This window comes from Derxia gummosa DSM 723, assembly GCF_000482785.1.
Taxonomy (GTDB): Bacteria; Pseudomonadota; Gammaproteobacteria; order Burkholderiales; family Burkholderiaceae_E; genus Derxia; species Derxia gummosa.
In genome coordinates this window covers 1,078,102-1,135,772 of record NZ_AXWS01000007.1, presented here as the reverse complement: position 1 = coordinate 1,135,772, position 57,671 = coordinate 1,078,102, and the positions used below count along the sequence as shown (strand labels likewise).

General features: G+C 69.6%; 40 protein-coding genes and 1 tRNA gene (2 of these 41 only partly in view). 24 read left to right on the top strand and 17 right to left on the bottom strand.

The features are described from left to right. The 5 genes in view from H566_RS0106050 to H566_RS0106030 are tightly spaced (at most 29 nt apart) and all read left to right on the top strand, a layout consistent with a single transcriptional unit that may run on beyond the window. On the top strand, positions 1-809 hold the end of the coding sequence (locus H566_RS0106050; RefSeq protein ID WP_028310739.1) for a hypothetical protein. It extends 1,039 nt beyond the left edge of the window; only the last 809 of its 1,848 coding nucleotides appear in the window; the start codon falls outside the window, past its left edge; the stop codon is at positions 807-809. After that, complete coding sequence (locus H566_RS0106045) at positions 809-1,624, top strand: hypothetical protein (RefSeq protein ID WP_028310738.1); 816 nt, start codon at positions 809-811, stop codon at positions 1,622-1,624. The genes H566_RS0106050 and H566_RS0106045 overlap by 1 nt, the downstream gene beginning before the upstream one ends. A 29-nt stretch (positions 1,625-1,653) precedes the next feature. Then, positions 1,654-3,534: a type VI secretion system-associated FHA domain protein TagH gene (tagH, locus tag H566_RS0106040; protein ID WP_028310737.1), complete on the top strand. Its 1,881-nt coding sequence runs from the start codon at positions 1,654-1,656 to the stop codon at positions 3,532-3,534. Beyond that, entirely contained in the window at positions 3,531-4,295 is a 765-nt protein-coding gene (locus tag H566_RS0106035; RefSeq protein ID WP_084544804.1) for a PP2C family protein-serine/threonine phosphatase, read from the top strand. Before tagH ends, H566_RS0106035 begins: the two co-directional genes overlap by 4 nt. Positions 4,296-4,310: 15 nt before the next feature. Beyond that, positions 4,311-4,700, top strand: coding sequence for a DUF4280 domain-containing protein (locus H566_RS0106030; RefSeq protein ID WP_028310735.1), 390 nt, complete (start codon positions 4,311-4,313; stop codon positions 4,698-4,700). A gap of 8 nt (positions 4,701-4,708) precedes the next feature. Here H566_RS0106030 and H566_RS27270 read toward each other — a convergent pair whose 3' ends face one another. Then, entirely contained in the window at positions 4,709-5,290 is a 582-nt protein-coding gene (locus tag H566_RS27270; protein WP_051378126.1) for an OmpA family protein, read from the bottom strand. 264 nt (positions 5,291-5,554) lie between these two features. Between H566_RS27270 and tssK the strand changes: the two genes are divergently transcribed. The 5 genes from tssK to H566_RS0106000 all read left to right on the top strand — a co-directional run bounded on the left by tssK (position 5,555) and on the right by H566_RS0106000 (position 14,530). Further along, complete coding sequence (gene tssK, locus H566_RS0106020) at positions 5,555-6,892, top strand: type VI secretion system baseplate subunit TssK (RefSeq protein ID WP_028310734.1); 1,338 nt, start codon at positions 5,555-5,557, stop codon at positions 6,890-6,892. Between the two features lie 146 nt (positions 6,893-7,038). Beyond that, complete coding sequence (locus tag H566_RS0106015) at positions 7,039-8,349, top strand: DotU family type VI secretion system protein (RefSeq protein WP_028310733.1); 1,311 nt, start codon at positions 7,039-7,041, stop codon at positions 8,347-8,349. Between the two features lie 21 nt (positions 8,350-8,370). Continuing rightward, the gene (tssM, locus tag H566_RS0106010) at positions 8,371-11,877 is read left to right on the top strand and encodes a type VI secretion system membrane subunit TssM (RefSeq protein WP_034410563.1); all 3,507 of its coding nucleotides are present in this window, start codon (positions 8,371-8,373) and stop codon (positions 11,875-11,877) included. Beyond that, positions 11,859-12,584 (top strand): type VI secretion system-associated protein TagF, encoded by a 726-nt coding sequence (tagF, locus tag H566_RS27265; protein WP_051378124.1) that lies wholly within the window; start codon positions 11,859-11,861, stop codon positions 12,582-12,584. Before tssM ends, tagF begins: the two co-directional genes overlap by 19 nt. After that, positions 12,581-14,530 (top strand): serine/threonine protein kinase, encoded by a 1,950-nt coding sequence (locus tag H566_RS0106000; RefSeq protein WP_084544803.1) that lies wholly within the window; start codon positions 12,581-12,583, stop codon positions 14,528-14,530. The genes tagF and H566_RS0106000 overlap by 4 nt, the downstream gene beginning before the upstream one ends. A gap of 63 nt (positions 14,531-14,593) precedes the next feature. On the opposite strand, the gene H566_RS0105995 is transcribed toward H566_RS0106000, so the two are convergent. From H566_RS0105995 to H566_RS0105980, 4 genes are read right to left on the bottom strand one after another with little or no spacing between them, the layout of a single operon-like run. Next, a complete protein-coding gene (locus H566_RS0105995; RefSeq protein ID WP_028310730.1) occupies positions 14,594-15,139 on the bottom strand; it encodes a hypothetical protein in 546 nt (181 codons plus the stop codon). Positions 15,140-15,151: 12 nt separating this feature from the next. Continuing rightward, the gene (locus tag H566_RS29380) at positions 15,152-16,504 is read right to left on the bottom strand and encodes a caspase family protein (protein WP_028310729.1); all 1,353 of its coding nucleotides are present in this window, start codon (positions 16,502-16,504) and stop codon (positions 15,152-15,154) included. Continuing rightward, the gene (locus tag H566_RS0105985) at positions 16,501-27,987 is read right to left on the bottom strand and encodes a two-partner secretion domain-containing protein (RefSeq protein WP_084544802.1); all 11,487 of its coding nucleotides are present in this window, start codon (positions 27,985-27,987) and stop codon (positions 16,501-16,503) included. The genes H566_RS29380 and H566_RS0105985 overlap by 4 nt, the downstream gene beginning before the upstream one ends. Before the next feature lie 33 nt (positions 27,988-28,020). Then, positions 28,021-29,718: a ShlB/FhaC/HecB family hemolysin secretion/activation protein gene (locus H566_RS0105980; protein WP_169732491.1), complete on the bottom strand. Its 1,698-nt coding sequence runs from the start codon at positions 29,716-29,718 to the stop codon at positions 28,021-28,023. A 331-nt stretch (positions 29,719-30,049) separates the two neighbouring features. On the opposite strand from H566_RS0105980, the gene H566_RS23240 reads away from it, so the two are divergent. Then, positions 30,050-30,559 (top strand): DUF2726 domain-containing protein, encoded by a 510-nt coding sequence (locus tag H566_RS23240; protein ID WP_084544800.1) that lies wholly within the window; start codon positions 30,050-30,052, stop codon positions 30,557-30,559. A gap of 90 nt (positions 30,560-30,649) precedes the next feature. On the opposite strand, the gene trmB is transcribed toward H566_RS23240, so the two are convergent. From trmB to thiS, 4 genes are all read right to left on the bottom strand, one after another. Next, complete coding sequence (gene trmB / locus H566_RS0105970; protein ID WP_028310726.1) at positions 30,650-31,372, bottom strand: tRNA (guanosine(46)-N7)-methyltransferase TrmB; 723 nt, start codon at positions 31,370-31,372, stop codon at positions 30,650-30,652. A 7-nt stretch (positions 31,373-31,379) separates the two neighbouring features. After that, positions 31,380-32,180, bottom strand: a complete 801-nt coding sequence (locus tag H566_RS0105965; RefSeq protein WP_028310725.1) for a thiazole synthase — start codon at positions 32,178-32,180, stop codon at positions 31,380-31,382. Positions 32,181-32,249: 69 nt separating this feature from the next. After that, complete coding sequence (locus H566_RS0105960) at positions 32,250-34,481, bottom strand: alkaline phosphatase family protein (RefSeq protein WP_051378121.1); 2,232 nt, start codon at positions 34,479-34,481, stop codon at positions 32,250-32,252. 98 nt (positions 34,482-34,579) lie between these two features. Beyond that, complete coding sequence (gene thiS, locus H566_RS0105955; RefSeq protein ID WP_211238037.1) at positions 34,580-34,786, bottom strand: sulfur carrier protein ThiS; 207 nt, start codon at positions 34,784-34,786, stop codon at positions 34,580-34,582. A gap of 299 nt (positions 34,787-35,085) precedes the next feature. On the opposite strand from thiS, the gene H566_RS27260 reads away from it, so the two are divergent. After that, positions 35,086-36,111, top strand: a complete 1,026-nt coding sequence (locus H566_RS27260) for a UDP-glucuronic acid decarboxylase family protein (protein WP_156924297.1) — start codon at positions 35,086-35,088, stop codon at positions 36,109-36,111. Here the strand turns inward: H566_RS27260 and H566_RS0105945 are convergent. The 6 genes from H566_RS0105945 to H566_RS23235 all read right to left on the bottom strand — a co-directional run bounded on the left by H566_RS0105945 (position 36,078) and on the right by H566_RS23235 (position 43,074). Continuing rightward, positions 36,078-36,151 (bottom strand) — tRNA-Gly (locus H566_RS0105945). The two genes, H566_RS27260 and H566_RS0105945, sit on opposite strands and share 34 nt — an antisense overlap. A 158-nt stretch (positions 36,152-36,309) precedes the next feature. Further along, the gene (locus tag H566_RS0105940) at positions 36,310-36,630 is read right to left on the bottom strand and encodes a P-II family nitrogen regulator (protein WP_028310721.1); all 321 of its coding nucleotides are present in this window, start codon (positions 36,628-36,630) and stop codon (positions 36,310-36,312) included. Between the two features lie 12 nt (positions 36,631-36,642). Beyond that, positions 36,643-39,780: an efflux RND transporter permease subunit gene (locus H566_RS0105935; RefSeq protein ID WP_028310720.1), complete on the bottom strand. Its 3,138-nt coding sequence runs from the start codon at positions 39,778-39,780 to the stop codon at positions 36,643-36,645. Beyond that, entirely contained in the window at positions 39,777-40,952 is a 1,176-nt protein-coding gene (locus H566_RS0105930) for an efflux RND transporter periplasmic adaptor subunit (protein WP_084544797.1), read from the bottom strand. Before H566_RS0105930 ends, H566_RS0105935 begins: the two co-directional genes overlap by 4 nt. A gap of 3 nt (positions 40,953-40,955) precedes the next feature. Continuing rightward, the gene (locus H566_RS0105925; RefSeq protein ID WP_028310718.1) at positions 40,956-42,329 is read right to left on the bottom strand and encodes a TolC family protein; all 1,374 of its coding nucleotides are present in this window, start codon (positions 42,327-42,329) and stop codon (positions 40,956-40,958) included. Positions 42,330-42,663: 334 nt separating this feature from the next. Then, complete coding sequence (locus H566_RS23235; RefSeq protein ID WP_028310717.1) at positions 42,664-43,074, bottom strand: hypothetical protein; 411 nt, start codon at positions 43,072-43,074, stop codon at positions 42,664-42,666. 264 nt (positions 43,075-43,338) lie between these two features. On the opposite strand from H566_RS23235, the gene H566_RS23230 reads away from it, so the two are divergent. Further along, positions 43,339-44,742 carry a diguanylate cyclase domain-containing protein gene (locus H566_RS23230; protein ID WP_051378119.1) on the top strand — a complete coding sequence of 468 codons (1,404 nt, stop codon included), beginning with the start codon at positions 43,339-43,341 and terminating at the stop codon, positions 44,740-44,742. A gap of 119 nt (positions 44,743-44,861) precedes the next feature. Here H566_RS23230 and H566_RS0105910 read toward each other — a convergent pair whose 3' ends face one another. Together H566_RS0105910 and scpC are read right to left on the bottom strand one after the other, a co-directional pair. Beyond that, the gene (locus H566_RS0105910; RefSeq protein WP_028310716.1) at positions 44,862-45,341 is read right to left on the bottom strand and encodes a glutathione peroxidase; all 480 of its coding nucleotides are present in this window, start codon (positions 45,339-45,341) and stop codon (positions 44,862-44,864) included. Continuing rightward, on the bottom strand, positions 45,338-46,921 hold the full coding sequence (gene scpC, locus H566_RS23225; RefSeq protein ID WP_084544796.1) for a succinyl-CoA:acetate CoA-transferase ScpC: 1,584 nt from the start codon (positions 46,919-46,921) through the stop codon (positions 45,338-45,340). Before scpC ends, H566_RS0105910 begins: the two co-directional genes overlap by 4 nt. A gap of 575 nt (positions 46,922-47,496) precedes the next feature. Between scpC and H566_RS0105900 the strand changes: the two genes are divergently transcribed. The 11 genes from H566_RS0105900 to H566_RS0105850 all read left to right on the top strand — a co-directional run. Further along, entirely contained in the window at positions 47,497-48,168 is a 672-nt protein-coding gene (locus tag H566_RS0105900) for a sugar transferase (RefSeq protein WP_028310715.1), read from the top strand. A 5-nt stretch (positions 48,169-48,173) separates the two neighbouring features. After that, complete coding sequence (locus tag H566_RS23220) at positions 48,174-49,358, top strand: glycosyltransferase (RefSeq protein ID WP_156924296.1); 1,185 nt, start codon at positions 48,174-48,176, stop codon at positions 49,356-49,358. A gap of 32 nt (positions 49,359-49,390) precedes the next feature. Continuing rightward, on the top strand, positions 49,391-50,356 hold the full coding sequence (gene xrtB / locus H566_RS23215; RefSeq protein ID WP_342668663.1) for an exosortase B: 966 nt from the start codon (positions 49,391-49,393) through the stop codon (positions 50,354-50,356). Further along, positions 50,353-51,075 carry an exosortase C-terminal domain/associated protein EpsI gene (locus H566_RS0105885; protein WP_028310714.1) on the top strand — a complete coding sequence of 241 codons (723 nt, stop codon included), beginning with the start codon at positions 50,353-50,355 and terminating at the stop codon, positions 51,073-51,075. Before xrtB ends, H566_RS0105885 begins: the two co-directional genes overlap by 4 nt. Before the next feature lie 44 nt (positions 51,076-51,119). Further along, positions 51,120-52,157 (top strand): glycosyltransferase family 2 protein, encoded by a 1,038-nt coding sequence (locus tag H566_RS0105880; RefSeq protein WP_051378225.1) that lies wholly within the window; start codon positions 51,120-51,122, stop codon positions 52,155-52,157. Continuing rightward, on the top strand, positions 52,154-53,332 hold the full coding sequence (locus H566_RS0105875; protein ID WP_028310712.1) for a glycosyltransferase: 1,179 nt from the start codon (positions 52,154-52,156) through the stop codon (positions 53,330-53,332). Before H566_RS0105880 ends, H566_RS0105875 begins: the two co-directional genes overlap by 4 nt. Positions 53,333-53,357: 25 nt before the next feature. Continuing rightward, the gene (locus tag H566_RS27255; RefSeq protein ID WP_156924295.1) at positions 53,358-54,020 is read left to right on the top strand and encodes an acyltransferase; all 663 of its coding nucleotides are present in this window, start codon (positions 53,358-53,360) and stop codon (positions 54,018-54,020) included. A gap of 228 nt (positions 54,021-54,248) precedes the next feature. Beyond that, positions 54,249-55,292: a glycoside hydrolase family 16 protein gene (locus H566_RS23205; RefSeq protein ID WP_084544795.1), complete on the top strand. Its 1,044-nt coding sequence runs from the start codon at positions 54,249-54,251 to the stop codon at positions 55,290-55,292. A gap of 124 nt (positions 55,293-55,416) precedes the next feature. Beyond that, positions 55,417-56,658, top strand: a complete 1,242-nt coding sequence (locus H566_RS0105860) for an O-antigen ligase family protein (protein ID WP_028310711.1) — start codon at positions 55,417-55,419, stop codon at positions 56,656-56,658. 32 nt (positions 56,659-56,690) lie between these two features. Continuing rightward, positions 56,691-57,653: a glycosyltransferase family 2 protein gene (locus H566_RS0105855; protein WP_028310710.1), complete on the top strand. Its 963-nt coding sequence runs from the start codon at positions 56,691-56,693 to the stop codon at positions 57,651-57,653. Further along, on the top strand, positions 57,650-57,671 hold the start of the coding sequence (locus H566_RS0105850; protein WP_028310709.1) for a lipopolysaccharide biosynthesis protein. 1,256 nt of this gene lie beyond the right edge of the window; the window shows 22 of its 1,278 coding nt (coding positions 1-22); it begins with the start codon at positions 57,650-57,652; the stop codon falls past the right edge of the window. Before H566_RS0105855 ends, H566_RS0105850 begins: the two co-directional genes overlap by 4 nt.

The window sequence follows — 57,671 nt, the reverse complement described above, 5'->3', positions numbered from 1 at the left end:
GCGAGGGCACGCGCTTGCCCGAGAGCGAAGAGCCCGGCGCCGCGCTCGTGCCGCCCGACGCCTGGCGGGCCCGTCACGGCTTGCCGGTGGTGCGCGTCGAGCGCGATGGCCAGGTGTTGTCACCGGCCGGCTGGTCGACCGGGCTGGCCGCGCTCAACGATGCGTGGATTCGCGCGCTCGAACGGCTGCTGCAAGTCTGGGGCGGCATCGAGGGCATGCATTCGGCCTGGGTCGCGGGACGTTGCGATCTGCTCGCGGGCGGCGTCGGCCTGACCTGGGGCCGGCGCGCCGATCGGCTGGCGGGCGAGGCCTGGCTGCGCGTGGACGGCCGTTTCGATCTGGCTGGCGCCTTGGCGCTGGAACTGGGCGGCGAGCTGCTGCTCGAAGGCGCGCGGGCGCGGCTGCGGCTGGTCGCCGGAGGGGGCGAGCCCTTGCGCGCGTCGCTGGCGCGCGCTCAGTCCGACCATGCGCTTTCCGAGATGCTCGCCGCGTCGTGTCGCCGCTTGCGCATCCCCTTCGCCATCGAGGTCGCGCCGCTGTGCGGTGACGGCGCCGGCAGCCTGTCGGGGCGGGCACCGGCCAATCTGCCCGCGTCGATGTCGGGCCCGTCGGTGCCGGTGACTGGCGCGCTGGTCGGGGCTTACGGCCTGCGCGCGCGCCGCGACGGACAGGGCTGGCAATGGTTCGCGACGCTCGCGCTGGAACCGGTGTCGGCGGTGCTCGCGTTGGATGACCCGCTGCTGGGCCAGACCGCGGTTCCGCGTCCGCTGCTGCCGGCGCTCGATCTGCTCGACTGGGAGCTCGGCTGATGCAACGCCTGCTGTTCGTCCGCCTGCATGCCAGCGGCTGCGCCGCCGAGGTCTGGATCAACGACCTGCCCGTGTTCTCGGTCGGCCCTGATGCGCCGCTCGCCGCGCGCGCGGTGCACGAATACGTGTTCGAAGGCGTCAACCGCATCGAACTGCGCGTCGCCCAGGATCGCGCGACGCTGGTCGCGCCGGTCGAGCCGGGTGGCGCGGGCCTTGTCGCCGCCGTGCCCGCGCGCGCGCACCTGCGACTTGCGCTCGTGCGCGACGGTCGCGGCATTGACGATGACAACGCCCGCGTGCTGGCCGAGCGCTCATGGGCGGTGGCGGCCGGGGAGGCTTGGGATGCGCCGGTCGTCGACCGGTTCGAGGTGAGTCTGCCGGTCGGCTTCCAGCGCTGGCGCTGGCCCGAGGCGCCCGTGATCGAAGCGGTCGACGGGGTGCGCGCGGCGGTGCGGCGCTTCCTGCAGCAGACGGCCGGCCAGCTCAGCCGTGGCGATGCCGAGCCCTTGCTCGCCATCTCGCGGGTACGCATCGAGGAGACGGCCGCCGCCTACCAGCGCGCGCCGGCCGACGAACTCGCGCGCCTGCGCGCCCATCTGCTGCGTCTTCACGTCGCCGGAGCGCTCACGGTGCCAGCGCCGGGCGCCGACCGGCTCGTGCTCAGGCCCTGTGGTGACGGCCGCCTGCTCGACTGCGTGCTGACCGATGGCGGCCCCGCCCTGCGCGCGCTCGCCACGCCCGAGACGGGCGGCGTCGGCTGGTCGCTGCCGGTGCGCATCGCGCTCGTCGAACGTCACATTCACGTGCTGCGCTGACCGGCGCGGCCTCGCACGGAGACCTTTTCGTGATCACGCTCACCGTTCTGAGCCACAACGGCAGCCCTCTGGTCCAGCCGCTGTCGGCCGATTTCGACGAACTCGGCGGCAGCATCGGCCGTGCCGACACCAACCGGCTCGTGCTGCCCGATCCGCAGCGCGAGATCTCGCGCCAGCACGCGAGCGTCGTGTACCGCAACGGCGGCTATGCGCTCCTCGATTCCGGCAGCAATCCGGTGCTCGTCAATGGAGCGCCGGTCGGCAACGGCCGCGAGGTGCCGATCCGGCTCGGCGACGAGATCACGATCGGCGGCTACCTGCTCCGCGTGGATGAGCCGGCGCGTGATCCGTTCACGAGCCTCGGCTTCGGCCCGACCGGACTCGGCGTGGGCAAGGCAGCGGCCGTTCGATCGGACGGCGTCGCGCCGGGCGGCGGCATTCGGGCGTCGGTGCCGCCCGCGTCTCCGTCGCGCATCCCCGATGACTGGGACCCGTTCGGCGCGGAGCCGCCGCGCCCCGTGGTGTCCGTATCCGCCGTGCCGCCGGCCGGGCTGGCCGATCTCGGTCGCCGCGAGGAGAGCTCGCTCGATGCGCTGTTCGGCCTCGGGTCGGGAGGCGGCGATCTGCTCGGTGAACTCGATCGCACGCTCGGCCTCGGCACCGGGCCGAACACTGCGCGCTCGGACGATCCGCTGCTCTCGCTCACCGCCGTCACCGCCGCCACGCCGGCGGGGGCCGTCGCCGACCACGCGTCCGTGCTCAGCGAGGCATTCCGTCCGCCGATCGCGGTCCGCGACGAGGCGCATCCGGCCGGCGTGAGCGCGAACGGCTCGTCGGGCGGCGCGGCCGCGAGTCCGTCTTCGGCGCCGCCGCTGCCTTCGGCGCCCTTCACGCCGATTCCGCCGACCCAACATCCAGCGCCGGCCGATGCGGTGCTGTCGTGGGGCGAGGGCGGCGACGCGCGTACCGTCATCCGATCGCGTGGCGCTGCGCCATCCTTGCCGCCGGCCCCCATGACAGGCGCGTTGCCGGAGGATTTCCTGACGGATGTCGGCGGGCCGGCGATATCGCCTGCCGCATTTGCGGCACAGCCGGCCGCGCCCTTGGTCGCCGAGGCTGGCGGGCCGTCCGGCGACTTCGACCTGAAGGCGATCCCGGCGTCTCCCGCGATCGGCCCGGCGAGGCTCCCGCCGTCGCCGCCCGTGCCGTCGAATGAGGCCGGCAACCCGACCCGCTCGATCGTATCCGCCCCGCCCGCCGCCGCCGCGGACGCGAGTCCGGTCGCGCATCCCGCGCCACCGTCCGCTACCGATCCGCTGCTTGACGCGTTGCGCGCCGGCCTGGGCCTGTCCGACCTGCCGGCCGCGCTCACGCCGGAGGTCATGCATCTCCTCGGCAGTCTCGTGCGCGAGGCCACCTCGGGCACGCTGGATCTGCTCGCCGCGCGCGCTGTGCTCAAGCGCGAGTTCCGCGCCGAGGTCACGATGATCGTCACGCGCGACAACAACCCGCTCAAGTTCTCCCCCTCCGTCGACGTCGCGCTCGGGCATCTGCTGCGTCCGCCCGCGCACGGTTTCATGCCCGTCGTCGATGCGATGCGCGATGCCCAGAACGATCTGCGTGCGCACCAGTTCGGCGTGGTTGCCGGCATGCGCGCCGCGCTTGAAGGCGTGCTCGCCCGCTTTGATCCCGCCGCGCTCGAAGCGCGCATCGTCCAGAAATCGCGGCTCGGCGCGCTGCTCCCCTCCACGCGCAAGGCCCAGCTCTGGGAACTCTTCCAGCAGCTCTACAGCCAACTTTCTACCGAGGCGGCCGACGATTTCAATGCGCTGTTCGGCAAGGCCTTCCTGCGGGCCTACGAATCGCACTCCGATGAACTCGCCGACGCGCGGCGCAAGGACGCAAAGTGACCGAGCCGATCGAACTGGAACTGGCGCTGCTGACGCGTCCCGGTGGTCGGGACCAGAACGAGGATGCCTGCGGGCACTGGCACTCCGACAGCCGGCTTTGCTGCGTCGTCGCCGATGGCGCGGGCGGGCATGGCGGCGGGGACGTCGCCTCCAAGCTCGTCGTGCGCTACGTGATCGGAGCGTTCGCCGCCAACCCCCGAGATGACGCGCAAGCGCTACGCGAACTCATCGTGCGATCCAATCGGACCGTCATCGCCGAGCGCACGCGCGGGGGCACGGCTCACATGCACACGACGCTCGCGGCCCTGTTCATCAACCTTGATCAGGCGATCGCGCGCTGGTGCCATGTCGGCGATACGCGCGTCTATGCGTTTCGCGCCGGCCGCATCGCCATGCGCACCGTCGATCACAGCCTCGTGCAATCACTTGTCGACGCAGGCCATCTCGCACCCGAGTCCGCCCGAGGGCATCCGAGCCGCAGCGAGCTGTACTCGGCACTCGGCACCGAAGAGGATCAGCTGATCTCCTCGGTGCAGGAACCCGCTTGGCCGTTGCAGGCCGGCGATGTGCTTCTCATCTGTACCGACGGCCTGTGGGAGTACGTGGATGACGCCACGCTGGAGTCCACGCTCCGCGTCTGTGCCACGCCCCATGACTGGATGCAGGCGCTGGAGGCGGCCGTGCTGGCGGGGGCCGCGCGCAAGCCTAGTCATGACAACTTCACCGCGCTGACCGTCTGGATCACCCGCGCGGCTGCCTGAATCCGGGAGAAAGCCATGCCCATGCAGACCGTGATGACCGCGACCCTGCAATGCAGCTTCGGCGCGGCGCCGAGCAATCTGGTGGTGCTGCCCGCGCGGACCGTGCATTCGGGCATGCAGTTCGCGGCCAACATCATGGACAACGTGCCGATGGTGAACATCCTGCCCTTCGGGGTGTGTGGCAGTCTCGCTTTTCCGGCCACGGCCGCGGCCACCTCGGCCGCCATGGGGGCACTGACACCGATGCCTTGTGTGCCGACCACGCCCACACCCTGGCAGCCGGGCGTCCCGAACCTGCTGGTCGATTACCTGCCCGCTATCGACAACACCTGCTCGCTCATGTGTGCCTGGGGAGGCGTCATCCGGATCACCAGCCCTGGGCAGACGACGCATATGGTTCCTTGATGACCCGCTCAGCGACCGATCTCGACCCTGCGGTTCTCCGGTGCTGTGGGATCGGTCGAGTTCTTGGGTTGCGTGGAGCCCAGTCCGACCGGCGTCAGCATCTGGGCCTCGACACCTTGCTGGATGAGATAACGCCTCACTGCCTCGGCCCGCTCCTGCGACAGCCTTGCATTGGCTTCGGAGGTGCCGGTGGCATCCGTATGACCAAAGATGCGCACCCGACGGCCGGTGCCGCGCAGCGGACTCAGCGCAGTCGCGAATGCGTCGAGCTGACGCTTGAAGATCTCCGGGATTTCGGCCGAACCGATCCGGAACGCCACGGCGGGTAGCGAAAAGCGAGTGGAGGGACGTTCGGCTCCCATGCACTTGAAACCCGCCTTTTCGAGTTCCGCCTTGTCCGGACAGTCCACGTCCTCGGGGAACAGACCGTCACGGATCCTTGCCGGATCAGGGACCTGCGTGTCGAGATCAACGACGGGCAGCGCGCTTGACGCGACTTCGGCCGCGGTTGCGGCAACACCGGCGCCGGAAAGCCACAAGACGCCGCTGAGGACAAGCGCATTGAAGCTGAGCTTCGTGAAGTTGTTCATGGTCTGGAACCCCGTTGCGGGTGATGTGTGAAGGCTTGCGACAGCGCGTGCCGGCAATGCTTCGATGACTTCGCCGACACGGACAAGAACGACGCTCCGTGCATGAGCAAACCCTTTCGCCCATCATAGTTACCGCAACCAACGGGATCGATCTGTGCATCGCTTTCGTCCGATTGCCGCCGTACAAAACATCGAAAATCTCCCGCGACATTCGCATCGCGCGCATCGCTGGCAGTCGTGCTCCAACAGCCTCCGGACGCTGACATGACTTGGTACAACAACGTGGTGTGGACGGAGGGCATGTTCCTTCAGCCGCAGCATTTCCAGCAGCAGGATCGCCACGGCGAACATCTGCTCGATCTGCGCTTGGGTGCTGTTGTCGGCTACGGTTGGGGCTTCACAGTGCTGAAGCTCGACGACACCTCGCTGCCGCTGGGCAAGATCGCGATCACCGAGGCACGCGGTGTCCTGCCCGACGGAACCCCATTTGCAATCCCTGCCGACGATGGAGCGCCGCCCGCACTCGACATCCCGGCCGACCTGCGCGACGAGGTCATCGTGCTGTCCGCGGTGCTGCGCCGGCCCGGCGTCGCCGAAACCGATGCCGAGGAGGCACCGCACGGAGCGGGCCCGCGATACGCGGTCGCCGAAGCCGAAGTCGGAGACAGCAATCTCACTGCCGGGCGGACCGCTCCACTCCAGATCGGGCGACTCCAGCTTCGCCTGCGGCGCGCGAGCGATGTGACCGAGGGCTTCGCCGCGCTCGGGGTGGCGCGTGTTGCCGAGCGGCGCGCCGACAACCGCGTCGTGCTCGATGCCCACTGGCTGCCGCCGCTGCTCGATGCGCGCGCGCATCCGCTGCCCGAGGGTTGGACGCGCGAGATCGCGGCGTTGCTACGCCAGCGCGGCGAAGCACTGGCGGCCCGCATCGCGGCTCCGGGACGCGCCGGCGTTGGCGAGATCGCCGATTTCCTGCTGCTCCAGACGGTCAATCGCAATGAGCCCGTCTTCATGCATCTGCACCAGCTCACGCTGCTGCATCCCGAACGTCTGTACGTGGCTTGTCTCGCGCTCGCGGGGGATCTCGCCACTTTCCGTGATCAGCGCCGCCCCCCCGTGTTCGCCGATTACCTGCATGACGACCTCGCGCGCTGCTTCGCGCCCCTGATCGCCGAGTTGCGGCAGTCCTTGTCGATGGTGCTGGAGCAGACCGCCATTTCCATCGAGCTCCAGCAGCGCAATTACGGCGTCCGCGTCGCGCTCATCGGCGACGTGGAGTTGCAGCGCAACGCGATGTTCGTGCTCGCAGTGGCCGCGCAGATGCCTGGCGAGGCGCTGCGTCAGCGTTTTCCCACGCAGACAAAGATCGGTCCGGTCGAGCGTATCCGCGACCTCGTCAACCTCGCGCTGCCAGGCGTGCCGCTGCGGCCGTTGCCGGTTGCGCCGCGCCAGATTCCGTATCACGCCGGCTACGACTACTTCGAGCTCGAGACGCGCGGCAACGATCTGTGGAAGCAGCTCGAAGCTTCGGGTGGTCTCGCGATGCATGTCGCGGGCGACTTTCCCGGTCTCGAACTGGAGTTCTGGGCAATCCGGCAGTAGCCCTTGCACCGGCCGGCCTGACGGATGCCCCTACCAGCGCCGGGTCCGCGCCGACACCGATCCGACCGGCTCGCGCGCAGCCGCGTCGCGCCGTCTGAATCCGCCCCCGCCGCGTCCGCAGAAGACGCGATCCGCAGGAGACCAAAATGACCGATCAGGATCCATTTGCCGCCTTCGGCGATCGCACAGTCATCAAGCCGGGCGGCGGTCGCGCGCGGCCGGGCCCGTCCTCCGCGCCGGCCGGTGCTCCCGCCACCGCGTTCGTGCCGGTCGATGCCGAGGCGCTCGACGGCATCATGACGGGCAGCTTCAATCCGCTGGTCGATGCGGCCACTCCCCTGCTCAATGCGGCGCCGCGAATCCGCCAGCTGCCGCAGCATCCGAGTCCGCCGGGCTTGCGCGACGCACTCGCCGCCGGCGTGAAGCGCTTCGAGGCGACTGCGCGCGCGCGTGGTCTGCCCAACGAGCAGGTGATCGCGGCGCGCTACATCCTTTGCACCTTCCTCGACGAGTCGGCGGCCAGCACGCCCTGGGGCGGCTCGGGCGTGTGGTCGGCATACAGCCTGCTGGTGCAGTTCCATAACGAGACCCAGGGCGGCGAGAAGGTCTTCCAGCTCCTCGCGCGGCTCGCGCCGGACGTGAACGGCAACCGTAGCCTGCTGGAACTCCTCTACGCGTGCATGGCGCTCGGTTTCGAGGGGCGCTACCGCGTCATCGACAACGGTCATGCCCAGCTCGACAGCGTGCGCAGCCGGCTGGCGCAGATGCTGCGCCAGCCGGACGAGGAAGATCCGGCACTGTCCCCGCGCTGGCAGGGGGCGCCGGCACGGTCGCAGCGGCTGGTGGACGGAGTACCGGTATGGGTGGTGGCGGCCGTCGCCGCGCTGCTGCTGCTCGCGGTATTCGTCGCATTGCGACTCGGCATCAACAGCCACTCGGCCCCGGCCTTTATCGCGCTCCAGACGCTCGATGCGAAGGCGCCGACCTCGGCGGCTGTCGCGTCCCCGCCGGTCGCGCTCAAGCCGCGTCTGGCCACCTTTCTCAAGGCCGAGATCGATGAGGAGCTCGTCGCGGTGCAGGACCTTGCCGACCGCTCGATCGTCACCATCAAGGGCGATGGCCTGTTCAGCGCCGGAAGCACCGAGCTGGCCGACCGAGCGCGTCCCGTGCTCGCGCGGGTTGCCGCCGCGCTCGAGGAAGTGCCGGGGCAGGTACTTGTCACCGGGCATACCGACAGCCAGCCGATCCGCTCGCTGCGCTTCCCGTCCAACTGGCATCTGTCCCAGGAGCGCGCGCTGGCCGTGAAGGCGGTGCTTGCCCCGCCAGTCGCTGCCGATCGCCTGCGCGCTGAAGGGCATGCCGATGCCGAGCCACTGGCCGACAACGCGACGCCAGAGGGGCGCGCCCGGAACCGCCGCGTCGAGATCACGCTGTTCGTCTCGCCCGACGCCCGATAACGACAAGGACACGAGACCGCGATGAAGAACTTTCTCCGTCTGCTGCTGAGTCCTGTCGCGCTGACGGGCATCGGCCTGCTCGCGCTGGCCGCCCTCGTCTGGTGGGGCTTCCCGCTCATCGCCTTCGGCGACGCCCACCCCTTCGAATCGATGTGGGTACGGCTCGCGATCGTGCTTCTCGTCACGGCGGGTTATGCGGGCTGGATCGCGTGGCGCATCACGCGGCGCAAGCGCGCCAACGCAAAGCTCGTCCAGGGGCTGGTGGCTGGGCCGAGCGCGATCGACCGCGAGCAGCAGGTGCTTGACGCGCGTTTCCGCGAAGCGCTCGACCTGCTCAGGACCCTGCCGGGCAGGGAGGGTAAGGGCGGCGGCAATCTCTACGAGCTGCCGTGGTACGTGTTCGTCGGCGCGCCGGGCTCGGGAAAGACGACCGCGCTGCTCAACGCCGGTCTCACCTTCCCGCTTGCCGACAAGATGGGCCGCGCCGAAGTCAAGGGCACCGGCGGCACGCGCAATTGCGACTGGTGGTTCACCGAGGACGCAGTGCTCATCGACACCGCCGGCCGATACGCGACCCAGGAGTCGGACGCGGCGGTGGACGGTGCAGCGTGGGACAGCTTTCTTGCGCTGCTGCGGCGCGCGCGGCCGCGCCAGCCCATCAACGGCGTGCTGCTGACGGTCAGCGTCGCCGATCTGCTTCAGCTGGACGAGGCGCGGTGCAAGGAGCAGGCGGCGCGGCTGCGCGCGCGGCTCCAGGAGTTGCACGCAAGACTCGGCGTGCGCGCGCCGGTCTATGTGTGCGTGACCAAGGCCGACCTTATCGCCGGCTTCGACGAGAGCTTCACCCAGCTCGGCAAGGAGGCGCGCGAGCAGGTCTGGGGCTTCAGCTTCGACCTGAAGGCGGGCGACGCGCTGGCGGGTTTCGACGCCGAGTACGCCGCACTCGAGGATCGCCTGCGTCGCCAGCTGCTCCGCCGGATCGAGGGGCAGCTGGACACGGCGGCGCGCGCCGCCGTGTTCGCCTTTCCGCAGCAGTTCGCGCTGCTGCGCTCGCCGCTCAGCGGTTTCCTGCGTGCGGTGTTCGCCGAGGGGGGCGGGCTGGAGGAGGCGGCGCTGCTGCGCGGTGTCTATTTCACGAGTGGCACGCAGGAGGGCACGCCGATCGATCGCGTGATGGGCGCGTTGTCGCGCGGCCTGGGGGTCGGCGTCAGTCAGGCCGCCTTCGCGCCGGGCAAGGGCAAGAGCTATTTCCTGCATCGTCTGCTGCGCGACGTGGTGTTCGCGGAGCGTGACCTCGTGGGAGCGAACGCGACGGTAGAGGCGCGCCGGCGGATGCTGAGGCGGGCGAGTTTCGCGGCGGTGGGCATCGCGTCCGCGCTGGTCGTCGCCGGCTGGATCGCGAGTTGGCTGAACAACCGCGCCTACATCGCCGAGGTGGAAGCGCGGCTGCCGGCCGTCAGGCAGGCGGTCGATGCGCTGCCGCCCGCGTCGTCGGGCGACGCGGCGCCGATGGCCGACGTGCTGGCGGCGGTGCGCAGCGCCGCCTGGCCGCAGGGCTATGCGGTCGAGGAGCCACCGTTTCTCCATGGCCTCGGCCTCTACCAGGGCGGCAAGCTCGACGCCGGCGCGCGCATCGGCTACCGCCACCTGCTCGACCACGGTCTCATGCCGCGCATCGCGCGCCGGCTGGAGGAGCGGCTGCGCGCCGCCGATCGCAACAACCTCGAACTCGCCTACGAGGCGCTCAAGAGCTATCTGATGCTCTACACGCCCGAGCACTTCGATCCCGCGACGCTCAAGGCCTTCATCGAGCTGGACTGGGAGCTGAACCTCGGCGCCACGCTCACGCCCGAGCAGCGCGTCTCCTTGAGTCAGGATCTCGACGCAGCCTTCGCCGAGGGCGCGCCGATCCCGGCGGTGAAGATGGACGAGACGCTCGTTGCAAGCGTGCGCGAGATGCTCGCCGCCTATCCGCTCGAATACCGCATCTTCAGCCGCCTCAAGCGCCAGCGTCTCGGCGCCGATCTGCCCGAGTTTTCGGTAACGGCCGCCGCCGGACCGGGTGCCGCGAGCGTGTTCGAGCGCGCGAGCGGCAAGCCGCTGACGGCCGGCATTCCCGGCCTGTTCACGCGCGACGGCTACCACAAGGCGTTCAAGAGTTCGCTCGACAAGGTGGCTGGTCAGCTCGCCGCCGAGGAGCCCTGGGTAATGGGCCGTCCGGGCGGTGGCGTGGCCGCGACCGCGCTCGCGGGCAAGGAGATGGCCGAGCGCGTGCGCAAGCTCTTCCTCGACGAATACATCAAGGTCTGGGATGCGTATCTCGCGGATGTCCGCCTCGTAAGGCTCGGCGGACTCGATCGCAGCCTCCAGGTGGCGCGCGCCGTCGCCGCGCCGGATTCGCCGCTTGCCGCTTGGGTCCGCGCCGTCGGGCGCGAGACGACGCTCGTGCCGCCGAAGTCGGCCGTCGCCGATGCCGCCAGCGTGGCCGCGGGCAAGGTCGCCGCCGCGCGCAACGAGATGGCCGCGCTCATGGGCGACACGTCCGCCGCGCCGGGTCTGCGCGGCGGTCCGCCCGAGCAGGTGGTCGACGACCATTTCGCCGCCATCCGCCGTCTGAGCGAGGGCAATCCGCCGCCGCTCGACGGCATCCTCAAGCAGTTCAACGAGGTGTTCGTGCAGCTGTCGGCGGTCGATGCCGCGCAGAAGAGCAAGAGCCCGCCGCCGCCCGGCGGTGGCGCCGAGCGCATCAAGGCCGAAGCCGGCCTGCAACCCGAGCCGATCCGTTCGATGCTCGCCAACCTGGCCGACGCGGGGGCATCGCAGAGCCGCGTCGCCGAACGCCAGACGCTCAGCGATGAACTCAGGCCCATCACCGATTTCTGCCAGCGCGCGATCGCCGGGCGCTATCCGTTCGCGGCGGGCGCGAAGAGCGACGCCATGCCCGAGGACTTCGCGCAGCTGTTCGGCGCTGGCGGGCTGCTGGACGACTTCTGGCAGCGTCGCCTTGCCGCGATCGTCGATACGGGGGCCAATCCTTGGGGCTACAAGCCGCTTTCCGATGGCACGCGTCCGCCGACGCCCGCCGCGCTGGCCGACTTCCAGCGCGCGACGCGCATCCGTGACGTGTTCTTCCGCGGTGGCGGCAAGACGCCGGGCTTTCGCGTGGACATCCGGGCGCTCGATCTCGACGGCCTGCCGATGATCTCGCTCGACATCGACGGGCAGGTGGCGAAGTTCACTGGCGCGGGGGGCCAGCCGGCCACGGTGCAATGGCCGCCGCAGCGGCTCGCATCGCAGATTCGGCTCGCGACCAGCGATGCCGGACCGGCCCAGGTTTTCGACGGGCCGTGGGCGCTGTTCCGTCTGTTCGACCGCTACGAGATCCAGCAAGGCAACCAACCCGAGCGCTTCGTTGTCGTCGTGACCGAGGGCGGTCACAAGGCCAAGCTGGAGGTCGTGGCGAGCAGCGTGTTCAACCCGTTCCGGCTGCGTGAGATGCAGCAGTTCCGATGCCCGTCGGCGCTGTGAACCCGGCAGCCGATACACCCGGCTGGTACGGCAAGCTGCCAAGCCTCGGTGACTTCGCCTCGCGGCGACTGCCGCCCGGTTTCCTCGACGCCTGGGACGCCTGGCTGGCCGCCGGACTGGATGGCCTGAAGCGCGCTCGGCCCGAGTCTTGGCTTGCCGAGTATCTCGACGCGCCGGCCTGGCGTTTCTTGCTGATGCCGGGATGCGTCGATGGCGGCGCCTGGGCCGGCGTGCTGCTCCCTTCGGTTGATCGCGTGGGACGCTACTTTCCGCTCACGCTCGCCGCGCCGCTGACCGTGCCGCCCCTCACCGCCGAGGCGCTTGATGCCCTGCTGGCATGGCTCCACCGCGCCGAGGACACGGCCCAGGATGCGCTCCAGGAAGACTGGGGGCCGGACGCGCTCGAGGCCGGCCTGGCGATGCTCGGCCCGCCGCCGGCCGGTGAGGCGGCGCGCGCGGCGGCGCGTCCTGGTCTCGCCGCCGCGCGTGCGGCGCCGGTCGGCCGCGGCGAGCTCGTGGCGCTGGTCGGCGCCAGCATCGTCGTCGCGGGCCTCGATGGCTTCGCGCGACACTCCTTTTGGCATGCCGCACCGGACAGTGCCTTCGCTCCGACGCTCATGCTGGCGCCCGGCCTGCCCGCCGAGACCGAATTCTCCCGCCTCTTCACGCCGCTGCCGGCTCTGTCTGGCGCAGAGTCCCGATCATGACCACCACCAGCCCCGACGACGACCGCACCGTGATCCGGCCCCAAGCTCCGCTGCTCGCGCCTCTGGCGTCGGCAGCGGAGCCTGGGGCCGACGATGACCGCACGGTCATCCGCGCGGGGGCAGTGGCGGCCAGCCGGCCCGAGGCGCCGACAACCGAGCCGGCATCGCCCGCTGCTCGAGCCATGCCGGCGATGGTCACTTCCATGCCGTCACCGGGAGCCAATCCCGCGGGCCCGCCCGATACCGGCAACGCGCTGCCGGTCGGCACCCGGCTCGGCGAGTTCGAGATCACCGGCGTGGTCGGCGAGGGGGGCTTCGGCATCGTCTATCTTGCCCACGACCACTCGCTCGGCCGACGTGTCGCGGTCAAGGAATACATGCCGGCCGCGCTCGCTGCCCGCGCCGGCGCGACGACGGTCCAGGTGCGCAACGAGCGCCATCGCGAAACCTTCGAGGCCGGCATGCGCAGTTTCGTGAACGAAGCCCGTCTGCTGGCCCAGTTCGACCATCCCGCGATGGTCAAGGTCTATCGTTTTTGGGAAGCGAACGGCACGGCCTACATGGTCATGCCCTTCTACGAGGGCGACACCTTCAAGGACCGTCTCGCGGCGCTTCCCGGGCCGCCCGACGAGGACTGGCTGCTCGGATTGCTGGATCCGCTCACCAGCGCGCTCTCGGTGCTGCACGACGAGCACTGCTATCACCGCGACATCGCGCCCGACAACATCCTTCTCCTGCGCGGCGACAAGCCCCTGCTGCTCGACTTCGGTGCCGCGCGTCGCGTGATCGGCGACCTGACCCAGGCACTCACGGTCATCCTCAAGTCGGGCTATGCACCGGTCGAGCAGTACGCCGAGGTGCCCGGCATGAAGCAGGGACCGTGGACCGACGTCTATGCGCTCGCGGCCTCGATCTACTACGCGATCGAGCGCCGCACGCCGCCGCCGTCGGTGGGCCGCATGGTCAAGGACAGCTTCGTGCCGCTCGCGCAATCGCAGTCCGGCCGCTACGGCGCACGCTTCCTGGCCGCCATCGATGCCGCGCTCGCCGTGCATCCCGATCAGCGGATTCCTGACATGCGCGCGTTGCGCGCGGCGCTCGGTTTCGCGGAGCCGGCCAACGGTGCGACGCTGATCGCGGGCGCGGCCGGCCCGACGGGCATCGCCGCTGCCGCACCGGGACTGGCGAGCGCCGCGCGAGTCGCGGCCGGCCCCCAGGTCACCCCCCCGTCGACACGCGTAGCCGATCGGACGAAGTCCAGGCTGCCCGTGCTGCTGGGGGCCGGCGCGCTGGTCGCGGCAGTTGTCGGCGGCGGGTTCTTCTTCGTGACGCGCCCGCCCGTGCCTGCGTTGGCGTCAGTCGCCGCGCCGGTCGCGGCAGCGCCCGAACCGGTGCCCGCCGCGGTCTTCGACCCGACCGCGGCGGCCCGCGCCGTGGTGGAGCGGATCATCAAGGGCGCGACGCCGGGCTTCGCGGTGGAGGTGCGCACCGCCAAGCCGACGCTGCGCATGGACAGTGAGGGCGACATGCTCGCCTTCAGCGTCAAGGCCGAGCGCAAGGGCGCGGTGTACGCATGGGTTGCTCGGCCCGACGGCAGCTTTGTGCAGATTGCCCCAGGCGCGTCGCGCGGCGCGCCGAACCGGGAACGCATGCTGCCAGCCGGGGAGGTCTGGGCCTGGCCGCTCGACTGGCTCGATGCGGGCGCGCCGAGCTATCGCGCGCATGCGCCCGGCGGCCGCAGCAAGTTGCTCGTCGTGATTTCGGCCAGCGCGCGTCGTATCGACGGCGCGCGCTGGGGCGAGGACTTCGGCGAACTGCCGGCGCCAGCGGCGGGGGAGGAGGCTGCATCCATCGCGGCAGTTCTATTGGGCGAGCCGGTCTGTCCTGCCGGCAAGCCCTGCGATGCCAGCTACGGCGCGGCCGTGCTCGACATCGACGAGATATAGGGCGGCAGCCGCCCCGGACCTCGCCCCAGCATTGGCATCAACGAGGTATCGACGGGGGCGGCGCTACTTCGAGGCCATCGTCTCGGCCGTTTGGTAGATCGAAACTCCAACCTGCAACAACGCACCCGCCATCAAGACGACGCCAACTGGCGTCGTGATGGTTGCTGCCGTCACGCCGGCGGTAAGGAGCGACGACAGCAGGTCCGACCATGCGCCGATGAGTTGGGCTTGCTTGTTGTCGTCGGCAAGTCCCATCGCGAGTGAAACCTTTTTCGTGAACATCGCGCCCACGGTTCCGACGAGAACGCCAGGAGAGGTGTTGTTTGCGAGTTTCAGCAGGGCCAGCGTCTGGTTGATGATCTGGGCCGATGCCGCTGCCGTTTTCACGCCTTGATTGCCGGCGAGCTTGCCGCCCGCGTCGGTCACCCCATCCACGCTCCCCAGCGCGCCGGCGAGCTTGCCTTCCATTCCTGCCAGCCCTGCGTTCAGGATGCTTACCGACAGCGCGATGAGGTCGGAGTCGCGTGCGACGGCAAGCGCCTTCTCGGTGCCGACTTGGCGGTAGGCCTCGCGTACCGAGCTTTCATTGATGAGAGGATGAGCATCCATGATGGCGTACCCTCACTTGCGTTCGTTGCCGAGGCGCGCCGGCGGCGTGTAGCCGAGTTCAAGCGCGCGGGCCTCGTAGCGCGCGGCGAGCAGCGACTGGTCGAGTTCGGCGTAGTAGCGCGACAGCTCGTAGCTCGCGATCCCGTTGCCGAGGCCGGCCGCGTACTGCATCCAGCCTTCGTAGCGTCCGCCGTCCTTGCGCAATTCGAGGCGGCCGAGACGCATGGCCGCATCCTTGTCGCCGCGTGCCGCCTTGTAGACCTCGGCGGCGAGCTGACTGTCGGCGGCGGGCTGGAAGGCGCTGCGGTAAAGCCGCACGTCGTTTCGGCGCAAGACGGCCGCGGCCCGCTCCGCGCCGACCCGCGCGACCCGCACCCGGCTGACCAGCGCGCCGTTCTGGAAGCGCTTGAGGTAGTCATCGCAAAGCCGGACGACATCAGCCGCCCACAGGCTGTCCTCGATGCGCTGCCACAGCGCTTCCTCCTCCTCGGCGGTTGCCGGGGGCGGCAAGGCTTCACGCGGCGGCGATACCCGCACGCGCGAGCGCAGGTTCTCCGTCGTGAACGGATCCTGCGCCACCACCTGGATGGCCTTGATCGGATGGTTGAGCATGGTCTGGTTCACGTCGAGCTTCACGAGCTGGAACAGCTCGGAGAAGCTCGTCGCGTTGTCCACGCTTGCGAGCAGACGCACCAGCGAGTCGGTGTAGAAGGTGCGCTTGTCCGGCACGGCGGGGGCGATGGCCGGCCGGCCCGCGCCGGTGGAGTAGGAGATGAGCCAGCCCTCGGGTGCTTCCACCTGGTTGAGGCCCTCGGTCGTCTCTCGCACCAACTTGAGCGAGGTGCGGCAGGCATCGATGATGGCAATGCTCAGGCCTTCGGGTCGCGCCGGCAGCTGTTCGATCACATGCTTCGAGAGCCGGATGCTCAGTTCCGGCTCCTTGCGCGCGACTTCGAGGTCGGCATCGGCGCCGACGAGCAGGTTTTCCGACCGCTCCTGCAATCCGTGCCCGGTGAAGTAGACCAGTGCGATGCAGTCACGCGGCTGGCTGCGCAGCATGGTGCCGAACTGCGTGATCGCCGAACGCACGACATCCGCGCGCTGGTCGATGACCGTTGTCGTGCTGAAGCCGCGCTGTTCGAGCGCCTCGCGCAGATCGGTCACGTTCTTCGGGACCGGCGGCAGATCGTAAGGAGACGGATATCGACTGTTGCCGAGCAGCAGAGCAAAGCGCGGAGCTCGCTCGATGCGCGTATCGATCTCCAGACTGCCGACGGCCGCATCGGCAGCCGGCAGCGCGAGGGCGAGCGGACTGGTGGCGAGCGCCGTCAGCACGCGGCGCCGGAGCGTGTTGATGGGATTCATTGGCACGACAGGCTTCCTCCAAGGGGTTCGCAGCTGTCCGGGCGAGTAATGTCGCCCGAGCCTTCGGTGGCGGCGCGCCCTGGACCCACCTCGGCGATGACACCCGAACGCAGGCGCGGCGCGACGTTCTCGGTGCGTACGGTCGATTCGAACTGCTCGCGGCGCGCGGCCTCGATGATCGCGATGATCGCCGACAGCGCGCCGGTCGCCTGGGGCGTGCTCGGCAGCACGCCGTTGTAGGCAACGGGGATGTAGTCGAGGCGTCCCGCGCCCGGGTAGAACAGGCGGTAGTTGCCGTCCGCCGTCAGATCGCCGTTGAGGAAGATCGTCTGGTTCGCCGGGCGTGACAGCGGGAAGGGGTTCACCACGACATAGCCGCCGCCGCTCGCCATCCCGTTCAAGCTGACGGAGCGTTGCTGGCCGATCCTCACGTTCACGCCCGACTGATCGCTCGAACCGAAGGGGGCGGGCAGTTCCGCCGTCGAGACCGGCGCGGCGGGCGTGAGGGTGGTCGTGCTCAGCGTCGTGAGTTCGAGCGCGGCGAGCTGGCGCGCCGGGTCGATGCCCGCCTGATCCCAGTAGGGCAGGCGGGCGACGACGGGCGAGGCTCGCATGCCGCTGCCGACCGGCGTCGCGGGCGAGGTGATGCTCGTCGCCGTCAGCCGCACGAGGTCGGCCTCGATGCCGGCTTGCATCGCGGCGCCGGCTTCCGGCGTGCCGAGGTCGCTGCCGCGCACGTTGAGCGTACCGGTCGTGGTGATCTTGACCTGCGACAGCCATTGCTCCGTCCCGTTGTTCCGGAGAGGCGCCATGCCCTCGACGAGAGTGGCCTCGGTCGCTGCGGGCGGCGGGCTGTCAACAATCGCGGACAGTCCGCCGCCGAGCTTGTTGCCGTCGCCCGTGAGACTGATCGATGCGCCCTTTGTCGTGTGCAGGTTGAGCTGGCTGCCCGCGTGCGTGATGACGCTTGTCGAGGCGGCATCGCTGATTCCGTCCTCGGCGTAGTAGAGCCGCAGCGGGTTCGAACCGCCGCGCGAGCCTGGGTAGACGAGCGCGCTCTGGCCGTTGGCGGCGAGGATCTCGTTGCCCTTGGTCTGCTCTTCGTTCGAGACGAAGGTCAGCGCGCCACTCTTCAGGTCGAGCGTGCCGAGAAGATAGATCCTGCCGTTGGCTTCCACCGTGGCGGCACCGCTCGTCTGTGTCCAGACGGAGCCGGCGGCGAGCGTGGCTGTGCCGGTGCTTTTCACATCCACCGAGGCGTCGCCGCTCGTGGTCATGTTCCCGCTGACGGTGAAGTCGCCCCCTACGTTTGCCGCGAGCTTGCCGCCTTCGACGGCGAGGCTGCCGGGCACCGCGAGCGCCGCGCCTGTGACGAGGGTCAGGTTGCCGCGCTGTTGGCGCAGGGTGCCGGTGATCGTCATCGCGCCGGCGCTGGTGACGCTGCTCGCGCTGCCGGCGTCGACGAGCACCAGCAGGCTGTTGTCGCCGCTGTCCGCCGCCTTGCCGATCGTGAGCGCGCCGGCTTCTGTCCCGTTCGCGCGGGTGCGCAGCACCAGCCCCGCGTCGCCGCTTCCCGCGCCGCCGATTTCGCCTCGGATCACGAGATTGCCCAGGCTCGAGAGCGAAACGTGCCGAGCATGTACGGTGAGCTGGTTCTGGAAGCTGCCGCCGCTTGCCGTGCCGGTGTTGAGTGGGTTGCCGACGGTGATGGCATGGCCGGTCGCATCAAGAGTGATGTTCTTGCCGGTCAGGCTGGCTTGTGTGGCCGAGCCGTTGTCGTAGTACTGGTCGCCGGCGAGCGTCTGGACGGTTGCGCCGTCGGCGAGTTCGATGCCGCCCGTCGAGCTGATGGCGCGGCCGGCGTCCGAGCTGCCAGTCAGGACGCCGGTGGCGGTGATATTGCCGCCAGCCTTCAGCAGGCCGCTGTTGGTGAGCGTGGCGACACTGATGGCACCGCCCGTCGTCAGCGTGCCGGTGTTGTCGGTGGCGCCCGTCGTCGTGAGCGTCTGGCTGATGGTGGCCGTGCCGTTGTTGGACAGCGAGGTCGCGGTCAGACCCTGGCCGGCCATCAGGCTGCCGTCGTTCTTCACCGCGCCGAGGGTTTCGTTTCCCTGGAGGACGAGCGTGGCATCGCGCTTGATCGTGACCCTCGCCGCGTCGAGGATGCGGCCCGTGCTGGTGGCAGTCAGCCTGCCGCCCTCGACCGTGATGTCGGCGGCGCTCGTGCCGGCGAGGGTGGAGGCGCCGCCGTGCTGCACCAGGGCTCCCCTGCCGAGATTGGCGTTGATCGTCGCGCCATCGATCCGGGTGGTCGTGGCCGTGAGCGTGCCGGTGCCCGCGAGCGTGGCGCCGGTGAGCTGGAGCGTCGCGACGCTTTCGTTGAAGGCGCCGAGGTCGAGCGTGCCGCCATTGCTGGCGGTGACGGCCAGTTCGTCACCGAGGCGATCGGCGGCCGACAGGCTCACGCTGCCACCGGTGATGTCGAGCCTGCCGTTTCTCAGGTGACCGTCGAGCACTGTCGTTCCGCCACTGTTGTCGACCGCGCCGGCGAGGTCGGTGGCGATGCGCGCGCCCCCCGAGAGCGTGGCCTTGTGACCGGCGCTGATCGTCAGCAGGAGAGGCGTGCCGGCCGCCGAGGACGAGGCGAGGAGGTCGGCGGTCGAGACCTGGTCGGCGCCGAGCGTGCCGCCGACCAAGGCGAGATCACCCACGGTCTCGCTCGTGTCCAGTACGAGGCGCGCACTGGCGTTGACCCTCACCGAGGATTCATCGGCGATGGCCTGTCCCCCCGCGAGGCGCAGGTCGCCGCCGTTGACGGTGGTCGTCCCGGTGTAGCGGTTGACGCCCGACAGCGTGACGCTGCCGGCCCCGGTCTTGTCGAGGGTGGCGTGGACGCCGGCCGCGTCGGTCAGGTTCGCCGAGATGCTGCCCTGCTGCACGGTGAAGCCGACGCCGGCGAGCGTCTGGCCGTCGCCGACGATGCTGCCGTTCACGAGCCTGACCTGACCGACCGTCTCGCTCCCGCCGGCGTTGGTGTTGGCGAGAGCCAGCACCGCGCCCGCGCCGTCGATCATCACCGCGCCGGTATCCGCGAGCGCGGTTCCGTCGGCGCTTGCGAGTTGCAGCGTGCCGGCATTCACCGTGGTGCCGCCGGTGTAGCTGTTGCTGCCGGAAAGGGTGACGGTGTCGGTGCCGGTCTTGACCAGATCGGCATGCTTGCCGGCGGCATCGGCGAGGCGGGCCGAGATGCTGCCCTTCGTGACGTTGAAGTGGGACGCCGCGAGCGTCTGGTCGCCGCCGGTGATGCTGCCGTTGAGCAGCGTCACGCCGCCGACCGTCTCGCTGCGGGCGGCGTTGCCGCTGGCCAGATCGAGGTGCGCGGCGTCGCCGTTGATGATGACCTCGCCCGTATCGGCAAGCGCCGTGCCGGTCGTGCTGGCGAGCCGCAGCACGCCCTCGGTCACGGTGGTGGTGCCGGTGAAGCGGTTGCTGCCCGAGAGCACGACCGTCCCCTCGGTCGTCTTGGTGAGCGCGCCTTCGCCGGCAAGTGCCGCCGACACGCTGCCCGCGCGCAGATCGAATGCGCTGCCACTGAGCGCAGCGCTCGCGCGAGTGGTGATGCCGAGCGTGCCCGCCGCGTTGTCGGCGGAGACGCTGCCCGACAGCAGATGCAGCGTGCCGGTCGTGACCGTATGGCCCGCGAGCGCAAGCGTGCCGCCATCCACGGTCGTCTCGGACGCGGGCGCGAAAAGCTCGTTGCCGGTGAGTTCGAGCGTGCCGCCCCTGACCGAGATGCTCGTGGCATCGATCCTGGCGCCCAGGCTGATCGTGCCGTCGGTGGTCTTGGTCAGCGTGCCGGCGCCGAGCGCGCCGTCGACCGTGCCGGAACGCAGCGTGTAGTTGGCGGCCACGAGCTTGCCTGTGCCCGGGCTGTCGCCGATGCGGCCGGCACCCGTGCCGTCGGCGCCGCCGACGATGACTTCATTGACCGTGGCGGTGAAACCGTCGAGCTCGACATTCGCGGTCACGGTGCCGGTCTGGCTCACGTCGAGCGTCGCGCTGTGGTTCAGCACGTCGGCGTGACCGAGCGCGAGGGTGCCGCCGTTGACGGTGATGCTCGTCGCCGCCACGTCGTCGCCGACCGTGAGCCTGCCGCCCGTCACCAGCAGGTTCGCGCCTTCGAGCTTGCCCGTGGCCGTCATCGTGCCGGCCGCGACCGTCAGGTCGGCCGCGATCGAATGGCCGGCGGTGAGGCTCAGCGCCCCGGTGCTGTCCTTGGCGGCGCTGCCCGCGCCGAGATTGGCGTCGACCGTGCCGGCGGCAAGCGCATAGCCGTCGGTGGCGACGAGCCGGCCGCTGCCGGTGATCGTCCCGGCCCGGGCGCCGTCGGCGCTGCCGAGGCGAAGCGTGGCGACCGTCTCGGTCCGGCTGCCGAGGTCGAGGGTTGCGCCATCGCCCGCCACGACCACCGTCGCGCCGTTGTCGAGGCGCTCGTCTGCGCCGAGCGCGAGCCTGCCGCCAGTGATCGTGATCTGCGTGCCATCGATGTTGCCGTTCGCGAGCAGCGTTCCGGCGTTCACCACCACCGGGCCCGCGATGCGGCGGTCCGCCGTCAGCGTGACGGTGCCGTGCTCGGGATCACGCGGGTCGTCGTTCTTGGTGGCGGTACCGGCGCCGAGGTTGGCGTCGAGCGTGCCGGACAGCAGGTTGTAGCCCGAGGCCGAGGTCAGCGTCGCGCTGCCGGCAAGCCTGCCGCCGGCCAGCGTGAACGCGCCGACGGTTTCGGACAGCGCCGCGAGGTCCAGCGTGCCGCTGCTGACCGTGACGGCCGCCAGATCGCCGATATGCCCTTCGCCAGCGAGCGTGCCCGACAGCGTGAGCGTGCCGCCCCGCACGTCGAGTGTGCTCTGCGTGCCGGAGCCGGCGCCCATGCCGAGCGTGCCGGCGAGCAGCACGCTGCCGTCGGTGGACTTGACCGCATCGCCGAGTCCGAGCCCGGCGTTGATCGTCCCCTGCCTGAGCGCGTAGCTGGCCGCGGTGAGCGTGCCGCTGCCGTCCAGCACGCCGCCGGTCTGGCTGCTTGCGTCGAGGGCGAAGCTGCCGACCGTCTCGCTCAGCGCGCCGAGCGCGAGCCTGCCGTCGCGGAGCGTGACGCTGCTGTTGTCGCCCAGATGGTTGCCCTCGCCCGCCAGCGCGAGCGTGCTGCCCTCGCCGATCGTGATCGTGCTGCGGCCGGCGGCCGCGTCACGGCCGATGCTGCCGCTCAGCGTGACGGTGCCGCCCGCCGAGAGCGTCGCGCTGCCTCCGCCGAGATGGCCCGAGACGGTGCCCGATCGCAGGTCGTAGGTGGCCGCCGTGAGCACACCGTTGGCGGCGTCGGCGCCCGTGCTGGCGATCTCGCCGCCTGCGAGCGCGACGCTGGCGGCCGTCGCGGCATGGCCCGCGAGGTCGAGCGTGCCGCCGGTGACGGCGACATGGGTGTTGCTGCCGAAGGTGCCGGGGGCGCCGAGCACCACGCTGCCTTGCCGGATGTCGAGACTGCTCGTGCCGACGGCGGCGCCCGCGCCGATCACGCCGGTGAGCGTGACCGTGCCATCGCTGGTCTTCATGGCGGAACCCGCACCCAGATTGCCGGCGATGCTGCCGGCGTTGAGCGTGTAGCTCGCGGCGTCGAGCCGGCCGTCACCGGTCACGGCACCGGCCTGGCCACCGTCGGCGCCGCCGAGCACGAGACTGGCTGCCCGCGCCACCGCGCCGTTGCCGAGATCGAGCGTGGCGGCGCCGGTGCCGGTCGCGGCCACCGTGAGCGCGGCGTCGCCGTCCAGCGCGGCGTTCGATCTGACCGCGAGCGTGCCGTCGGTGACGAGAATGTCGCGGCCGGCGGCGCCGACCGTGCCAGTCGCTTCGAGCCGGCCACCTTCCGCCACCCGCACTTCGCCGTCGAGCCTGCCGGTCGCGGTCACCGCAACCGTGCCGCCGCCGGTCATGCCGAACACGTCGCCCGAAGCATGGCTGCCGAGGCGTGTCGCGACCGTGCCCGAACGCAATGCGTAGCCGCCGGCCGAATCGAGGCCGCCCGCGCCCGTGACGGTGCCCGTGCTCGTGTCGCCGCCGACCGTGCCGAGCGTGAAGTCGGCGACCGAGGCGGTATGGCCGTTGAAGTCGAGCGTCGCGCCGGCGTCGCCGCCGCGCGCCACGGTGAGCGCGGCCAGCGGATTGAGCAGGCCGTCGTTCTGGAGCTGCAGCGTGCCGGCGCTGACGGTCACCTGTGTCGCCGAGGTTTGCGCCGCGGTGTTCAGCAGCAGCGTGCCGCCGTCCACGACGATGACCTTGCCCGAGAGCCGGCCGTTCGCCTGCAGGCTGCCTTCGCGGACCGTGAGGTCGCCGGTGATCGTGCCGCCGCTCGCGAGCGTGACGGCGCCGAAGCCGGTCTTGGTCGCGGCCTCGGTGTGCGCGGCATCGCCGAGCGTGCTGCCGACCGTTCCCGAGCGGAGGTCGAAGCCGTCGGTCGCGGTCAGCGTGCCGCCGCCCGTGATGCTGCCAGCGCCGGCGGCCGCAGTGCCGGCGTCGCTGCCGGCGACGCCGAGCCGCACGCTGGCGACGCCGGCATCGAAGCCCTTGAGGTCGAGCGTGGCCGTGGACGCCCCCGCGGCCGTCGCGACCACCAGCGCCGCGCCAGCGTCGAGCAGGCCCGAAGCGCCGAGTTCGAGCGTGCCGCCCTCGATGGAGAGCAGGCGATTGGCGGGCGTGTCGCTGGCCACGGTGATGCCGGCGTTGGTGCTCACCGTTCCGTTGCCCGACTTGACGATGCGGCTGTCGGTGGTCGAAAGCGCGACACCGTCGATCTGTCCGCCCACGAGGCGGATGGCCGGCGTGGTGGCCGAATCGGCGCCGGTCGCGGTCAGCTTGCCGCCCCCCGCGCCGCTGAGCGTGCCGGTCAGGCCCGCATCGCCGAGCTGGAACGTCGTGAGCGTCACGGTGTTCGCGCCGAGCGCGAGCTCGGCGTTGCCGCCGGCGCTGCCCGCGACGGTGACGCTCGCGGTCGCGGTCAGCGCATCGGCTCCGTTGATGGAAAGCCTGCCGCCGTCGATGAGGATCTGTCCGCCGAGATTGCCCGCGCCGCCGCTGCCCGCGAGCCGCAGTTCGCCGCCGCTCACCGTCGTGCCGTCGCTGCCGATGCGCGCATCGGTGCCGATGGTGACGAGCGTGTCCCCCGTCTTGTGCGTGCTGCCGCCGAGCAGTTGCGCGTTGTCGATCGCACCGTTGACGAGGTCGTAGCGGTTGCTGATGCCGCTGCCCAGCGTCAGCCGAGCCCCGGATCCCGCAACGCTGCTGCCGATCGCACCCGCGCCGTCCGCCGTGCCGAGCGTGACGCTCTTGAGGGTCGTGTGGTGGCCGGCAAGGTCGAGCGCTGCCGGCGCGATGCCGGTCCGCGCGATCGTGAGCGCGGTGTTCGCGGTCAGTGCCTCGTCCGTGCCCAGCCGGAGCGTGCCGCCGTTGACGGTCACGTTCGTCGCGTCGCGCGAGCCGGCGAGGAGCATCGTGCCGCCGGTGACCCGGAGGTCGGGACTGCCGAGCCCGGCTGTGTCGGCGCCCAGGATGAGCGTGGTGCCGCCGCCGCGCTGCTCGATCGTGCCGGTGCCGCCGATCCCGCCGCTGATGCCGGTGGTGTCGTAACCGGCCGTGAATGCGACCGTCGTGCCGTCGGACAGCGTGGCGCGGCCCATTCCCAGCGCCGTGTCCGACGCGACGGCCAGCGTGCCGCCGGTGATGTCGGTGGCGCCGGTACGCCCCGCCCCGTTGCCGCTCAGCGTGAGCACGCCGTCGCCCTGCCGGAGGATCCGGCCCGCGCCCGACAGGTTGTTGCGCACCTCGTAATCGCCGTCGCGCGCGAAGCGCAACTCGGCCGCGCCGTCGAGTGTGATGGCGCCGGTGCCCGTGCCGCCGTTGGTTCCGCCGGCCTGGCCGATCTGGAGCACGCCTTCGGTCACCACGATGGGGCCGGTGAGTCCGCTGTTGTCGCCACCGAGGGTGACCGTGCCGTTGCCGGTCTTGGTCAAGGTCGCGCCGCCATCGAGGTTGGCCGAGATGCTGCCCTGGACGACATTGAACTGGCCGCCCGTGCCGGGCAAGGTGATCGACAGTCTGCCGCTGCCGGTCACGTCGCCGCTCGTGAGCACGAGATTGCCGATCGTCTCGTCGTTGGTGCCGAGGGCGAGCACGGCGCGGCCGGCGGCGGTTGCGTAGTTGGTCGAGGCCAGCGTGACCGAGGTTATGTCGCCGATGCGGTCGGAGCCGCCCAGCGCGAGCGTGCCCTCCTCGATGACAAGCGAGGCGGCGACGATGCGGCCGTTCGAGTCCAGCGTGACCGTGCCGCCGGTCGTGCTGCCGTCGGCGGTCTTGGTGACCGTGACGCCTGAGAGCACGGTGTCGACCGTGCCGCGATGCAGCGTCGCGGTGGAGGCATCGATGCTGCCGCCTCCCGAAATGCTGCCGGCCAGACCGTCGCCGCTGCCGAGCACGAGGCCGCCGAGCGTGACCGTGCCGCCGCCGGTGTCGAAGCGGGCATTGGCGTCGGTGTTGCCCGCCACCGTCATGCTTGGCGCCGCGAGACTGCCTTCCGGAGCCAGGAGGCTTCCGGTCGCCCCCAGCTTGAGCGTGCCGCCGGCGATGTTGACGTGCGTCGTGATGAGTCTGCCGTTGACATCGAGTTCGCCGGCCTGCACCGAGACCAGCGTGTCGGTCATCGTGGTGCCCCTCGTGAGCACCACGGTACGGTTGCTGGCCTTGGTGATCGCCCCCGCGCCGCCGGCACTGAGGAGGTTGGCGCCGACCTCGCCGGCATTCAGCAGGAAACGGCTGGCCTGGATGGTCGTCGCGGCACCGCTGCCGGTAAGCGTCGCGAGGCCACTGCCTTCGGCATCTCCGAGCGTGAGGCTGTCGAGCCTGATGCTGTTGGCGATGATCAGCGTTCCGCCGTCATGCACCGTCACCGACGAGTTGTCGTTGATTGCGCCGCCGGAGTCGATGTTCACGGCGCCGCCATTGATCGTCAGATCACCGGCAATGCGGCCGTTGATCGTCACCGTGCCGTTGCTGGTGGCACCGGTCGCGGCCTTGCTGACGGCCCCGACGAGATCGGCATTGATGGCGCCGTCGAACAGGACATGGCTCGCGGCGGTGAGCTGGCCGCCGCCGTTCAGGCTGCCGGTCGCATCCGGACCGGTACCGCCGAGCGTGAAGCTCGCGGCTGTCGTGTTGTGGTCGTTGAGGTTGAGCGTGGGGCTGCCGGCGGCCCCACCGGACACGATGACGGCGGCGCCATGCAGGACATCGTCGGCGCCCAGGCTGAGCGTGCCGGCCGTGACGCGGATGTCGGTCACGGTGGCCTCGGTCGTGCTGCTGCGGCCATTGAGTTCCAGCGTGCCGCCGCTGACGAGCAGGTGACCGGCACCGAAATCGCTGGCCAGCGCCAGCGTGTCGCCGCGCGCCTCGATGGTGTTGCCGGCGCCAGCGACGATGTTCCTGGGGTCCGCCGCCGCGGTGAAGGCCAGCGTCGAGTTGCCGTTGAGTCTGGTCACGCCGGAACCCAGCGCGTTGGCATGGCCGATGACGAGCGTGCCCGCGTCATTCACCGTGATGCCGCCGCTCAGGCCGCTGTTGTCGCCCGACAGCGTCAGCGTGCCGTCACCACGCTTCACCAGCGCGCCTGCGCCACTGAGTCCGCTGGCGATGCCGTTGCCGCCGACGTTGAGCGTGACCGTTCCCGACAGCGTCGCGGCGCCGAGCGTGAGGTTGCCCGAGGTGATGCTGTTGCCGTTCAGGCTGTTGGTGCCGCTGCTGCCCGTGTTCGAGATGGTGACCGCCGCGCTGCCTGCGTTCAGCGCCACGCCGGCGGCGAGCGTCACGCCACCAGCGTTGGTCGCGGAAGCGCCAGCGTTAGCGTTGAGTGCGATGCCGCCCGCCACGTTCAGGTCGGCGTTCACCGCGATGCTGTTGCCGGCCTCGAGCGTGAGCGAACCGGCCTTGGTGCCGGTGACCTCCGCGCCCACGGTGATGTTGTTGGTTGCCTGGAGCCGCACGTCGGTGCCGCTGCCGCCGGCGTCGAGTTGGCGGCTCACCGAGTCGGCGTTGATCAGGCTGTCCGTGCCGCCGCCGGTTCCGAAGACCAGCGTGGGCGAGGCGAGATCCGTGCCGGTGCCGTCCACGATGCTGATGTTTCGTGGATCTAGCAGCAGCGTGCCATTGCGCCCCGGCGCGCCACTAAGATCGGCCGTGCCCCCGAAGGCCAGCATCGTCTTGCCAGACACCTCCGCGAAGCCGCCCGAGCCGCTGCCAGCACCCCGCGCCGTGATCGCGCCGGCGTAGCGCGTCGCCTCGTCCGACCAGACGATCACCCGCCCGCCGTCGCCCGTGCCGGTGGCGTCCGCGGCGATCGTCGCGCCGGCGCGTACCGTCACCATCGACGCGTTCCGCACCTCGTTGCCGGCGCCGTGGAGATCGCCGCCAATGCGGACCGAGCCGCCGCCTGTCGCACCGCTCGCGTGGACATGCGCCGTGCTGTCCAGCAGCACCTTGTCGCCGGTGACTGTGACCGAGCCTCCCTGACCTGTCGCGCTGCTCGCGTCGACAGTGCCGGCCACCGCCACGATGCCGGTGTCGCCTCCGCCGATGACGACACGCCCGCCCTGGCTGCTCAGGCCGCGCGCGCGCACCAGGCCCTCGGTATTGAGCACGGTGCCGGCGAAGCCCGCGCGCGCCGCCGCGCGCAGTTCAGCCAAGTTGTCGGCAGTCACGCCGCCGAGTTGTTCGAGCCTGGTGTCGACATCGCTCGCCTTGACGTTGAAGAACAGCAGCCCGTCGCCTTCCACGTCCACCAGCACTTCGGTGGCGGCCGCCAGACCCACCCGTGCCGCCTCGATCGCGCCCCGGTTCGTGACCTGGGGCGCGGCCAGCACCACGGTGCCGGCCGGCGCGCTGATGCTGCCCTCGTTGACGACGCTGCCGGTCGTGCCCGACAGCGCCAGTGGTCCGCCAGAGATCACGTTCGGGTTCGAGACGTTCATCGTCGTCGCGACCAGTCCGCCCACGTTCACGCGCGCTCCGGCGCCGAAGACGATGCCGTTCGGATTCACGAGGTAGATGCGTCCGTTGGCCACCATCTGGCCGAGGATGCTCGATGGATCCCAGCCCGTGACCCGGTTGAGCAGCACCGCCGCCGCCGAGGGCTGCATGACGGTGAGCCGCTCGTTCGCGCCGATCGAGAAACTCCGCCAGTCGATGCCGGCGGTCGCACTCGTCTGGTCGATGCGCATCGTCGTCCGGGACGTGTTCGTGACGGTGGCTTCGCCGAAGGTGGCGGTGGGGCCTTCCGGCAGCGCGAAGGCACGGCCGCCGATGAGCATGAGCGCGATGCTCAGGGGTCGCAGGGAGGGACGGCGCTGGGCGCCGGTCGACGCGATGGTGCGAGGCTGTGAAGTCATGGCGGGCTCGACGGGGAAGGGCGGGTTGCGCGATCAGAACTTGCGGGTCAGCTGGAAGTAGATGCGCGGGTTGCGGTTGCTCGGGTCGGCGACCGCGGCGCCCCGGCCCCGCCAGGCCACGCTGGCCTTGGCGATGAAGTCGCGCCCGCCTTCCCAGGCACCGCCGACGCCGCCGCCGGACAGGATTCCGTGATTGATGAAGCTGGACGGCTGGCCGCTCTCGTCGCGGCGAGCGCGCCAGCGCCCCCAGTCGTAGAAGGCGCTGACGACGAACTCGCGCGCCAGGCTGCCGAGCAGGGCCTCGGGCGGCAGTAGGCGCAGTTCGCCCGTGACGAGCACGCCTTCGTCGCCCGTGCCTTCGCCCGGCGCGAAGGCGCGCACGCCTTCGGGCCCTCCGATGCGGAACTGTTCGGTCGTGTCGAGGTTGGTGCGGGCGCGCTGGCCGCGCAGGTTCAGGTAGCCGAGCAGCCGGCCGTTAATGACGGATTGCAGTCGCGTGTAGGCGTAGTTGGCCTTGGCGTAGCGCTCGGGGTTGTCGAGCCCGGCGGGGCGCGGCGAGTCGTAGATGAGCTTGCCCGTCGAGTAGCTCAGTTCGTAGGTGCTGACGGCGCCGCCCGCGAGGCTGTCGCGGAAATCGCCCGACAGCGAAAGCGACTGCGAGTTGGTGTGCTTGTCGGTGTCGATGCCGTTTGCGCCTTGGGCGTCGGAGTAGGACTTCTGCTCGATGCTCGCGAGCACGAAGGTGTTGAGGTTGCGCGACCGGACGATCGGGTAGAGCGCATAGCCCGTGCTCGCGAAGGCATGACCGTGGAGATCGAGCGGCAGGAGCGTCCGGTCCAGCCCGTACTCGACGAAGGACAAGGTCGCGCCGATCTTCAGGCCGTCATCGCCGACCGGGCGCGAATAGCCCGCGAGCGCAAAGCGCAGGCCGGCGTCGGTGGTCGTCAGCGCGTTGACCGAGAGCTTGTCGCCGCGGCCGCCGGGGCTGGCCCAGTCGGCGCCCACGGCCGCGCGCATGAGGCCCGAGTAGCGCGAGCCGAAGTTGTCGATGTCGACGCGGGCCGCCAGGTTGCGCTCGGCGACAGGATGGGCCACGAGCCGCGCGGTGCCCGGCCGGCTGCCCGACCTCACCTCGAAGCGCACGCTGATGCCGTGCAGGTCGTTGAGCAGGAAGATGGTCCGCTCGACCTCGCGCACGGTCAGTACCGCGCCGGGCACGAAGTGGTCGAGGTAGCGCTGGACGACTTCGCGATCGACCGGCAGCGGCTCGGCTGGCCAGACCACGTCCACACGGTCGAGCCAGCCTTCGAGCACCGCTATGCGCACGACACCGTTCTCCGGAACCTGCTCGGGCAGGTAGGCATAGCCGAGGTAGTAGCCGAGCTCTCCCTGGAGATGCCGCGTGACGGCATTGACGGCGTTGATCAGGTCTTCGTAATGCCGATGCGGACCGGTGAAGCCGCGGGTGATGTCCTTGGCGAGCGCTGCGAGTTCGGGAGGGCCGCCTTCGATCCTGTAGTCCGTCACGTCGATCGTGATGTCGTCGTCGGGCTTGCCCAGTTCTCGCGCGACGGGCGCGGCCTGTTCGGGCGGGAGGGTGTCGCGGCGGAAGTCGGGACGGGGTTCCGGGATCTGGGGCAGCACATTCCCGATCGGTACCGTCTGACCCAGGGCGACATCGACAAGACTCAGGGTCGCGACGATTGCCGCGAACGTGTATCGGGCTCGCAAGTGAGTGCTCCTGGAATTGTGATTTCTTGGAATCGCACTGCCCGACGAGGCGAGAGGGCGAACCTCCGTGATCGTGTTTTCGGGCAGTGGCACTGGCAAGCAAGGCAGTCATGTCCGAGGCGTCGGCGCCGACATTCATCTCTATGTCCCGCCGATTGCCGAAATGGGACTGCGATGTCCTCGTCGGGGTGCCGCCTGGTGTCACTCCACGCAGTCGGCGCAGGTCGGTGGTGCCAAACCGCGCAAGACCCGCTTGTCGACGGCTTGGACGCAGGCACAATCGCGCCCCCCGCGCGAGGTGCGCGGGCCTGTCTCACGGAAGTCGCAGTCGATGTCGTCGTTCAACAGCCCGCTGCTGCTCGCGGGCGCGGTGCTGGCAGCGCTTGCTGCCATCGCCCTGCTGGTCTGGTTCCTCCGGCGCGAGAAGCGCTGGCCTTATCACGCGCGGGTGCTCATGACGGCGCCCGAGCAGCGTCTGTACGAGCGCCTGCTGCGCGCGCTGCCCGATCACCAGATCCATGCCCAGGTGCAGCTGTCGCGTGTGCTCGCGGTGGACGAGGGGCATGACGAGCGCGAATGGTTCAACCGCATCAGCCGGATGAGCCTGGACTTCGTGATCTGCCATCCGGATTCGAGCATCGCCGCCGTCATCGAACTGGATGACGCCAGCCACGACCTGCCCGAGCGTCAGGCCGCCGACGCGAAGAAGGACCACGCGCTCGCCTCGGCCGGCGTGCCGATCGTGCGCTGGACGGTGAGGGAGATGCCCGGCGTGCGCGAGATCCGCGCCACGATCCCGCGTGCCAAGGGCGCCGGGATGCGGCCGCGTGCCAGGGATTGAACCGGGAGGTGCCGCGCCATCGCGCGGCCCGGATGGCCGAAAGAGCGCCGCAGGCGCGGCTTCATGGCGCCGGCCTTGCGCCGGCACTCGTCAGCGCTTGCGGAACACCAGGTCCCAGACGCCGTGGCCGAGCTTGAGGCCGCGGTTCTCGAACTTGGTCAGCGGTCGGTAGTCGGGCTTGGGGGCGTAGCCGTCAGCGGTGTTGTCGAGCGCCGGTTCGGCGGACAGCACTTCGAGCATCTGCTCGGCGTATTCCTGCCAGTCGGTCGCGCAATGCAGCCGGCCGCCGGGCGCGAGCTTGCGCGCGGCGAGCGCCACGAAGGGCGGCTGGATCAGGCGGCGCTTGTTGTGCTTCTTCTTGTGCCAGGGGTCGGGGAAGAAGACGTGGATCGCGCCGAGACTGCCGTCCGGCACCATGTCGCGCAGCACCTCGATCGCGTCATGCCGGGCGATGCGCAGGTTGGTGATGCCCTGTTCGCCCGCGAGCTTGAGCAGCGCGCCCACGCCCGGCAGATGCACTTCGCAGCCGAGGGTGTTGGTGTCTGCAAGCGTTTGCGCGATCTGCGCCGTGCTGCCGCCCATGCCGAAGCCGATCTCGAAGATCACCGGGTTGGCGTTGCCGAACAGCGCCGGGAAGTCGAAGGGCTTGTCGGCCGCGTACTCGACCAGATAGCGCGGGCCGAACTCGTCGAGCGCGCGCTGCTGGCCCGGGCCGACGCGGCCGGCGCGCAGCACGAAGCTGCGCACGCCGCGCTTGAGGATGCCGTCGCTGTGGCCGGGTTCTTCCTGCTGCGGGTCCTGCGGGAGCTGCATCCTGGCCTCAGCGCGACGGTGTGATGAGGCCGCCCGTAGGCGACGACGGCGTGGCGCTGTAGAGCTTGCGCGGCATGCGGCCGGCGAGGAAGGCTTCGCGGCCGGCCTCGACGCCCTTGCGCATCGCGCTGGCCATGAGCACCGGGTCCTTCGCGGCGGCGATGGCGGTGTTCATGAGCACGCCGTCGCAGCCGAGTTCCATCGCGATCGCGGCATCGCTCGCGGTGCCGACGCCGGCATCGACGATGACCGGCACCTTGGCCTTGTCGAGGATGAGCTGGAGGTTCCACGGGTTGAGGATGCCCATGCCAGAGCCGATGAGCGAGGCGAGCGGCATGACGGCCACGCAGCCGATCTCTTCGAGCGTCTTGGCGGCGATCGGGTCGTCGCTGCAATAAACCATCACCTCGAATCCTTCTTTGACCAGCACCTTCGCCGCCTCGATGGTCTCGGCCATGTTGGGGTAGAGCGTGTGCGGATCGCCGAGCACTTCGAGCTTGACGAGCGTGTGGTCGTGGCTGTCGGTGGAGAGCAGCTCGCGCGCGAGGCGCAGGGTGCGGATCGCGTCGTCGGCGGTGTAGCAGCCGGCGGTGTTGGGCAGCAGCGTGAATTGCGACGGCGGCAGGAAGTCGAGCAGGCTGGGCGCGCCGGGGTCCTGGCCGATGTTGGTGCGACGGATGGCGACCGTCACGACCTCGGCGCCGCTGGCGTCGATGGCGGCGCGGGTCTGCTCGAAGTCGCGGTACTTGCCGGTGCCGACCAGCAGCCGCGACGTGAAGCGGTGCTTGCCGATGTTGAGCGTGGTCATGGGCTTGTCCTCGGTGGGGCGGCGGAGCCTGTGGGTTCGGGAGCGCGCGTCAGGCGCGCGGCTGTAGGTTCATTTTCGCTGCACCTTCGCCTGGTCGAAGTAGCGCAGCGTGCGGCCGTCAGGCAGCCTGAGGTCCTTGAAGTTCAGCGTCGTCTCGTGGCGGCCGGTCTTGTTGCGGTCGAGGTCTGCGCCGTCGGCGCTCGTCGGCAGCGCGAAGCGCAGGCCGGTCGCGGGCGTGGCGGCGACGCTGGCCGCCACCGCCGCGCCGGGCACCGAGCCCGACGGCGGCTTCGCGAGCGCCTCGAACAGCACGCGGCCGTCGGCGCGCGGCATGCGCAGGCCGAGCAGCCAGGCGACGGTCGGCGCCACATCCACGTTGCCCGAGGGCTGCTGCACGACGCCGCCGGCCTTGAAGCTGGGGCCGGCGGCGATGAGCGTGTTATGCACATCGACCGGGCTGAAGCTGCCGTGCATGCCGCGCGAGTTGAGGAAGCTCGACTGGATCGTGCCCGGCAGGTCGCCGACGACGGCGCCGGCGTCGAAATCGAAGCTCACGACGATGTCGGGCGTGCGTGGCGCGAAGGGCGCGCGCGCGGCGGTGTTGCCGGCGGCGCGGCCGGTCGTGCCAGGGGCGGCGCCCGCCGCCCCTGCCGCCGATGCGGCGTTGCCCGGGCCGGTCGCGGCGCCGTCGGCCGGCGCGCCGCCGGATTCGGCATCGCCGCCTTCGGCTTCGAGCCGCACCGCCGACAGCGGCAGCGTGCCGGCGATCCTGCCGTGGCGCGCCGCGACGAACACCGCGCCGTATTCCTCACGGGATTGCAGGAAGGTCGCCAGCTTGCGCACGAGATTGCTGTCGCCGCTCGGCACGTAGAGGTATTCGGCGCCGCCGTTGGCCGCGATCACGACCGCGTTGGGCGGCAGCGTCGCGGGCAGCTTGTAGCTGCGCGTCTGGTATTGCGTGCGCGGCTGGCCGCAGAGCGCGCCGCTGGCGTCGAACAGCAGCGGATAGACATTGCTGCCGTTGCGGCGCAGGCCGGCCATCGCCGAGGTCTGGCAGCCGGCGCCGTCGAAGGCGGCGATGCCGAGCCGCGCGCGCGCGATGAGTTCGGCCGTGCGCGCCTCGCCCGATACCGGCCAGCCGGTCTGGCCGTCGGTGGCGATGCCGTCGAGCTTGCCGTCGGCGATCACGCGCGGCGGAAACAGTTGCGGCGAGCCGCCCACGCTGCTGTGTCCGTGGTCGGACACGACGATGACGTTGGTGCTGGCGTCGAGCTTCAGTTCGGCGAGCCGCGCGAGCAGTTCGCCGAGGCGTTCGTCCTGGGCGCGCAGCGCGAGCCTGGCGTTGGCGCTGCCGGGGCCGTAGGCGTGCTCGGTGCTGTCGGGTTCGCGCAGCCAGATCAGGCTCAGGTCGGGCGCGCGGCGCGCGAGCACCTGGTCGAGATAGAGGCCGAGCAGCGCCTTGTTGGCGGCGGTGGCGCGTGGGCCGGAGCTGTCGGTCGGGTCGCCCGAGACGAGGCCGCCACGCAGCTTGACGGTCGCCACCGGCGCCAAGGCCGTCGGGTTGCCGTTGTCGGGCGCGAGCGCGGGCTGGCCGCCGTGGGCGACCGGCGTGTTGCGCGGCAGGGCGACGCCGTCGCGGCGCAGCTGCTGGGCGAAGTCGAGCGGGAAGACGGCGTTCTCGTCGATGACGATGCCGCCGCGCCTGCGGTCCTGCAGGAAGGCGGGGCCGGACTTGCCGACGACGGCCGTCTTCAGCCCGGCCTGCTGGGCGGTCTCGAACAGCGTCGGCACGCGCAGCAGTCGGCCGTTGCTCGCGCGGTCGAGCGCGTCGAGCACGCCCCAGTCCTCGGTGAAGACGGGCTGGCGGAAGTCGATCGGCCGGCCGCTCGCGTCATTGCCGCTCGCGCCCGGCGCCCAGAGCGTGTTGCCCCAGAAGCCGTTGCCGGCCGGATAGGCGCCGGTGGCGAAGCTGGCGGCGTTCACCATCGTGAACGTCGGGAAGGTGGCGTGATGGTCGGCGAACCACACGCCGCGCTGGCGCAGCGCGACGAGGTTGGGCGTGTCGTCGGGGTTGATGGCGTCGGGGCGCAAGCCGTCCCACACGAACACGATGGTGCGCGTGGCCTGGGCCGGCGGGCGCGGGCCCCGGTCGTTGTGGCTCGCGGGCGGCGGCGCGATGACCGGCGCGACGGGCGTGGTGTCGGGATTCGCGGGCGCGGTGGCGTCATCGACACCGGGGCCGGGCGCGGCGCAGGCGGCGAGCAGCAGCGCGATGGCGCCAGAGAGCGCGCGGGCGGGCATCGGGCCAGTGGCGCCCGCGACGGCGTGGTCGGGCCTCGGGCCGGTGGCGTTGGCGGGCGGCTGCCGTGACGGCAGCCCGCAAGGGCGGCGGCCTCGCATCAGCCGCCGCCGACGGCGACCACGATCTCGATGCGGTCGCCCGCCGCCAGCGCGGTATCGGCATGGCGCGAGCGCGGGACGATCTCGCCGTTGCGTTCGACCGCCACGCGCTTGCCCGCGAGGCCGCGATCGGCCAGCAGCTGGGCGACGGTGCAGGGCGCGAGGCGCTGGGCTTCGCCGTTGATGAGGATGTCGAGCACGGTCATGGGCTTGCAGGGCGGGGCGCGACGCGGGGCCGCGCGGGCTTCGGAAGGCGGGCCGCGACGCTGTCGGCGCGGGCCGCGCCCCAGGCGGAACGGCCGCCTGGACGGGCCTCGGCCAGTGCCGGCGCGGGCCTTTGAACAGGCCCCGCGCGACCGTCGCGGATCGTCCGGAAAGGGGACGGATGATAGCAGCGGCCTCCCGCGTCGCCGGCTCGCTTCCGGATGTTGCCGCGCGTGACGCCACCCGCCGCCGGCGCGCAAGGTCGCCCGCATCGACCACGGCGAAGGGAGTGCTGGCAACCATGGGCGGACAGCGATTGCGCAGGCGGGTGCTCGTGACGGGCGGCGCCGGATTTCTCGGCTCGCATCTGTGCGAGCGTCTGGTCGAGCGCGGGCACGACGTGCTCTGCGTGGACAACTTCTTCACCGGCACGCGCGACAACATCGCGCACCTGCTCGGCAATCCGCGCTTCGAGCTGATGCGCCATGACGTGACCTTCCCGCTGTACGTCGAGCTGGACGAGATCTACAACCTCGCCTGCCCGGCCTCGCCGGTGCACTACCAGTTCGATCCGGTGCAGACCACCAAGACCAGCGTGCACGGCGCGATCAACATGCTCGGCCTCGCCAAGCGCGTGAAGGCCCGCATCCTCCAGGCCTCGACCAGCGAGGTGTACGGCGACCCGGCCGAACATCCGCAGACCGAGGCCTACTGGGGCAACGTGAATCCGGTGGGCATCCGCTCCTGCTACGACGAGGGCAAGCGCTGCGCCGAGACGCTGTTCTTCGACTACCGGCGCCAGCACCGGCTGCGCATCAAGGTCGCGCGCATCTTCAACACCTACGGCCCGCGCATGCATCCGGACGACGGTCGCGTGGTGTCGAGCTTCGTGATGCAGGCGCTGCGCGGCGAGGACATCACCATCTTCGGCGACGGCCGGCAGACGCGCTCCTTCTGCTACGTGTCCGACCTCATCGACGGCCTCATGCGGCTCATGGACACGCCCGACGACGTGACCGGCCCGGTCAACCTCGGCAACCCGAACGAGATGACGATGATCGAGCTGGCGACGCGGATCATCGAGCTGAGCGGTTCGACGTCGAAGCTCGTGTTCCGGCCGCTGCCGTCTGACGATCCGCGCCAGCGCAGGCCCGACATCTCGCGCGCGCACGAACTGCTCGACTGGCGGCCGACGGTCGAACTCGACGAAGGGCTGCGGCGGACGATCGGGTACTTCAAGGGGATGCTGGGCCGGCCGGAAGCGCTGGCGGCGACGGGAGGCAATGCGGGGAGTGGAGCGGGTGAAGGGAATCGAACCCTCGTATGAAGCTTGGGAAGCTGCCGTTCTGCCATTGAACTACACCCGCTCTGGGTGTCATCGCCGAAGCGAAGGCCGCGATGATAGCCCGACTTCGGCGATTTGCCCGCGCGGCGGCGCCGATTCCGGGGCCATCGTCGGCGATCACCGACGCGCGGGCAGGTGATGCGGCGCGCGCCCGGCCCGATGGCGGTCGCGCGCCCGTCATCACACCGTCTTGTGCACGAACGCGGCGCGCTCCACGTCGCAGATCCACACCACGCTGTCGCCCGGCGAGCCGACCGACACCGCGTTGACCAGCGTGTCGAACAACCCTTCGGCCACCTCGTCGGGCGCGATGATCTCGATGCGCACGCGCGGCAGCGAGTCCTTCAGCTCCTCCTTGATGCTGTGCCTCGCCTGCGGCGTCGGGGCGGCATGCCCCTCGGCCTTGAACACGGTCATGCCCGGATAACCGGGCGCGCGGCGCAGCGCGTCGCGCACGGTGGGCAGGCGCTGGGGGCCGAACACGGCGTTGATTTCCTTCATGGCGCAGTCCTCTCAGTCGGCTTCGGGGGCGTCGTCGAACCACTTGTAGATCGTGGGCAGCATGACGAGCGTGAGCAGGGTGGAGGTGATGAGACCGCCGATCACCACGATGGCGAGCGGGCGTTGCACTTCGGAGCCCGGCCCGGTCGCGAACAGGAAGGGGATGAGGCCGAGCATCGCGACCGTCGCGGTCATCATCACCGGCCGGAAGCGCATGCGCGCCCCGTTCTTGACCGCGTCGATCACGCTGCTGCCCTGCTCGCGCAGGCCGCGGATGTAGCTGACGAGCACCACGCCGTTGAGCACCGCGATGCCCCATAGCGCGATGAAGCCCACCGACGCCGGAACCGACAGGTACTCGCCCGTGAGGAACAGCCCGATCACGCCGCCCATCGACGCGAACGGCAGCACGAGGATGATGAGCGAGGCCATCTTGACCGAGCGGAACAGCAGGAACAGCAGGAAGAAGATCGCCGCCACCGTGATGGGGATGATGATGCTCAGGTGGCCCAGCGCCCGCTCCATGTTCTGGAACTGGCCGCCCCACTCCAGGTAATAGCCCTCGGGCAGCTTCACCTTCTGGCCGACCGCCTGCTGCAACTCGGCGACGAAGCCGCCCAGGTCGCGGCCCGACACGTTGATGCCCACCACCACGCGGCGCTTGGCCAGCTCGCGGCTGATCTGCGCCGGGCCGTCCGTCACCTCGATCTTCGCGATGCTCGCGAGCGGCACCTGGGCGCCGTTGGGCGCGGTCACGATCACGCGGCGGATCGCTTCCACGTCGTTGCGGTAGTTCTCCGGCAGCCGGACGATGGCCGAGAAGCGGCGCTCGCCCTCGTAGATGTCGGTCGCGGCCTTGCCGCCCATGGCCATCTCGATCACGTCATGCACATCGCTCACGTTCAGGCCCTGGCGCGCGATGGCCTGGCGGTCGATCTGGATCTGGAGGTACTGCTGGCCGGTGATGCGCTCGACCACGCGCACGTCGCGCGCGCCCTGGATGCCCTGGGCCACGCGGGCGATCTCGTCGGTCTTGGCCTTGAGCACCTGGAGGTCGTCGCCGAACACCTTGACGGCGATGTCGGCGCGCACGCCGGTCACCATCTCTGCCACGCGCGCGGCGATCGGCTGCGACATCACGATCTGCACGCCGGGCAGCGCCGCGAGCTTGTCGCGGATCGCGTCGGCGAAGTCGTCCTGGGTCCAGCCGTCGGGCCATTCGTCGCGGTCCACCAGCGAGACGATCGGCGTCGATTCGTTCTGGCTCTGCGGATCGGCCGGCGATTCGCCGCGGCCCACGCCCGACACGGCGGTCTTCACGCCGGGCACGGTCATGATCGCCTTCATCGCCTGCATCTCCATCTTGATCGACTCGTCGAGGCTGATGTTGGGCACGCGGATGATGTTGGGCACGATCGAGCCTTCCTTCATGTCGGGGATGAAGGCGCTGCCGAGAAAGGGCAGCAGGCTCGCGGTGAGGCCGAGCGTTGCAAGCGCTATCACCACCGTCTTCTTCGCGTTGTCCATCGACCAGGCGAGCAGGGCGACGTAGGGCTTCTTCATCTTGCGGATGAGCCAGGTGTCGTGCTCGTCGCCGGTTTCCACATAGTCGGGGCCATGGTCGTGCGGCTTCACCTTGAGCAGATAGCTCGACAGCACCGGCGACAGCGTGAGCGACAGCACCAGCGAGAAGAACAGCGCGATGGCGATCGTGAACGCGAGCGGCGCGAACATCTTTCCTTCCATGCCCTCCAGCGTCATGAGCGGCAGGAACACGAGAATGATCACGCCCACGCCGAAGATGACCGGCGTCGCCACTTCCTTCACCGCATTGAAGATCACGCGGATGCGGCTCTCGCCGGGATTGGGCCGCGCCAGATGCGCGAAGGCGTTCTCCACCACCACGACCGAGCCGTCCACCATGAGGCCGATGGCGATGGCCAGACCACCGAGCGACATGAGGTTGGCCGAGATGCCGAGATGGTTCATCGCCATGAAGGTGAGCAGCGGCGTCAGCACCAGCGTCGCCACGACGATGAGCGAGGAGCGCACGTCGCCGAGGAAGAGCAGCAGCACCACGACCACCAGCACCACGCCTTCCATCAGCACCTTCACCACCGTCATGACGGCGGCATCGACCAGCTCGGAGCGGTCGTAGTAGGGCTCGATGCGCAGCTCGCCGGGCAGCATGCCCTTGTCGTTGATCTCGGCCACGCGGTCCTTGATGCGCGCCACGACCTCCTTGGCATTGCCGCCGCGCAGCATCATCACGATGCCGCCGACCGCCTCGGTATTGCCTTCCTTCACCACCGCGCCGACGCGCACGGCAGTGCCGATCTTCACCTCGGCCACATCGCCGATCGTGACCGGCGTGCCCTCGAACTCCTTGAGCACGATGTCGCGGATGTCTTCCAGGTTCTGCACGAGGCCGACGCCACGGATCAGGAACTGCTCGGCGTACTGCGGCAGGATGCCGCCGCTCGAATTCGCGTTGTTGCTCGCGAGCGCCTGGTACACCTGCTGGATCGTGAGGTGGTAGTAGCGCAGCTTGTCGGGCGAGACGAGCACCTGGTACTGCTTCTGATAGCCGCCCTGGGAGTTGATTTCGGCCACGCCGGGAATGGAGCGCAGCAGCGGCCGCACCACCCAGTCTTGCGTCGTGCGGCGCTCGGTCAGCTCCTCGGCCGTCAGGGCGCGCTTGCCGTCGTCGGGCCGCGCGAGCGTGTACTGATAGACCTCGCCGAGACCGGTCGATACCGGCCCGAGCACCGGCGTGATGCCGACCGGCAGCCGGCCCGATACCTCGATGAGCCGCTCCATCACGAGCTGGCGCGCGAAGTACACGTCGGTCGCATCGGTGAACACGAGCGTGATGAGCGCGAGGCCCGGCTTGTTGAGCGAACGCAGCTCGACCATGCCGGGCAGGCCGGTCATCGCGATTTCCACCGGCACGGTGGCGATGCGCTCGACTTCTTCAGGCGAACGGCCGGCCGCCTCGACGGCGATCTGCACCTGCACATTGGTCACGTCGGGGAAGGCGTCGAGCGACAGCTTGCGCGCCGCGTTCAGCCCGAAGGCCAGCAGGATCACCGACACCACCACGACGATGAGGCGCTGCGCCAGCGCCCCGCGGATCAGGGACTCGATCACTGGCCGCCCTCCGCTTCCTGCTTGCGCTGGTTGTTGAGGTGGAAGGCGCCTTCACCGACGATGACCTCGCCGCCGACCAGCCCCGTTTCCACCGGACGCACGCCGCCCACGGCATCGGCCAGCTTGACCGGCGTGCGGCGGTACTTGTCGCCCTCGGTGCGCACGAACACGTAGTCCTCGTTCTCCTCGCGCACGACGGCGGCGGCCGGCACCACGAGGCGCTCGACCGGCAGCGGCTCGATCACGAGATTGGCCAGCATCGCCGGCTTGAGATGGCGCTTGGGGTTGTCCACCTCGGTGCGGACCATGACGGTGCGCGTCTCGGGATTCACGATGTCGGCTACCCAGACGATCTTGCCGGTGATGGGCTCGACGCCGTTGGACGGCACGTCAACGTTCACGTTCTGGCCGACCGCGACGCGGCCCACCTGGGCCTCGGGCACCTGGGCCACGACCCACACGCGCGACAGGTCGGCCACGGTGAACAGCACCTCGGCCGGCTGCACCACCTGGCCCTTGTTCACCTTGCGCTCGACCACCACGCCGCTGAGCGTGCTGACAATCGACGAGATCGAGGTGATCGCGCCGGTATTGGCGGTCTGGCCGATGGCGGCCTGCGACACGCCCATCACGCGCAGCGCGTCGGTCGCGGCGCGTTCTTCCACCTGTGCCACGCCGAGTTCGTTCTCGCGGCGTTGCAGCTCGGCCGAGCCGATCACGTCGGCGGCCAGCAGCAGCCGGGCGCGCTCGACGGCCTTGGCCGCGAGTTCGCGCTGGGCGCGCGCCTTGAGCAGCGCGAGCTGGGCGGTGCCGAGTTCGGCGCTGTTGAGCTGGGCCAGCACCGCCCCGGCGGCGACCTGCTGGCCGGGCAGGGCCATGAGTTCGGTGACGCGGCCGGTCACGTTGGCGCCGATGCGCGCGACGCGCTGCTCGTCGAAGTCGATGCGGCCGACGACATGCAGCGGCTCGGCCACGGCGGTCTTGCCGACCGTGACGGTCTTGAGCTGGCCGGCGAGCGCGGGCGGCGCGGTCACGAGATTGGGATCGGATGGCGCGGCGGCGGCCTGCTCGGTGCCGGCGGCGGCTTCGGTACTGGCGTCCTTGCCGCAGCCGGCGAGTGCGGCGGCGAGGCTGAGGGCGATGAGGCTGGTGCGGAAGAGGGTCGTGTTCATGGCTTATTCGCTGCGCGCCTGGAGGCGTTCGAGTTCGACGAGGGCCGCGCGCAGGTCGTAGCGGGCGGCGCTGAGTTCATTGCGGGCGAGGCGGTAGGCGCGCTGGGCGTCGAGGTATTCGAGGATTCCGCGCTCGCCGTAGCGGTAGGCGGCCTCGGCCACGCGCAACGCCGATTCGGCCTGGCGGACGATGCCGGCCTCGTAGGCGCTGACCTGGCCGCTGGCGATGCGCCATTGCTGCCAGGCCACCTGCAAGGCCTGGTCGAGTTCGAGTTCGCGCGCGGCGAGGGCAGCGCGGCTGCGCGCGAGGTCGGACTGGGCGGCGGCGATGGGGCCGTCGCGGCGGTCGAACAGCGGGATCGTCACCGCGACGCCGAGCTGGTTGGTGCCGATGTCAGGCGTGCGCGCGACGGTGCCGCGCAGCGACAGGCCGGGCAGGCGCAGGCTGCGCTGGTAGTCCACCTGGGATTCGGCGGCCCGCACGGCGGCGCGCAGTGCGACCAGTTGCGGATGGCCGTCGAGCAGGCGGGCGCGCATCGCGTCGAGCGGCGGCGGCTCGGCGGCGGCCAGGGGCGTCGCGTCACCGCTGGCGGCGAGCGGCGTGTCGATGTCGCCTTCCAGCTCGAATTCCATCGGCAGCGCCGGGCCGACGGCGCGCCGCAGTTCGGCCTTGGCCTGCTGCACGCGCAGCGTCGCGGCCTGAGTGGCGCGCAGGGCGTTGAGCCATTCGGCCTCGGCGCGGATCTGTTCGTACTTGGGCGATTCGCCGGTCTTGACGCGCACCTCGACGCGCTGGCGGATCTGGTCGGCGAGCGCGAAGTCCTCGCGCGCGTTGCGCAGTTCGGCGTCGCGGCGCAGCACGTCGTAGTAGCGCAGCTTCACGAGCGCGACGTAGTCGATCGTGATGGCGCCGACGCCCGCGCGCGAGCTGTCGAGCGCGGCCTCGGCCGAGCCGATGCGCGCGCCGCGCTGCGACGGATATTCGAGCGGCTGGGTCAGCGAGTACGAATTGCTGCGGCCGGCGGCCGAGTCGGCCATGCGCGCGGTCTGCTGGCCGGTCAGCGCCTCGATCTGCGGATTGGGGAAGGCGCGGGCGGTGGTCACGTCGGCGAGCGCGGCGTCGATGCGCGTGCGCTCGGCGATGAGGCCGGGGTTGGCGCCGCGCGCCAGTTCGACGAGCTGGCGCAGCGTGTAGCGGCCGCCGGCGGGGGCGGGTTGCGCATCGGGCATCGCGAGCGCGGATTGCACGAGCAGGGTGGCGTCGGACAGCGGACTGTCGGCGGGCGGGGGGGTCTGGGCCTGGACGGCGACGGCGAACAGGCCGGCGACGAGGCCGGCGAGCGCGAGGCGCGTCGGGCGCGGGAGGGCGCGGGGCATGGTGTCTTCTCGTTGGAAAGCGGTCGGGAGTCGGGACGGCGGCCGCGGACAGGCGCGGCTTCGGCTCGGAATGCGGCGTCGGCGCCGGTGCACGAGCGGACTGCCGGCGATGGCGCGCGGCAGGGCCGGGCGGCATCAGGGCGAAGGCGGACGCGACCGGCACGGCCGGATCTGCGGCACCGGAAGGCGCGGCCGTGTCGGCGCTGCGTGCCGGAAGGCGTCGCGGGCCGGTTCGGCGCGCGTCAGGCCCGGCATCGCGCCGAGCGGTCGGGCCGCCAAGCGCGGACAAGGCGCACGGCGGTCCACCAGCCGGGCGACGCGGGTCGCGCGGCGATCAGACGATCGGAGGGCGCAGCAAGGGCCGGATGAAGGGTTCGGCGAGGCTGGGGGAGGACGCCGGCGGGGCGATGTCGATCAGCGCCGGCAGTTGCGCCGCGACGGGCAGGGGAAGGCCCATGTCGGGCAGTTCGCCCGGAGCCTGGGGAACGGCCGGGCTGGCGCCCGGCGCGGGGGATGCGGTGCTTTCATGACTCTCGCCGAAGGCGACCTTGGCCAGCGACAGCTCGGCCTCGACCTCTTCCTCGAAGTCTTCGGCCAACGCGGGATGCTCGACCGTGAACACCGCCAGCGCGACGACCAGGATCCGCACCATCGCCATCAGCCCGTGCCGCGTCGATCCGGGCGCGCGGAAGAGCGCGCCCAGGCAGGCGGAACAGACGGCATGAAGTCGGAGTCGGTCGAACATGCGGTGCGTTGGAGCAAGAGCGCTGCCAGAAGGCACAGCGGGATTGGCCCGGACGATAGGCGGAACCCGCGCCGACAGGTGAAACCGATAGTTTCATGAAGCTTTCGATGGTGCGAGCCGGTCGCCGTCCGTCATGCCGATGCCACCGCCTTATCGGAGGGGCGTGCCGCAGGCCGCATCCGTTGCGCACCACGCTGGGGAGGGATTGCCTGAGTCCGGCCAGGGTCAAGCACAATCGGCGCCCTTTCCCGTCCTTGTCCTTCCATGAACTCGATCGCCTCGCGCCGCGACCGCCTGCTCCGCCTCGCCGCGACGCCCGCGCTTGTCGGGCTGGTCGCCACCTTGCTGGCCTCGGCGCTGGTGTTGACGGTGTCGCATGTCGTGCGCGACCGGCTGGTGGTCGAGCGACGCGCCGAGGCCCAGGCGGCGCTGTTCCGCGTGCGCGACCAGCTCGACCGCCAGCTGCACAACGTGCTCGCCATTCCCGAGACGCTGGGCGCGGTGGTGGCGGTGCGCGGCGGCATCGAGGAGACCGAGTTCGCGCTGGTCGCGCAGCGGCTGGTGGCGAGCAGCCCCTACATCCGCAACGTGGCGCTCGCGCCCGACAACGTGATCCGGCAGGTCTATCCGCTCGCCGGCAACGAGACTGCGCTGGGCCTGAGCTATCTCGACAAGCCCGAGCAGCGTGACGCCGTGCTGCGCGCAATCCAGACCCGGCGCACCGTGGTGGCCGGCCCGCTGCGGCTGGTGCAGGGCGGCCTCGGGCTGGTGAGCCGCACGCCGGTGTTCCGCGCTGGCGGCGAAGCCGCGGCGCATGCCTACTGGGGCGTGGTGTCGCTCGCGATCAATGCCGATGTGCTGTTCTCGGAAGTCGTGGCGCGCGCCGACACCCGCTATTACGACGTGGCGCTGCGCGGCACCGACGGCACCGGCGCTTCCAGCAAGGCCTTCGCGGGCGACGACGAGGTGTTCGGCGACGAGCCGGTGCTGGTCGATTACCCGCTGCCCGGCGGCGGCAGCTGGGAGATCGCGGCCCGGCCGACCGGAGGTTGGGCCAGCCGCACCGCGCTGCCCTGGCAACTCGTGGCGCTCGCCCAGGGCATGGCGCTGCTGGTCGGCGTGCTGACCTGGCGGCTCGCGGTCGGGCACCGGCGCGTGGTCGCGCTCGCGACGATCGACCGCGTCACCGGCCTGCCCAATCGCCGCCTGTTCGACGACCGGCTCGCCCAGGCGGTGGCGCTGGCGCGGCGGCGCGGGCATCACGGTGCGCTGCTGCTGATCGACCTCGATGGCTTCAAGGAAGTGAACGACCGGCTCGGCCATCGCGCCGGCGACGATCTGCTGCGTCAGGTCGGGCGCAGGCTGAGTCTGGTCGGCCGACCCGGCGATACCGTGGCGCGCTTCGGCGGCGACGAGTTCGCGCTCGTGCTGCCGGAGGTGGACGGGCCGATGGCCGTCGCCGAAGCGGCGCGCGCCATCATCGATGCGATGGCCGAGCCGCTGCCCGCCGGGGACGAGAGCACGGCGGCAGTCGGCGCGAGCGTTGGCGTGGCCTTGTTTCCGGTTGGTTCGGAAAGCATCGCGGCGCTGTTCGACCGCGCCGATCGCGCCCTCTATCGGGCCAAGGCCGAAGGCGGAATGCGCAGCGTGCTGGCTTCGGACACCTGAGGGCGCGCCCGGAGGGTGCGTGCGCCGTCATCAGGCGCGGCCGGACGGTCGCGTCGCCGTGGCGGGCATGCCCTTGCCGGGCGGCGCGGCGATTCGCCCGCGCCCGCATGCCCTGCGTGTCAGAGCAGCGCTTCGATCTCCGCCACCAGCGATTCCGGTGACGTGGTCGGTGCATGGCGCGACACCACGCGGCCATCGCGCGCGACCAGGAACTTGGTGAAATTCCACTTGATCGCCTCGATGCCGAGCAGCCCCGGCGCGGCTGACTTCAGATGGCGATACAGCGGATGCGCGCGTTCGCCGTTCACCTCGACCTTCGCAAACATCGGAAAGCCCACGCCGAACTTGGTCGAGCAGAACGCGCCGATCTCCGCCGCGTCGCCCGGCTCCTGCTGGCCGAACTGGTTGCACGGAAAGCCCATCACCACGAGTCCGCGCGCGGCGTAGGTCTCGTGCAGTTTCTCCAGGCCCTCGTACTGCGGCGTGAAGCCGCAGCGGCTCGCGGTGTTGACGATGAGCAGCACCTTGCCGGCGAAGTCGCCGGTCGTGGTCGTGCTGCCGTCGAGGCGGGTGAGTTCGATGTCTTGCGGAAGCGTCATTGCGGAGCCCGGGCGAGCGGGCTGGTGGCACCACCGACGCGCTCGCTCAGTTCATCGGCCGTGTCGCGCGGCATCTTGCCGCTGCGCAGGTAGCGAAGATGCCAGCTCAGCGCCTCTTCGAGCAGATGAGGCGTGTGCCGTCCGGCGGCGTAGCTGTTTGCGCGACGGTAGTAGTCCTTGAGCACCGGCTTGAAATCGGGGTGGGCGCAGTTCTCGATCACCACCTTCGCGCGCTGCTTCGGGCTCAGGCCGCGCAGATCGGCCAGTCCCTGCTCGGTCACGATCACCTGCACGTCATGCTCGGTATGGTCGGTATGCGACACCATCGGCACGATGCAGCTGATGTCGCCGCCCTTGGCGGTGGACGGCGTCATGAAGATCGAGATGTAGGCGTTGCGCGCGAAGTCGCCCGAGCCGCCGATGCCGTTCATGATCTGCGTGCCCATCACATGCGTGCTGTTCACGTTGCCGTAGATGTCGGCCTCGATCATCCCGTTCATCGCCAGCACGCCAAGGCGGCGGATCAGCTCGGGATGGTTCGAGATCTCCTGCGGGCGCAGCACGATGCGGCGGCGGTAGTCGTCGATGTTGGTGTACAGCTCGGCCAGTGCGGCCGGGCTCAGCGACAGCGCGGTGGACGACGCGCTCGTCAGCTTGCCCGAGCGCAGCATGTCGAGCATGCCGTCCTGGAGCACCTCGGTGTAGGCCGTGAGGTTGTCGAACGGGCCTTCGTTGAGGCCGTTCATGACAGCGTTTGCAATATTGCCCACGCCGGATTGCAGCGGCAGCAGCTCGCGCGGCAGGCGACCCTTGCGCACCTCATGCTCGAAGAATTCGAGGATGTGGCCGGCAATCTGCTTTGACGCCTGATCAGGCGGCGTGAAGGCCGAGTTGCGGTCCTTCAGGTCGGTCTCGACGATCGCGACGATCTTGCTCGGGTCCACCTTGAGATAAGGCTCGCCGATGCGGTCGTCGGGGCGCACCAGCGGGATCGGCTTGCGGTGCGGCGGCAGCTGGGTGCCGTAATAGATGTCGTGCATGCCCTCCAGCGCCGGGTGCTGCCAGGAGTTCACCTCCAGGATCACCTTGTCGGCGCAGTCGAGCCAGGTCTTGTTGTTGCCGATGGACGAGGCCGGGATCAGATGACCCTCCTCGGTGATGCCCGCCACCTCGATCACGGCCCAGTCCAGCTTGCCCAGGAAGCCGAACCACACCGACTGCGCCACGTGCGACAGGTGGATGTCGATGTATTCCATCTCGCCCGCGTTGATGCGCTTGCGGCAGATCGGGTCCGACTGATAGGGCAGGCGCATCTCGACGCCATCGACCATCGCGAGCGCGCCGTCGAGTTCGGGCGCGGTCGAGGCGCCGGTCCACACGCCGATCTTGAACTTCTTGCCGTTGAGGTTCGAATCCATGATCCGCTTGGCCAGCGCCGCCGGGACCTGCTTCGGATAGCCCGCGCCGGTGAAGCCGCTCATGCCGACGTTCACGCCGGACGGGATGAGCGCGGCCGCCTCTTCGGCCGACATGATCCTGCTGCGCAGGGCGGAATTGAGAACGCGGGAATCGGAAGCCATGACGGAGTTCGGGTGGGTATGGAACCGTCGAAAATGCGCCCCGAATGCTGACATGAAGCTGAACGCATGCAATTTCGATGATCGCCCGCAGCAATGCCCGGCATTGCTGCGATGCGCAATCAGGAGCCGTTTCCCGGTATCGACTCGGCATCCGTTGCGACGCAAGTACACACCAACTGTCGTTATGCGGAGTCCGGCTCAGGACGCCACCTAAACCCCACTCGGGGGACTTCCGCGAAATCTCCCCGTGACTTCGGAGGGCTGCTGCGCCGCCGCAAGTCACTTCGGATTCGGCATGAACTGACTCACATTTTCGATGCGCTGCAATCTCGGGGCGGTATCAATCCAGATATTCCCCATGGAAAAATCAGTTCCGCCAAAGCTTCCAGAAAAGTTCCCGGGCGTCACTCATTGATGTGATCAATCCGGCCGGGTTTCGTGAAATTGGCCTTCGACTTTCCGCTTTTCTTCATGCGGCAATGTCGAGAACCAAAGCCGAATCATTTGATGAATGCGCAATTGCATTCGCCCGATTCGAATTGCAATTCCGGATTCATTGCCTGAAGGAGCTGTTCATGACTGCCGTGCTCGCATCCTCCCTGTCGCAATTCCGGGCCCTGCCGGCCACGCAGCCCGGCCGCGATGTGCTGCTCCAGAGCCTGCTGCACCGGCTTGCCGCCGCCCTCGTGTTCGTCGCGATCAGCCCGGTCTTCCTGGTGCTGGTGCTGCTCATGGCCTTCGAGAAGGGGCCGATCTTCTTCGGCCACTACCGTGTCGGCCGCGACGGTCGCATGTTCCGTTGCCTCAAGTTCCGCTCGATGGTCCCGGATTCGGAGAGCGTGCTCCAGGAACTGCTGGCGCGCGACCCGGCCGCACGCGCCGAATGGGCGCGCGACCAGAAGCTCATGAACGACCCGCGCATCACCCCGATCGGCAGGTTCCTGCGCAAGACCAGCCTCGACGAACTGCCCCAGCTCGTGAACGTGATCATGGGCGACATGGCCCTCGTCGGCCCGCGTCCGGTCACCGCCCAGGAGCTGCACCGCTACGGTCGCGCCCGCTTCCATTACTTGTCGGTCACGCCCGGCATCACCGGCCTGTGGCAGGTCAGCGGCCGCAACAACACCACCTACGAGGAACGTGTCGAGCTCGACAAGCACTACGTCGAGAACAGCAGCATCTGGTTCGACTTCAAGATCCTGCTGCGCACGATCGTGGTTCTCGTCACCGGCGATGGTGCGCGATGACTCTGATGCAGCAGCAGCTCACCTCTCGCAGCGGCCCCGACGGCGCCATCGCTCCCGGCCTCGCCGGACGTGGCGCGCCGTCGGCCGTCGCGCCCACGGCTTCGGCAATCCTGCATGTGGCAGGGCGGGTGGACCAGCGGGCCTTTGCCTACATCGGCGCCGCTTGCCGCGCGCTCGACGCGTTCGACGTCGTGCAGGTCGTCGTCATGTTTGCGAACGACCGGCATCGCAAGCTGCATGAATCCCTGCCGCCCGGCGTCCAGGTCATCGTCGTGCCCGTGGGCTGGCTTGCACTGCGTGCCGTGCTGCAGAAGGTGCTCACCGACATGCGCTTCAGCGCCATCCATCTGCATGGCCTGCTGCCCTGCCTCATGAGCGCCTTCCTGCTCGGAGAGAGCGCGCACCGCGCGCGGGTCTTCTACTCGCCCCACGGTTCGCGTGCGGTCACCACCTGGCGCCGTCTGGGCCTGGTGCTGACGCGCGCCGTCATGCGACTCACCGGCGCCGCGTCGCAGACCCCGGTCGCGACCGTCCCGCACGAGGCGCACTGGCTGCGCCGCTCGACCGGCACCGATACCGACCTGCTCGAAGCCGCCGTGCCCGACGCCTACTTCGACGCGATCCGTGCCGATGCCGAGGTCGACGGGCTGATCGTCGCCGCCGCCGGCTCGCCCGACGACGATCAGGCCGTCAGCCGCTTCACCCGGCTCGCGGTTTTCCTCGCGAGCGAGACGCCGCCGGTGCGCTTCTGCTGGGTCGGCGAGGTCGATGCCCCCGACCGTGCCCGTCTCAAGGCGGCCGGTGTCGAGATCGTCGTCAGCAACGACGATGTCGAGATCGCCCGTCGGCTCGCCTCGGCCGCGATCTATGTCCAGCCCGATACCGACGGCGGGTTCCCGATTCGGCTCGCTTCGGCCATGGCGGCCGGTTGCGCCTGTGTCGCCCAATTCTCGTTTGGCCATGCCGATTTGATCCGTCACGGCTCGACGGGGTTAATTGCCCACAGTCCGGATGAATTTGTGCGGTATGTCGGCTATTTGCTCGAAAACGCCGCGCAGCGAAATTCACTGGCGAAACTTGCGCGCGACGAAGCCCGCCGTCGTTTCCGCATGACTGAATTCCGCGACGCGGTCGTCCGGCTTTACGGAATTGCGCCGGCCAATACGGAGCCGCTTTCGGTCAATGCCTGAATCCGGCGCCGGCCTGCCCACGTGATCGTGCAATGCGGCAAGCCCCGACTTGTCGTGGCGCGATACGGCAAGCCGGCCCCTCGCGCTTGCGCCTTCGAGCCGTCCTTCCTATGTCAACGCCTTTTGCCATCCCGGCGCGCACCGCGCCATTGCAACGCGGCCACCTCGCATGGCTGACATTGGCGGCCGGATTGCTTGCGATGTATCTGCCAACTGTCGCGGAGCTCGCAACGACGATGTGGCGCCAGGATTCCAACCGCCACGGCCCGATGGTGTTCGGCATCGCGCTCTGGCTGCTGGTCCGTGGCGCCGGCCGGGCGCTGGCCCGTGACGATGCCGGCGCCGACCGTCCGCTGCCCGTCGCGGGCGGGCTGCTGGTCGCCTTCGGCATCGCCGCGCATGTGCTCGGACGCTCGCAGGCGCTGCTGCTGGCCGAGGTCGGGTCGCTGATCCCGGTCGTCACGGGCCTCGGGCTGGCCTGCATCGGACCGCGCTTGGTGGGCCGCCTCTGGTTCCCGATCGCCTTCCTGCTGTTCGTGATCCCGTTGCCGACGGTGTTCGTCGACGGCATCACCCAGCCGCTCAAGACCGGTGTGTCGGTCGTGGCCGAGCAGATCCTCTGGCGCGTCGGCTACCCGGTCGCGCGCGAGGGCGTGATCCTCTCGATCGGTCCCTACCAGCTGCTCGTGGCCGATGCCTGCGCCGGCCTCAACTCGCTGTTCACGCTGGAGGCGGTCGGCGTCTTCTACCTGAACCTGATGCGCCATCCCTCGGTGCTGCGCAACCTCGGCATGGCGATCCTGATCGTGCCGGTGTCCTTCCTCTCCAACACGCTGCGCGTCATCACGCTCGCGCTCATCACCTACTACTGGGGCGATGCGGCGGGGCAGGGCTTCGTGCACTACTTCGCGGGCGTGATGCTGTTCGTGATCGCGCTGATCGTGCTCTATCTGCTCGACCAGCTGCTGCGCGCCGTCGGAACGGCGGTGGGCCGATGAACCGCGCGCTCGCCGCCCTGCCGCCGCTGCCGTTCGGACTCGCGCTGCTGCTGGCGCTCGCGATGGCGATCTCGCCGCTGCTGTCGGGCGCGCTCGCGCCCACGCGCACCGTCGAGGCGGTCGGGATGCCGCTCGACGCCGGCATCCCGACCCGCGTCGCCGACTGGGTCGTCGTGCCCTCGCCCGTGGCGCAGACCGGCCTCGACCTTACCGGCGACGGCAGCGGCACCGACAACAGCCGGCCCTATGACCAGGTCGTGATGCGCAACTACCGCAACGGCGCCGGCGACATCGCGATGCTCGCGATCGCCTATGCGCGCGTGCAGCGCCAGGAAGTGAAGATCCATCGCCCCGACCTCTGCTACCGCTCCCAGGGCTTCGCGCTGCTGACGGTCGAGCCGGCGCGTTTCGGCTTCACCTCGATCGGCGGCCGCCCGGTCATCGGCAGGCGCCTGCTGGCCCAGCGCGCCGGCCGGCTCGAAGCCGTCGTGTACTGGCTGCGCACCGGCGAGCAGTACAGCGACGCCAGCTGGGACGCCCGCATGCAGATCCTGCTCGACGGCCTCGACGGCCATGTGCCCGACGGCGTGCTGGTGCGCGCCTCGCGCCTCATCGCCAGTCCGGCCGAGGCCACCGCCACCTGGCTTCAGCTCGAAGCCTTCCTCGCCGACATCGCCGCCGGCAGCTCGGACGAGATCCGTCCGCTGCTGCTGCGCTGATCCCGTCCAAGTCCGGTACCGCCATGACAACAGCCGACACCGCGATGAAGCGATCAATCCTGGTCGTGATTCCCACGCTCAACGAAGCCCGCACCATCGAGGGCGTGATCGCCTCGCTGCTGGCCGATCCGCCGCGCGACGCCCGCCTCGACCTCGTCGTCGCCGACGGCGGCAGCGGCGACGGCACCCAGGCCATCGTCGAGCGCATCGCCGCCGCGCGCGCCAACGTGCGCCTGCTGCACAACCCGCGCCGTCTGCAAAGCGCCGCCGTCAACCTCGCCGCGCGCCAGTTCGGCGCCGGTGCCGAACTGCTCGTGCGCTGCGACGCGCATGCGATCTACCCGACCGGCTTCCTGAGCCGGCTCGTCGAGGCCATCGACCGCACCGGCGCCGACGCGGTCGTCGTCCCGATGGACTCGACCGGCGACCGCTGCGTCCAGCGCGCCGTCGCCTGGGTGTCGGACACCCTCATCGGCTCGGGCGGCTCGGCGCATCGCGGCGGACGCCGCAGCGGCTATGTCGATCACGGCCATCACGCCGCCTTCCGCATGCAGTCCTTTCTGCGCGCCGGCGGCTATGACGAGACCTACACCCACAACGAGGACGCCGAACTCGACTGTCGCCAGCGCGCGCTCGGCTCGCGCATCTGGCTCGATTCCGACATCCGCCTCGCCTATCACCCGCGCGCCACGCTCGGCGCGCTGTGGAAGCAGTACTTCAACTACGGCCGCGGCCGCTCGCGCACGGTGCGGCGGCATCCGGGTTCCTGGCGGCCGCGCCAGCTCGCGGTGCCGGCCAACCTCGCGCTCGGTCTCGTCGCGCTCGCGGTCTCGCCGCTGCTGCCGGCGGCGCTCGTGCTGCCGGGCGCCTATCTCGGCGCGCTGGCCTGGATCTCGGTGTGGATCGCGCTGCGGCAGCGTTCGACCTGCGGCCTGCTGGCCGGACCGGCCGCCTTCGTCATGCACAACGCCTGGGCGCTGGGCTTCTTCAACGGGCTGATCACCGTGCGCGAAAAGCCGTGGTCGGTCGAGGCCGCCGAGCCGCTCGTGCTCGCGCCCGCCACTTCCGGGAGCCGCGCATGACCGCCTCCGGCCAGCTCAAGGTCATCCTCGTCGACCCCTCGCTGTTCACCGCGCCCTACGACGCGGCACTCGGCGCCGGTCTGGTCGAGGCCGGCGTGCGTCCGACCTGGGCCGTGCGCCCGGTGCGCCGCAAGGACCGGCGCGAACTGCCCGCCGCCCAGACCGACGACTTCTTCTATCGCCACACCGACGAGGCCGAGTGGATTCCGCGCAAGCTGCGCCCGGTCGCCAAGGGACTCGCGCACCTCAAGGGACTCGCGCTGCTGTTCGGCCGCGTGCTCGTGCGTCGGCCCGACGTGGTGCACTTCCAGTGGACCGTGGTGCCGCCGCTCGACGTGATCGGCATGTGGCTCATCAGCCGGGTCTGCCCGGTCGTGCTCACGGTGCACGACACCGTGCCGTTCAACGGCGAGCGCATGTCCTTCCTGCAGAACGCCGGTTTCGACCTGCCGATCAGGCTCGCCAGCCGCGTCGTCGTCCATACCCAGGGCGGGCGCCGCAACCTGATCGAGCGCGGCGTGCCCGAGGCCAAGATCGCCGTCATCCCGCACGGTCCGCTCCAGCTGCCGCTGCCGGTGCCGGCGCGCGCCGAAGCCTCGGCCGACCCGCGCTGGACCTTCGTGCTGTTCGGCGAGATCAAGCCCTACAAGGGGCTCGACCTGCTCATCGAAGCGATCGGCCAGCTCCCGCCCGCGCTGCGCGCCAGGGCGAAGGTCATCGTCGCCGGTCGGCCGCGCATGGAGATGGCGCCGCTGCTCGCGCGCATCGCCGAGCTCGGCCTCGGCGACGTGTTCGACCTGCGCCTCGCGCGCCAGTCGGAAGAGGAGATGGCGCTGCTGTTCGGCGCCGCCGACTGCTTCGTCTTCCCCTACCGGCAGATCGACGCGAGCGGCGTGTACTTCCTGGTCAAGTCGCTCGGCAAATGGATGATCGCCAGCCGCGTCGGCATCTTTGCCGAAGACCTGCGTGAGGGCGTCGAGGGCGCGCTGCTGCCCGGCGGCGACGTGCAAGCGCTTGCAGAAGCCATCGCGCATTCCATCGAGCAGCGCCCCGCGCCGCCGGCCGGCAGCGCCGCCGACAAGTGGGCCGACATCGGCCAGCGCACCCGCGCGCTCTACGAGGATGCGCTCGCCCGGCGCGCCGGCCTGCGTCCGGCGCCGCGTCCGCAATCCTGATCTCCTCCCTCACACCGGATTTCCCGTGGCATCCAACAAGGTCCGCCTGCTGCTCGCGCTTGCCGTCTCGGCCATTCCCGTCGGCAAGCTGCGCGCCTTCGCCTATCGCAGCTTCTTCGGCTACCGCATCGGCGCCGGCACGCGCTTCGGGCTCGGCGCCGTCGTGGCCGTCGACGACTTCGAATGCGGCGAGAAGGTCGTGATCGGGCGCAGCACCCGGCTGCTCGGTCCGATGAAGGTCAGCCTCGGCGCGCGCACCTTCATCGGCCGCTGGAACCGCTTCGAATGCACGGCGGTCGCCGCCTCCGACGGCAAGGCTCACATGGGCTATGCGCGCCGGCTCGTGTTCGGCAGCGACTGCCTCGTGCACGAGAACCACTTCTTCGACGTGTACGGCGAGATCAGCGTCGGCGACGGCAGCTGGATCGCCGGGCGCGACAGCCAGTTCTGGACCCACGGCGCCAGCGTGGTCGACCGCGACATCCGCATCGGCCGCAACTGCTATGTCGGCTCGGCCGCGCGCTTCGCGCCGGGCAGCGGCATTGGCGACCGGGTCGTGGTCGGCCTCGGCGCCGTCGTCACCCGCCGCATTGCCGACAGCGACGTGGTCGTCGGCGGACTGCCCGCCAAGGTGTTGCGCACGCGCGAAGCCGGCGGTGACGGCCTCGTCTTCAAGACCTGGGAGTGACCTTTTTCAGATTTTCAGCTTTCCCTCGCGGATCGACTGCTACCGCTGAATTCTTGATGTGCACGGTGTGCATCGAATCCAAAAGAGAAGGATTCCACGTTTTTCATGCAATTCCCTGAGCAGGCTCGGGACGTGTCCTAACCCTCGCTAAGGAGTTTCAGCCGGAAATCGCCCTGTCATTCCGATTACACCGGATTACGCCCTGCGATAGCGTGTGTGGACTCTTTGATGGCCCATGGCCATGACAAAGCCGAATTCCACCCCGAAAAGGATGAACGGATGAATACCGCCCGTCTTTTCGGCAAGCTCGCAGGAACGCTTGCCACCGTTGCCAGCCTGATTGCCTTCTTTCATATCGATGCCGCATGTGCCGCCGATCCTTCATTGATTACTCCGGATACGACCGTCGTGCTTGATGTTCCGACCGGAATTGCCGCGAACGCCTGCGCCGTGCCTTCGAGCACGACCGCGCCGGTACAGCTTCAGCGCAGTTTCCATGATCCCTTCGATACGCTCGTTCTCGATGGAACCGGCTGGTTGCCGCATTACGACGGCGGATACGACCCCGTCGGTCGCCGCTGGCTCGGCTATGAATGGATGGCGAAGCGGACTCTGCTCGGCAATCGTGAAATGGAACTGTATGTCGATGAGGGCTACAAGGGCCGCGCCAGTACGCCGATGCGCAAGAACCCTTTCGTGATCAAGGATGGCGTGCTGCGTATCGTCGCCGAGCCGACCCCGCCTGAGATTCAATCGGCAGCCTATGACTACCCCTATGTCTCGGGCATGCTGCAATCGCGTGGCATGTTTTCGCAGCAATACGGTTATTTCGAGGTGAAGGCAAAAGTTCCGGCGGGTCGTGGACTCTGGCCGGCATTCTGGCTGCTGCCGACCGATCGCAGTTGGCCGCCGGAACTCGACATCATCGAAACGCGCGGCTATGAGCCGACGCTCGCGCTGGGTGCGATCCATTGGACCAATACGGATGGCACGACCAGCCGGTCGGGCTGCCGCACCAATACGCCGACTGCGAATTCCGAATTTCACGTGTACGGCGCGCTCATTACGCCGCAGAAAATCACCTGGTTCATCGATCGCGTTGCCGTGGGCGAAATCGCCACGCCGCCGGGTTTCGACAAGACTTTCTACATGGTCCTCAATCTGGCAGTAGGCGGCAGCTGGCCGGGAACGCCAGACGCCGACACCGTATTCCCGGCCAGTTTTGAAATTGACTGGGTTTCAGTCTATGCCTGGAATAATTCCGTTCAATAACCGACGATACATAGGCAACGACCTCGGTCGTTACCTAACGCCAGATCCCGTCGCTGATCCTGCGGGTGTGAGCAGGCGCACTCGACGCGAAGTCTCCCGCGTCGAGTGGCTGCATATCCTCGTGATGTTCATCGCGCTGGTCCAGTTCAGTGCCGCCTGGCTTTATCCGCCGAAGAAAGGCTTCGGTGGCGTGGAAAACCTGCAGCTCAACAAGCCGGGCGGAGTGCCATTCCAGTATCTGCTGTGGCTCTCGATTCTCGGAATGATTGCACGTGAATTGGCCGTCAATTCATCGGAGCGCCTGGTCACCGTGCTTAAGCCGATACTGCCGCTGGCCGCGATCGGCATGATTTCCACATTGATCGGCTTTGATCCAGCCACGTCGTTCCGGATGTACTTCCTGTGGTTCGCGATGCTGTCCTGCGCGACGGTCATTGGCATTGTCGTGAGTTCCGACAATGCCGAGCTGGCATTGCTGACCTGCTTCGCCATTCTGGTCGGGCTGAGTCTTTTCGTCGTGGTGGCCATTCCCGAAATCGGGACTCAGGCGGATCGTGACGCACGCGCGTGGCGTGGTCTGTTCATCGGGAAAAACATTTTCGGCTGGTTTGGCTCGATCGGTCTGGTGGTGGGACTCGGATTTGTCCGGCCCGGGCGGCGATTGCTCGGATATGGCCTTGCCGTGGGCGGTGCGCTGTGCGTTCTCGGTTCCGGTTCCAAGGGAGCACTCGTGATGGCATTGTCCGGTGCGGGCTATCGCCTGTTGCTGCCACTGCTCGCATCGCGTTTCAAGGCCGATCTCGCATTTGTCATCCTGCTTATTTCATTTCTGCTGTCGGCATTGGCGAGTCAGGTACTGATGCCATTCGTGCTGGAGGCGCTCGGACGTGATCCCAGTCTGACCGGTCGTACCGATATCTGGGCTGCCTATTTCGAAAGCATGTTGCGCAGTCCCTGGATCGGAAGCGGCCCCGGTGCATATACCGGCATGTCTCCCTTCACGGCCGTGCTGGCTGCCAGGCTGATTGCATTTGGCGCGATCCTGACTCCGCACAACATGTATCTCGGCGCCTTCGGAGATTCGGGCGGGATCGGATTGCTCGTGTATGTGATCACCCTCGGCTATTTCGTGTTCGTTGTGCCGCTCCGGTCCCCGACCCGGTCGGGTTACACCTGCGCCTCGATAGGTTTTCTGGTGATGATCGCGGGCTTCGTCGAAACGCATGAAATATTCAACGCAGGAATCGGCGGGTATTGCCTGATGCTGACCTACTCGATGACGGTGAGTGCGGCAAGGCACGCGCATGACAATCGCATTACCCAAGTGGCCGATGCCGCGACCGGTGGCAATTCGGCCGGAATTTGACAGCCCCTGATCCCGGGGCGGGAGAGACATGAATGGAAGCCGTCAGCAATTCGGCCAGCCTGTCGGGCGTGGGCATCGGGTTCTGCACCTACAAGCGCAAGGCCGGCATGGTGCGGCTGCTCGACCACCTCGCCATCGCGGCCAAGGCGCTGCCGGCGCCGCCCGTGATCATCGTGGTGGACAACGACGGCAATGACCCGAGCGTGGGCGAAGCCGCGGCGGTGTTCGCGGCCCGGTCGGGCATCACCGTGCGCTATCTGATCGAGCGCCAGCCCGGCATCTCGGCGGCGCGCAACGCCGTCTTCGGCGAGGCCGACCGGCTGGGCGTGCGCTATCTGGCGATGATCGACGACGATGAATGGCCCTCGCCCGAATGGCTGGCCGAGCTGATCCGCGTCAGCGTCGACCAGAAGGCGGTGGTGGTTGGCGGCCCGGTGCGCCCGGTTTTTCCCGATTCGGCCGCGCATCTGCGCAAGTGGGCGCGCTACTGGTCGGTGGACAAGCAGCTGCTGCTCGGCAAGCCCTTCGTGTTCTGCACCTGCAACTTCCTGCTCGACATGCAGCGGCTCACCGCCGAGCCGCGTCCCTTCTTCGACGAGGCCTTCGGCCTGTCGGGCGGGGGTGACACGGTGTTCTTCCGCAAGCTCTTCTTCCGTGGCCATCCGATGGCCTGGGCCGACGGCGCGCTCGTGTACGAGGAGGTGCCGCAGTCGCGCGCCTCGCTCAAGTGGATGCGCCAGCGCCGTTTCCGCGTCGGCAACCATGCCGTGCGCTGGGAGACGCTCGACGGCGGCAAGGTGCGCAGCTTCGCCAAGACGCTCGGCCTGACCGCGCGCCTGCTGTGCTACCCGCTCTACAACCGCGAACCCGACTCGCGCCTGCTCGGCTGGCTGCTCGAGCTCGACAAGGTGCGAGGGCGCTTCGCCTCGCATTTCGGCGATGTGTTCGTCGAGTACGCGCGGCCGCAGCAACCCGGCGAGAAGGCCTGCCGATGAGCGACGGCGTCACGGCCG

Excerpts from the sequence above, each read along its gene's own strand:
- H566_RS23230 (WP_051378119.1), top strand. The coding sequence starts at position 43,339 with ATGAACTCGATCGCCTCGCGCCGCGACCGCCTGCTCCGCCTCGCCGCG.
- tagF (WP_051378124.1), top strand. The coding sequence starts at position 11,859 with ATGCCCGTCGGCGCTGTGAACCCGGCAGCCGATACACCCGGCTGGTAC.
- H566_RS0105860 (WP_028310711.1), top strand. The coding sequence starts at position 55,417 with ATGTTCATCGCGCTGGTCCAGTTCAGTGCCGCCTGGCTTTATCCGCCG.
- trmB (WP_028310726.1), bottom strand. The coding sequence starts at position 31,372 with ATGCAGCTCCCGCAGGACCCGCAGCAGGAAGAACCCGGCCACAGCGAC.
- H566_RS0106045 (WP_028310738.1), top strand. The coding sequence starts at position 809 with ATGCAACGCCTGCTGTTCGTCCGCCTGCATGCCAGCGGCTGCGCCGCC.
- H566_RS0105960 (WP_051378121.1), bottom strand. The coding sequence starts at position 34,481 with ATGCCCGCCCGCGCGCTCTCTGGCGCCATCGCGCTGCTGCTCGCCGCC.
- H566_RS0106000 (WP_084544803.1), top strand. The coding sequence starts at position 12,581 with ATGACCACCACCAGCCCCGACGACGACCGCACCGTGATCCGGCCCCAA.
- H566_RS0106030 (WP_028310735.1), top strand. The coding sequence starts at position 4,311 with ATGCCCATGCAGACCGTGATGACCGCGACCCTGCAATGCAGCTTCGGC.
- tssK (WP_028310734.1), top strand. The coding sequence starts at position 5,555 with ATGACTTGGTACAACAACGTGGTGTGGACGGAGGGCATGTTCCTTCAG.
- thiS (WP_211238037.1), bottom strand. The coding sequence starts at position 34,786 with ATGACCGTGCTCGACATCCTCATCAACGGCGAAGCCCAGCGCCTCGCG.
- H566_RS23240 (WP_084544800.1), top strand. The coding sequence starts at position 30,050 with ATGTCGTCGTTCAACAGCCCGCTGCTGCTCGCGGGCGCGGTGCTGGCA.
- H566_RS0106015 (WP_028310733.1), top strand. The coding sequence starts at position 7,039 with ATGACCGATCAGGATCCATTTGCCGCCTTCGGCGATCGCACAGTCATC.
- H566_RS0105995 (WP_028310730.1), bottom strand. The coding sequence starts at position 15,139 with ATGGATGCTCATCCTCTCATCAATGAAAGCTCGGTACGCGAGGCCTAC.
- H566_RS0105940 (WP_028310721.1), bottom strand. The coding sequence starts at position 36,630 with ATGAAGGAAATCAACGCCGTGTTCGGCCCCCAGCGCCTGCCCACCGTG.
- H566_RS0105875 (WP_028310712.1), top strand. The coding sequence starts at position 52,154 with ATGACCGCCTCCGGCCAGCTCAAGGTCATCCTCGTCGACCCCTCGCTG.
- H566_RS0105985 (WP_084544802.1), bottom strand. The coding sequence starts at position 27,987 with ATGACTTCACAGCCTCGCACCATCGCGTCGACCGGCGCCCAGCGCCGT.
- H566_RS27260 (WP_156924297.1), top strand. The coding sequence starts at position 35,086 with ATGGGCGGACAGCGATTGCGCAGGCGGGTGCTCGTGACGGGCGGCGCC.
- H566_RS0105930 (WP_084544797.1), bottom strand. The coding sequence starts at position 40,952 with ATGAACACGACCCTCTTCCGCACCAGCCTCATCGCCCTCAGCCTCGCC.
- scpC (WP_084544796.1), bottom strand. The coding sequence starts at position 46,921 with ATGGCTTCCGATTCCCGCGTTCTCAATTCCGCCCTGCGCAGCAGGATC.
- H566_RS0105900 (WP_028310715.1), top strand. The coding sequence starts at position 47,497 with ATGACTGCCGTGCTCGCATCCTCCCTGTCGCAATTCCGGGCCCTGCCG.
- xrtB (WP_342668663.1), top strand. The coding sequence starts at position 49,391 with ATGCGGCAAGCCCCGACTTGTCGTGGCGCGATACGGCAAGCCGGCCCC.
- H566_RS0105925 (WP_028310718.1), bottom strand. The coding sequence starts at position 42,329 with ATGCCCCGCGCCCTCCCGCGCCCGACGCGCCTCGCGCTCGCCGGCCTC.
- H566_RS23235 (WP_028310717.1), bottom strand. The coding sequence starts at position 43,074 with ATGTTCGACCGACTCCGACTTCATGCCGTCTGTTCCGCCTGCCTGGGC.
- H566_RS0105965 (WP_028310725.1), bottom strand. The coding sequence starts at position 32,180 with ATGACCACGCTCAACATCGGCAAGCACCGCTTCACGTCGCGGCTGCTG.
- H566_RS0105885 (WP_028310714.1), top strand. The coding sequence starts at position 50,353 with ATGAACCGCGCGCTCGCCGCCCTGCCGCCGCTGCCGTTCGGACTCGCG.
- H566_RS29380 (WP_028310729.1), bottom strand. The coding sequence starts at position 16,504 with ATGAATCCCATCAACACGCTCCGGCGCCGCGTGCTGACGGCGCTCGCC.
- H566_RS0105880 (WP_051378225.1), top strand. The coding sequence starts at position 51,120 with ATGAAGCGATCAATCCTGGTCGTGATTCCCACGCTCAACGAAGCCCGC.
- H566_RS23205 (WP_084544795.1), top strand. The coding sequence starts at position 54,249 with ATGGCCCATGGCCATGACAAAGCCGAATTCCACCCCGAAAAGGATGAA.
- tssM (WP_034410563.1), top strand. The coding sequence starts at position 8,371 with ATGAAGAACTTTCTCCGTCTGCTGCTGAGTCCTGTCGCGCTGACGGGC.
- H566_RS23220 (WP_156924296.1), top strand. The coding sequence starts at position 48,174 with ATGCAGCAGCAGCTCACCTCTCGCAGCGGCCCCGACGGCGCCATCGCT.
- H566_RS0105855 (WP_028310710.1), top strand. The coding sequence starts at position 56,691 with ATGGAAGCCGTCAGCAATTCGGCCAGCCTGTCGGGCGTGGGCATCGGG.
- H566_RS27270 (WP_051378126.1), bottom strand. The coding sequence starts at position 5,290 with ATGAACAACTTCACGAAGCTCAGCTTCAATGCGCTTGTCCTCAGCGGC.
- H566_RS0105910 (WP_028310716.1), bottom strand. The coding sequence starts at position 45,341 with ATGACGCTTCCGCAAGACATCGAACTCACCCGCCTCGACGGCAGCACG.